This is a genomic window from Brevundimonas sp., assembly GCF_041648055.1.
In the GTDB taxonomy this organism is placed as follows: Bacteria; Pseudomonadota; Alphaproteobacteria; order Caulobacterales; family Caulobacteraceae; genus Brevundimonas.
Genome location: NZ_JBAZPS010000001.1, coordinates 898,330 through 953,841, shown reverse-complemented (window position 1 = coordinate 953,841; position 55,512 = coordinate 898,330). Strand labels below are relative to the sequence as shown.

58 protein-coding genes (2 of these 58 cut by a window edge) are annotated in these 55,512 nt (G+C 65.5%); 22 read left to right on the top strand and 36 right to left on the bottom strand.

The window, feature by feature from the left end; genetic code table 11:
* Nucleotides 1-745: the 5' portion of a LytTR family DNA-binding domain-containing protein gene (locus WC585_RS04740; protein WP_373256404.1), read on the bottom strand. Its footprint begins 26 nt before the window's first position; the window shows 745 of its 771 coding nt (coding positions 1-745); its start codon is at nt 743-745; the stop codon falls past the left edge of the window.
* Between the two features lie 56 nt (nt 746-801).
* Here WC585_RS04740 and WC585_RS04735 point away from each other — a divergent pair, with 56 nt between their 5' ends.
* Entirely contained in the window at nt 802-1,218 is a 417-nt protein-coding gene (locus tag WC585_RS04735) for a DUF2141 domain-containing protein (protein ID WP_373256403.1), read from the top strand.
* Here the strand turns inward: WC585_RS04735 and WC585_RS04730 are convergent.
* Nucleotides 1,205-1,951 carry a TetR/AcrR family transcriptional regulator gene (locus tag WC585_RS04730; RefSeq protein ID WP_373256402.1) on the bottom strand — a complete coding sequence of 249 codons (747 nt, stop codon included), beginning with the start codon at nt 1,949-1,951 and terminating at the stop codon, nt 1,205-1,207. The genes WC585_RS04735 and WC585_RS04730 overlap by 14 nt on opposite strands.
* Nucleotides 1,952-2,130: 179 nt before the next feature.
* Between WC585_RS04730 and WC585_RS04725 the strand changes: the two genes are divergently transcribed.
* The 8 genes from WC585_RS04725 to WC585_RS04690 all read left to right on the top strand — a co-directional run bounded on the left by WC585_RS04725 (nt 2,131) and on the right by WC585_RS04690 (nt 14,072).
* Nucleotides 2,131-4,401: a TonB-dependent receptor gene (locus WC585_RS04725; RefSeq protein ID WP_373256401.1), complete on the top strand. Its 2,271-nt coding sequence runs from the start codon at nt 2,131-2,133 to the stop codon at nt 4,399-4,401.
* A 118-nt stretch (nt 4,402-4,519) separates the two neighbouring features.
* Nucleotides 4,520-6,058, top strand: a complete 1,539-nt coding sequence (locus tag WC585_RS04720) for a spinster family MFS transporter (RefSeq protein ID WP_373256400.1) — start codon at nt 4,520-4,522, stop codon at nt 6,056-6,058.
* Nucleotides 6,059-6,136: 78 nt separating this feature from the next.
* Nucleotides 6,137-7,327, top strand: coding sequence for an ADP-forming succinate--CoA ligase subunit beta (gene sucC / locus WC585_RS04715; RefSeq protein WP_373256399.1), 1,191 nt, complete (start codon nt 6,137-6,139; stop codon nt 7,325-7,327).
* A gap of 59 nt (nt 7,328-7,386) precedes the next feature.
* Entirely contained in the window at nt 7,387-8,289 is a 903-nt protein-coding gene (gene sucD / locus WC585_RS04710) for a succinate--CoA ligase subunit alpha (RefSeq protein ID WP_373256398.1), read from the top strand.
* A gap of 187 nt (nt 8,290-8,476) precedes the next feature.
* Nucleotides 8,477-11,482, top strand: coding sequence for a 2-oxoglutarate dehydrogenase E1 component (locus tag WC585_RS04705; RefSeq protein ID WP_373256397.1), 3,006 nt, complete (start codon nt 8,477-8,479; stop codon nt 11,480-11,482).
* Between the two features lie 56 nt (nt 11,483-11,538).
* Nucleotides 11,539-13,131, top strand: coding sequence for a 2-oxoglutarate dehydrogenase complex dihydrolipoyllysine-residue succinyltransferase (odhB, locus tag WC585_RS04700; protein WP_373256396.1), 1,593 nt, complete (start codon nt 11,539-11,541; stop codon nt 13,129-13,131).
* A gap of 68 nt (nt 13,132-13,199) precedes the next feature.
* Nucleotides 13,200-13,592, top strand: a complete 393-nt coding sequence (locus tag WC585_RS04695) for a hypothetical protein (RefSeq protein WP_373256395.1) — start codon at nt 13,200-13,202, stop codon at nt 13,590-13,592.
* A 36-nt stretch (nt 13,593-13,628) separates the two neighbouring features.
* A complete protein-coding gene (locus tag WC585_RS04690) occupies nt 13,629-14,072 on the top strand; it encodes a hypothetical protein (protein ID WP_373256394.1) in 444 nt (147 codons plus the stop codon).
* On the opposite strand, the gene WC585_RS04685 is transcribed toward WC585_RS04690, so the two are convergent.
* The 8 genes from WC585_RS04685 to WC585_RS04650 all read right to left on the bottom strand — a co-directional run bounded on the left by WC585_RS04685 (nt 14,059) and on the right by WC585_RS04650 (nt 21,875).
* On the bottom strand, nt 14,059-15,249 hold the full coding sequence (locus WC585_RS04685) for a CaiB/BaiF CoA transferase family protein (RefSeq protein WP_373256393.1): 1,191 nt from the start codon (nt 15,247-15,249) through the stop codon (nt 14,059-14,061). The genes WC585_RS04690 and WC585_RS04685 overlap by 14 nt on opposite strands.
* Nucleotides 15,250-15,348: 99 nt before the next feature.
* The gene (gene pnp / locus WC585_RS04680) at nt 15,349-17,577 is read right to left on the bottom strand and encodes a polyribonucleotide nucleotidyltransferase (RefSeq protein WP_373256392.1); all 2,229 of its coding nucleotides are present in this window, start codon (nt 17,575-17,577) and stop codon (nt 15,349-15,351) included.
* A 262-nt stretch (nt 17,578-17,839) separates the two neighbouring features.
* A complete protein-coding gene (gene rpsO / locus WC585_RS04675) occupies nt 17,840-18,109 on the bottom strand; it encodes a 30S ribosomal protein S15 (RefSeq protein ID WP_287397201.1) in 270 nt (89 codons plus the stop codon).
* Nucleotides 18,110-18,199: 90 nt separating this feature from the next.
* Nucleotides 18,200-19,132, bottom strand: a complete 933-nt coding sequence (truB, locus tag WC585_RS04670) for a tRNA pseudouridine(55) synthase TruB (protein WP_373256391.1) — start codon at nt 19,130-19,132, stop codon at nt 18,200-18,202.
* Nucleotides 19,132-19,599 carry a 30S ribosome-binding factor RbfA gene (rbfA, locus tag WC585_RS04665; protein ID WP_373256390.1) on the bottom strand — a complete coding sequence of 156 codons (468 nt, stop codon included), beginning with the start codon at nt 19,597-19,599 and terminating at the stop codon, nt 19,132-19,134. Before rbfA ends, truB begins: the two co-directional genes overlap by 1 nt.
* 63 nt (nt 19,600-19,662) lie before the next feature.
* Entirely contained in the window at nt 19,663-20,379 is a 717-nt protein-coding gene (locus WC585_RS04660) for a DUF2459 domain-containing protein (protein ID WP_373256389.1), read from the bottom strand.
* Entirely contained in the window at nt 20,376-21,014 is a 639-nt protein-coding gene (locus WC585_RS04655) for a hypothetical protein (protein ID WP_373256387.1), read from the bottom strand. The genes WC585_RS04660 and WC585_RS04655 overlap by 4 nt, the downstream gene beginning before the upstream one ends.
* Nucleotides 21,015-21,053: 39 nt before the next feature.
* Entirely contained in the window at nt 21,054-21,875 is an 822-nt protein-coding gene (locus tag WC585_RS04650) for an ABC transporter permease (RefSeq protein WP_373256386.1), read from the bottom strand.
* An 83-nt stretch (nt 21,876-21,958) separates the two neighbouring features.
* On the opposite strand from WC585_RS04650, the gene WC585_RS04645 reads away from it, so the two are divergent.
* A complete protein-coding gene (locus WC585_RS04645; protein WP_373256385.1) occupies nt 21,959-23,272 on the top strand; it encodes an amidohydrolase in 1,314 nt (437 codons plus the stop codon).
* Nucleotides 23,273-23,368: 96 nt separating this feature from the next.
* Nucleotides 23,369-23,506, top strand: a complete 138-nt coding sequence (locus WC585_RS04640; RefSeq protein ID WP_373256384.1) for a hypothetical protein — start codon at nt 23,369-23,371, stop codon at nt 23,504-23,506.
* On the opposite strand, the gene dapE is transcribed toward WC585_RS04640, so the two are convergent.
* Nucleotides 23,503-24,693, bottom strand: coding sequence for a succinyl-diaminopimelate desuccinylase (dapE, locus tag WC585_RS04635; RefSeq protein WP_373256383.1), 1,191 nt, complete (start codon nt 24,691-24,693; stop codon nt 23,503-23,505). The genes WC585_RS04640 and dapE overlap by 4 nt on opposite strands.
* Nucleotides 24,694-24,740: 47 nt before the next feature.
* Between dapE and WC585_RS04630 the strand changes: the two genes are divergently transcribed.
* Complete coding sequence (locus WC585_RS04630; protein WP_373256382.1) at nt 24,741-25,211, top strand: cupin domain-containing protein; 471 nt, start codon at nt 24,741-24,743, stop codon at nt 25,209-25,211.
* Nucleotides 25,208-26,491: an MFS transporter gene (locus WC585_RS04625; RefSeq protein ID WP_373256381.1), complete on the top strand. Its 1,284-nt coding sequence runs from the start codon at nt 25,208-25,210 to the stop codon at nt 26,489-26,491. Before WC585_RS04630 ends, WC585_RS04625 begins: the two co-directional genes overlap by 4 nt.
* Nucleotides 26,492-26,524: 33 nt before the next feature.
* On the opposite strand, the gene WC585_RS04620 is transcribed toward WC585_RS04625, so the two are convergent.
* Entirely contained in the window at nt 26,525-26,842 is a 318-nt protein-coding gene (locus tag WC585_RS04620; RefSeq protein WP_373256380.1) for a hypothetical protein, read from the bottom strand.
* A gap of 7 nt (nt 26,843-26,849) precedes the next feature.
* Nucleotides 26,850-27,878 (bottom strand): 2'-deoxycytidine 5'-triphosphate deaminase, encoded by a 1,029-nt coding sequence (locus WC585_RS04615; RefSeq protein ID WP_373256379.1) that lies wholly within the window; start codon nt 27,876-27,878, stop codon nt 26,850-26,852.
* Between the two features lie 79 nt (nt 27,879-27,957).
* On the opposite strand from WC585_RS04615, the gene apaG reads away from it, so the two are divergent.
* On the top strand, nt 27,958-28,365 hold the full coding sequence (gene apaG / locus WC585_RS04610; RefSeq protein WP_373256378.1) for a Co2+/Mg2+ efflux protein ApaG: 408 nt from the start codon (nt 27,958-27,960) through the stop codon (nt 28,363-28,365).
* Between the two features lie 321 nt (nt 28,366-28,686).
* On the opposite strand, the gene WC585_RS04605 is transcribed toward apaG, so the two are convergent.
* Nucleotides 28,687-29,196 carry a GcrA family cell cycle regulator gene (locus WC585_RS04605; protein ID WP_373256796.1) on the bottom strand — a complete coding sequence of 170 codons (510 nt, stop codon included), beginning with the start codon at nt 29,194-29,196 and terminating at the stop codon, nt 28,687-28,689.
* Between the two features lie 329 nt (nt 29,197-29,525).
* On the opposite strand from WC585_RS04605, the gene WC585_RS04600 reads away from it, so the two are divergent.
* Genes WC585_RS04600 through WC585_RS04590 form a run of 3 tightly spaced genes read left to right on the top strand, consistent with a single transcriptional unit; the run spans nt 29,526 to nt 31,673 of the window.
* Nucleotides 29,526-29,861 (top strand): hypothetical protein, encoded by a 336-nt coding sequence (locus WC585_RS04600; RefSeq protein WP_373256377.1) that lies wholly within the window; start codon nt 29,526-29,528, stop codon nt 29,859-29,861.
* A 39-nt stretch (nt 29,862-29,900) separates the two neighbouring features.
* Entirely contained in the window at nt 29,901-31,202 is a 1,302-nt protein-coding gene (locus WC585_RS04595; RefSeq protein ID WP_373256376.1) for an MFS transporter, read from the top strand.
* A 36-nt stretch (nt 31,203-31,238) separates the two neighbouring features.
* Entirely contained in the window at nt 31,239-31,673 is a 435-nt protein-coding gene (locus WC585_RS04590) for an SRPBCC domain-containing protein (RefSeq protein WP_373256375.1), read from the top strand.
* A 14-nt stretch (nt 31,674-31,687) separates the two neighbouring features.
* On the opposite strand, the gene WC585_RS04585 is transcribed toward WC585_RS04590, so the two are convergent.
* The 9 genes from WC585_RS04585 to WC585_RS04545 all read right to left on the bottom strand — a co-directional run bounded on the left by WC585_RS04585 (nt 31,688) and on the right by WC585_RS04545 (nt 41,026).
* Nucleotides 31,688-32,668 (bottom strand): type II secretion system F family protein, encoded by a 981-nt coding sequence (locus WC585_RS04585; RefSeq protein ID WP_373256374.1) that lies wholly within the window; start codon nt 32,666-32,668, stop codon nt 31,688-31,690.
* A gap of 10 nt (nt 32,669-32,678) precedes the next feature.
* Entirely contained in the window at nt 32,679-33,656 is a 978-nt protein-coding gene (locus WC585_RS04580; protein ID WP_373256373.1) for a type II secretion system F family protein, read from the bottom strand.
* A 6-nt stretch (nt 33,657-33,662) separates the two neighbouring features.
* Entirely contained in the window at nt 33,663-35,198 is a 1,536-nt protein-coding gene (locus WC585_RS04575) for a CpaF family protein (RefSeq protein ID WP_373256795.1), read from the bottom strand.
* Between the two features lie 120 nt (nt 35,199-35,318).
* Complete coding sequence (locus tag WC585_RS04570; protein ID WP_373256372.1) at nt 35,319-36,908, bottom strand: CpaE family protein; 1,590 nt, start codon at nt 36,906-36,908, stop codon at nt 35,319-35,321.
* 5 nt (nt 36,909-36,913) lie between these two features.
* Nucleotides 36,914-37,576 (bottom strand): CpaD family pilus assembly lipoprotein, encoded by a 663-nt coding sequence (locus WC585_RS04565; RefSeq protein ID WP_373256371.1) that lies wholly within the window; start codon nt 37,574-37,576, stop codon nt 36,914-36,916.
* Nucleotides 37,577-37,584: 8 nt separating this feature from the next.
* The gene (locus tag WC585_RS04560) at nt 37,585-39,174 is read right to left on the bottom strand and encodes a type II and III secretion system protein family protein (RefSeq protein ID WP_373256370.1); all 1,590 of its coding nucleotides are present in this window, start codon (nt 39,172-39,174) and stop codon (nt 37,585-37,587) included.
* Nucleotides 39,171-40,091: a Flp pilus assembly protein CpaB gene (gene cpaB, locus WC585_RS04555; RefSeq protein WP_373256369.1), complete on the bottom strand. Its 921-nt coding sequence runs from the start codon at nt 40,089-40,091 to the stop codon at nt 39,171-39,173. Before cpaB ends, WC585_RS04560 begins: the two co-directional genes overlap by 4 nt.
* 133 nt (nt 40,092-40,224) lie before the next feature.
* The gene (locus tag WC585_RS04550) at nt 40,225-40,737 is read right to left on the bottom strand and encodes a prepilin peptidase (protein WP_373256368.1); all 513 of its coding nucleotides are present in this window, start codon (nt 40,735-40,737) and stop codon (nt 40,225-40,227) included.
* 118 nt (nt 40,738-40,855) lie between these two features.
* Entirely contained in the window at nt 40,856-41,026 is a 171-nt protein-coding gene (locus tag WC585_RS04545; RefSeq protein ID WP_373256367.1) for a Flp family type IVb pilin, read from the bottom strand.
* A gap of 279 nt (nt 41,027-41,305) precedes the next feature.
* On the opposite strand from WC585_RS04545, the gene WC585_RS04540 reads away from it, so the two are divergent.
* Genes WC585_RS04540 through WC585_RS04530 form a run of 3 tightly spaced genes read left to right on the top strand, consistent with a single transcriptional unit; the run spans nt 41,306 to nt 42,801 of the window.
* A complete protein-coding gene (locus WC585_RS04540; RefSeq protein WP_373256366.1) occupies nt 41,306-41,731 on the top strand; it encodes a pilus assembly protein N-terminal domain-containing protein in 426 nt (141 codons plus the stop codon).
* A gap of 4 nt (nt 41,732-41,735) precedes the next feature.
* Nucleotides 41,736-42,266, top strand: a complete 531-nt coding sequence (locus tag WC585_RS04535; protein WP_373256365.1) for a TadE/TadG family type IV pilus assembly protein — start codon at nt 41,736-41,738, stop codon at nt 42,264-42,266.
* Entirely contained in the window at nt 42,256-42,801 is a 546-nt protein-coding gene (locus tag WC585_RS04530; protein ID WP_373256364.1) for a TadE/TadG family type IV pilus assembly protein, read from the top strand. Before WC585_RS04535 ends, WC585_RS04530 begins: the two co-directional genes overlap by 11 nt.
* Here WC585_RS04530 and WC585_RS04525 read toward each other — a convergent pair.
* The 8 genes from WC585_RS04525 to thpR all read right to left on the bottom strand — a co-directional run bounded on the left by WC585_RS04525 (nt 42,798) and on the right by thpR (nt 49,220).
* Nucleotides 42,798-44,093 (bottom strand): anthranilate synthase component I family protein, encoded by a 1,296-nt coding sequence (locus WC585_RS04525; RefSeq protein WP_373256363.1) that lies wholly within the window; start codon nt 44,091-44,093, stop codon nt 42,798-42,800. The genes WC585_RS04530 and WC585_RS04525 overlap by 4 nt on opposite strands.
* Nucleotides 44,090-44,872, bottom strand: a complete 783-nt coding sequence (locus tag WC585_RS04520) for a tyrosine-protein phosphatase (RefSeq protein ID WP_373256362.1) — start codon at nt 44,870-44,872, stop codon at nt 44,090-44,092. Before WC585_RS04520 ends, WC585_RS04525 begins: the two co-directional genes overlap by 4 nt.
* 48 nt (nt 44,873-44,920) lie before the next feature.
* On the bottom strand, nt 44,921-45,250 hold the full coding sequence (locus tag WC585_RS04515) for a transcriptional regulator (RefSeq protein ID WP_292173284.1): 330 nt from the start codon (nt 45,248-45,250) through the stop codon (nt 44,921-44,923).
* Nucleotides 45,247-45,870, bottom strand: coding sequence for a hypothetical protein (locus WC585_RS04510; protein WP_373256361.1), 624 nt, complete (start codon nt 45,868-45,870; stop codon nt 45,247-45,249). Before WC585_RS04510 ends, WC585_RS04515 begins: the two co-directional genes overlap by 4 nt.
* Before the next feature lie 92 nt (nt 45,871-45,962).
* Complete coding sequence (locus tag WC585_RS04505; RefSeq protein WP_373256360.1) at nt 45,963-46,832, bottom strand: SDR family NAD(P)-dependent oxidoreductase; 870 nt, start codon at nt 46,830-46,832, stop codon at nt 45,963-45,965.
* A gap of 7 nt (nt 46,833-46,839) precedes the next feature.
* Entirely contained in the window at nt 46,840-48,081 is a 1,242-nt protein-coding gene (locus WC585_RS04500; RefSeq protein WP_373256794.1) for an NAD-dependent epimerase/dehydratase family protein, read from the bottom strand.
* 66 nt (nt 48,082-48,147) lie between these two features.
* Nucleotides 48,148-48,684, bottom strand: a complete 537-nt coding sequence (locus WC585_RS04495) for a GNAT family N-acetyltransferase (RefSeq protein WP_373256359.1) — start codon at nt 48,682-48,684, stop codon at nt 48,148-48,150.
* On the bottom strand, nt 48,681-49,220 hold the full coding sequence (gene thpR, locus WC585_RS04490; RefSeq protein ID WP_373256358.1) for an RNA 2',3'-cyclic phosphodiesterase: 540 nt from the start codon (nt 49,218-49,220) through the stop codon (nt 48,681-48,683). Before thpR ends, WC585_RS04495 begins: the two co-directional genes overlap by 4 nt.
* Before the next feature lie 126 nt (nt 49,221-49,346).
* Here thpR and WC585_RS04485 point away from each other — a divergent pair, with 126 nt between their 5' ends.
* Complete coding sequence (locus tag WC585_RS04485; protein WP_373256357.1) at nt 49,347-50,102, top strand: Bax inhibitor-1/YccA family protein; 756 nt, start codon at nt 49,347-49,349, stop codon at nt 50,100-50,102.
* A 97-nt stretch (nt 50,103-50,199) separates the two neighbouring features.
* Here WC585_RS04485 and WC585_RS04480 read toward each other — a convergent pair whose 3' ends face one another.
* From WC585_RS04480 to WC585_RS04465, 4 genes are all read right to left on the bottom strand, one after another.
* Nucleotides 50,200-50,532: a DUF2794 domain-containing protein gene (locus WC585_RS04480; protein WP_373256356.1), complete on the bottom strand. Its 333-nt coding sequence runs from the start codon at nt 50,530-50,532 to the stop codon at nt 50,200-50,202.
* Between the two features lie 315 nt (nt 50,533-50,847).
* A complete protein-coding gene (locus tag WC585_RS04475; RefSeq protein ID WP_373256355.1) occupies nt 50,848-52,149 on the bottom strand; it encodes a trypsin-like peptidase domain-containing protein in 1,302 nt (433 codons plus the stop codon).
* A gap of 41 nt (nt 52,150-52,190) precedes the next feature.
* Entirely contained in the window at nt 52,191-53,660 is a 1,470-nt protein-coding gene (locus WC585_RS04470) for an ATP-binding protein (RefSeq protein WP_373256353.1), read from the bottom strand.
* A complete protein-coding gene (locus WC585_RS04465) occupies nt 53,657-54,457 on the bottom strand; it encodes a response regulator transcription factor (RefSeq protein ID WP_373256352.1) in 801 nt (266 codons plus the stop codon). The genes WC585_RS04470 and WC585_RS04465 overlap by 4 nt, the downstream gene beginning before the upstream one ends.
* A gap of 141 nt (nt 54,458-54,598) precedes the next feature.
* Here WC585_RS04465 and WC585_RS04460 point away from each other — a divergent pair, with 141 nt between their 5' ends.
* Nucleotides 54,599-55,372, top strand: coding sequence for a DUF3313 family protein (locus WC585_RS04460; protein ID WP_373256351.1), 774 nt, complete (start codon nt 54,599-54,601; stop codon nt 55,370-55,372).
* 101 nt (nt 55,373-55,473) lie between these two features.
* Here WC585_RS04460 and WC585_RS04455 read toward each other — a convergent pair whose 3' ends face one another.
* A protein-coding gene (locus tag WC585_RS04455; RefSeq protein ID WP_373256350.1) for an acyl-CoA dehydrogenase crosses the window boundary here: on the bottom strand, nt 55,474-55,512 show its end. The gene runs 1,152 nt beyond the window's last position; 39 of the gene's 1,191 nt are visible here — the last part of the coding sequence; its start codon lies off the right edge, out of view — the gene reads right to left on this strand; its stop codon occupies nt 55,474-55,476.

Genomic DNA, 55,512 nt, shown 5'->3' with positions numbered 1-55,512 from the left:
CCCTGGCGTAGCGGCGGCTGACCGGGGCCTGGATGTCGCCCTCCAGCGTGAGTGTCGCGCGGCCGTCGCCGCGGCTGACCCCGCGCACGGCGTCGCGTGCGACCCACCAGCCGCGATGCGTCTGGGCCCCCTCCAGACCCTCCAGCTCGATCAGGGCATCGGACAGCCGCATCAGGATAAGGTCCGAGCCCCTGTCAGTATGGATGCGCAGGTAGTGGTCCTCGGATTCCACCGCCCGGATGGTCGCGCCCTTCAGCTTCATCGGCAGGCGGTCAATGAAGCGGGCAGGGGCCGAGCCATCGACCGGGGCCGCATGGGTCTGGACCGGCTTGCGCGAGAGGAAGACATTCAGCGTGCTGACCGCCGTGGTCACGATGACGACCGGCCCGAGGTAGTCCAGCAGGCCCCCTGTGCCGCCGTTGAACACGCTGCGGGTCACGGCCCAGACCAGGACGGACAGGGGGCCTGACATGACAACGGTCAAGGCGACCACCGACAGCCAGGGCCGACGGTCCATGTCGATCCAGCGATCCACCAGCCGGGAGCAGACCTCGCCCCAGATTGCCCCGGCCAGCATCAGCGGCAGCCAGTAGGCCAGCCGTGCCGTCAATGACAGGCCGCTCATGCCAAAGGCGCTGGTGAGGGCCAGCATCAGGCCGACCGCCAGGGCGACGCCGATACCACGCAGAAAACTACGGTCGATGGCGATGCGCACGACATCGTGCGTCGTCGGCGTCGCGCTCATGCGATAAATGCCCCCGAAGTATCGTTCGCCCTTTGAGACCACGAAACGGAGCCCGGATGAAGACGCTATCGATGGCCGTGGCCGCCGCGCTGCTGAGCGCCAGCCCGGCTCTGGCCGGGGATCTGACCCTGTCGCTGACGACCGAGGCGTCAGGTGGGCGAATCGCTATTGCCGTCTATCGCGACGCCGAGAGCCTGAGGCGTAACGCCGGGGCGGTGCGGACGGCCATGGTCGACAGGACCGGACCGGTGACGACCACGACCCTGACGGACCTTGAGCCGGGGCGCTATGTGGTGGCCGTGTTCCACGACACCGACGGCAACGGGCGGCTGTCGACCTGGCCGATCGGCCTGCCCAAGGAAGCTTACGGGTTTTCGCGCAATGCCAGGGGCCGGTTCGGGCCGCCGTCGTTCGAGGCCGCTGCCTTCGATCTGCCGGCCACAGGCACGCGTCAGGCCATTACCCTTCGCTAGGCCCGCAGACTGCGCGGAAGCCTGCTGCGGCGAAGCGCACCATATAGTCGGATGCCGTCTCGAGGTCGCCTGAGCGGCACAGCCCCCCGGACAGCCTGTCCAGACGCCCGGTCTCGCCCAGGGTCAGGGTCAGCGCCCCCGACAGATTGTGCCAGGCCCAATAGAGGTCGACCTCTCTCGCGCCCGGTAGAACCTGTTTGATCAGTTCGATCAGTCGATGGATGGCCGGATCGAAATAGCGGGCCATGGTCTCGCCGCCGAATGCCGGATTGGCATTGGTCTGGGCCACCAGTGCCGAATAATGTTTCCAGCCCGGCCCGCCCTTCAGGGACCACTGGAACGGCGGGCGCAGGAAGGCCTCCAGCAGTCCCTCCAGTGTCATCGCCCCGGCATGGTCGGCGGCGTAGCGGTTGATGGCGTCCACCCGCTCGTTGTTCCAGACCTCTGCCCTCCGCAGAAAGACCGCGTCGAACAGGCCGCGTTTGGCCGCGAAATAATAGTGTATCAGGGCCGTATCGACGCCCGCCTCGCGCGCCACTTCGCGGATGGTGACCCCGTAGAAGCCGTGTTTGGAAAACAGGTCTTCGGCCGCATCCAGGATCAGGTCACGCGTATCGGCCACCCCCGGCACCGCCGTCTTTCGCGGACGGCCGCGCCGGGCGGGCACGACCACGGGCACAGGCTTGGGCGCAGGCGCAGTCTCGGCATCCGGGGCGGCTACGATACGGGTCATGCGCCAAGGCTTAGGCCGCATTCGCGGGTCATGGCAACGGCGCCACAGGTCGATCGCCCCGTGTCCTTACGCAAGCGTCGCCGTTTGACAGCAGGCTGAAAGCGGTTACGTTCGCGGAAAATCATTGAACGCTGAATAAAACAGGCGTCCGGGTCGAAACATCAGGATTGGGGCTAAACATGAATCGCTACGTAAAGACCGCATTGCTCACCGGCGCCGCCTGGAGCGTGATGTCCGGCCTGGCTATGGCCCAGACCGCTCCTGTCGCCACTGCGCCTCAGGAAGACGTGACGGGTCTGGAAGACATCGTCGTCACGGCACGCCGGACCAGTGAGTCGCTGCAACGCACCCCGCTGGCCGTCTCGGCCTTCTCGGGCGAAACCCTGGAGCGCACAGGCGCAACCCAGGTCACGGACCTGCAGGGTTCGGTGCCCAACCTGAACCTGGTGCAGGGACGCGGCTCGTCGAACGCCACCAATATCTACATCCGCGGCATCGGTCAGCCCGACGCGCTGCAGACCTTCGACCCGGCCGTCGGCGTCTATGTCGACGACGTCTATTACAGCCGCATCCGGGGGAGCCAGTTCGATCTGCTGGACCTGGAGCGGATCGAGGTCCTGCGCGGACCCCAGGGCACGCTGTACGGCAAGAACACCATCGGCGGCGCGCTGCGTCTGGTGTCGCGCCGTCCAGGGCAGGAGCTGCGTGCGCGCGGTTCGGTCGCCTACGGCAGCTACGACATGATCGACATCCAGGGTGCGGTCTCCGGCCCTGTCAGCGACACCCTGGCCTTTGGCCTGTCGGCTCTGCATTCCGAGCGTGGCGGCTATGTCACCAACCCGGTCACGGGCGCGGAATACAACGACAAGAACACCCAGGCCGTCCGTGCTACGCTGGCCTGGGACCCGATGTCGAACCTGCGGGTCGATCTGACCGCCGACTATTCACATGACGACGCCGGCCTGACGGTCGGTCAGAACACCAACACCCTGGTCGGGTCCAGCGGGCAGGTGATCGTGGCCGTACCGACCCCGCTGCCGGGCTATAACTTCGAAACCGAGGTCGATCCCGGCCTGCCCAACGAGACCCGTCTGGAATCGCGCGGCGTGGCGCTGAACGTCGGTTATGACATCAGCGATGCCCTGAGCCTGAAGTCGATCACCGCCTATCGCCGCCTGAACACCGACGACTACATCGACTTCGACGCCACTCCGCGCGAAGTTTCCAGCGCGCTGGTCGCCGTCGATCAGGACCAGTTCAGCCAGGAACTGCAACTGACCTACGATTCCGGTCCGCTGACGGCCGTCGGCGGCCTGTATTACCTGCGCGAGAACATCGATTCGCATCAGGAGGCCTATGCCGACGACCTGCTGGGCCCGCTGTTCCTCAACTCCGGTTTCCTGCGCACCGTCGATGACACGCTGGAGACGACGTCCAAGGCCGCCTACGGCAATGTGACCTATGCCCTGACCGATGCCCTGCGCATTTCGGGTGGCGTTCGCTACACCGAGGAGGAGAAGGACTACCGTCGTACGACCTCGACCTTCTTCAGCGCCCTGCCGGCCTTCAATGCGACCTTCCCGTTTGCCCCTCCGGTCGCCAGCTTCGACGACACGTCGTTCATGGCCTCGGTGGACTATCAGTTGACGGACGACGTCATGCTGTACGGCCGCTTCTCGCAGGGCTTCAAGTCGGGCGGCTACAATGGCCGGGCCAACTCGGCTGCCGAAGCGACGCTCTATGCGCCGGAAACTGCAGAGAGCTTCGAGATCGGCTTCAAGGCCACCGGCTATGACAACCGGCTACGCCTGAATGTAGCGGCCTTCACCACGGAGTACGAAGACTTCCAGGCGCGTGTGTCCGGTCTGGATGTCGATCCGATCACCAATCTGCCAGCGCCCGTGCTGAGCGTGATCAACGCCGGTAATCTGGAAATCTCGGGACTTGAGGTCGAGGGCACCTTTGCCATCACCCCGAACCTGACGATCGACACCCAGATCGGTCTTCTGGACGCCGAATATGGCGAGTTCGCCGATGCCCGCTTCACGGCCTTTGGCGGCAGCCGCGCCTTCCAGGAACCGGCCTTCTCGCCCCGCGTCACCGCCCGGTACGGCATCCAGTATGTCGCCGATGTGCCAAACGGCGGGGGCGACGTGACCTTCGGCGCGGTCGCCAAGTACCGCAGCCGCATGGCCCTGGCCGTCGACAACACGCCGGTCAACAGCGCGGCCGAACTGCCCGGCATGTTCCAGGACGACTACTGGCTGTTCGATGCCCGCGTGGCCTGGACCGATGTCTCGGGTCGCTACACCGTCGGCGTGTATGGCCAGAACATCCTGAACGAGGTCTATCGGACAGACGCCCAGGAGTTCTCCTCGGTCGGCAACATCCGCACCGCCTACTACGGTGCGCCCCAGACCTTCATGATCAAGCTGTCGGCCCGCTACTAGGCGACCGAGGTTTTCGATCAGGGCGGCGGTTCGCAAGGGCCGCCGCCCTTTTTCGTTGCGGTGGCCAACGGTGCCGCTACGGTTCGTTCAAAGACAAGAAAACATCGAGGGACACGCCATGAGCACCACGGACGTCGCCGCAGCACAGCCCGAGACGCCAGAGGTGCCGGTGCCCTCGAGCGGCTATCGCTTCTATGTGCTGGCGATCCTGATCCTGGTCTACATGCTGAACTTCGTGGATCGCCAGATCATCGGCATTCTGGCCGCGCCGCTGAAGGCGCACTTCAATATGTCGGACAGCCAGTTCGGCCTGCTTGGCGGCATCGCCTTCGCCTCGGTCTATTCGACCCTGGCCATTCCGTTGGCGTGGCTGGCCGATCGCTACAGCCGGGTGTGGATCATGACCGGGGCCCTGGCGGTCTGGAGCGGCTTCACCGCCCTGTGCGGCGTGGCCGGGTCGTTCGGCCAGTTGTTCCTGTTCCGTATGGGTGTGGGTGTGGGCGAGGCGGGGGGCGTGGCTCCGGCCTATTCGCTGGTCGCCGACTATTTCCCGCCGCATCAGAGGGCGCGGGCCCTTGCGGCCTTCGCCTTCGGTATTCCTCTGGGGACGGCGGCGGGGACGCTGGTCGGCGGTCTGCTGGCCGTGGCCTATGGCTGGCAGACGGCCTTTATCGTGGTGGGCCTGCTGGGTCTGCTGGTCGCGCCCCTGCTGCGCCTGACGGTCAAGGATCCGCCGCGCGGGGGCCAGGATGCGGCCCGCATCGCACCCCCGCCGCCGGTCGCCCAGGTTCGCCCCGGCGTCATGCACGGCACCTCGCGCGTCGGGGCCATCACCGCCATCGTCATGATGGTCGTGGCCGCCATCGCCGCCACCACCGGCCTGGTCCAGGCCATCACGGCCGGGGCTGTATCCGCCGGGTTGACCGCCGGGTTCGGCGCCCTGCTGGCCGGAGTGATCGGCATCTCCCTGTTCATCGCGCGGGCGACCGCCTCGGTCGTCGTGCCCAAGAAGAGCTTCTGGCTGCTGGCGCTGGGTGCCGCATCATCCTCGGTTTGCGGTTATGGCATCGCCGGCTGGCTGCCGCTGTTCTTCATCCGCAGCTTCGACATGACCCTGACGGAGGTGTCCTGGTACTATTCCGGCATCGCCCTGATCGGCGGCATCGCGGGCATCTGGGGCGGCGGCATGATCGCCGACAAGCTGGCCAAGCGCGGCAAGGGGGCCTATCCGCTGGTGCCCGCCATCGCCTTCCTGATCTCGGCCCCGTGCTTCATCCTGGCCATGAACTCGGCCTGGGTGATCGAACAGATCATGCCGGGCGCGGACAAGGCCTGGGGTCTGACCATGGCCTTCCTGATCTTCCTGATCCCGACGGGGCTGAACCTATCCTGGCTGGGGCCGATCACGGCGGCGGTCCAGCATCTGGTGCCGCCGGCCATGCGCACAACGGCCTCGGCCCTGTTCCTGCTGATGAACAATCTGCTGGGGATCGCCGTCGGCTTCTTCTACTTCGGCTGGATGAGCGACCTGCTGGCCCCCCGCTTCGGGGACGAAAGCCTGCGCTGGGCCATCTATACCGGCATGGGTTTCTATGTGCTGGCGTCGATCCTGCTGATCGGGGCGTCGCGCACCCTGAAGAAGGACTGGGTCGACTAAGGTCGCGGGGACGGTTGCACCTGCGAACGGTCGCCGCCTATAAGCACGGCGACCTTTTTCCCCAGGGACGGCTCCTCCATGAACATTCACGAATATCAGGCCAAGCAGGTTCTCAAGGGCTTTGGCGCGCCGGTTGCGGCGGGCGTGGCCGTCACCTCGGTCGACGAGGTCGAGGCGGCAGCGAAGTCCCTGCCCGGCCCGCTCTATGTCGTGAAGTCGCAGATCCACGCCGGCGGGCGCGGCAAGGGCAAGTTCAAGGAACTGGGCCCGGATGCCAAGGGTGGCGTGCGCCTTGCCTTCTCGGTCGAGGAAGCTGTGTCCCATGCCCGGGAAATGCTGGGCAACACCCTGGTCACGGCCCAGACCGGCGATGCCGGCAAGCAGGTCAACCGCCTGTACATCGAGGACGGGGCCGACATCGAGCGCGAGCTGTACTGCTCGCTGCTGGTCGACCGCGAGCATGGCCGGGTCGCCTTCGTCGTGTCGACCGAGGGCGGCATGGACATCGAGGCCGTCGCCCATGACACGCCCGAGAAGATCCAGACCGTGGTCATCGACCCCTCGACCGGCGTAACCGACGCAGACGTCGCCACCATCAACGCCGCCTATGGCTTGACCGGCGATGCGGCCGAGGACGGCAAGAGCCTGTTCCCCATCCTGTACAAGGCCTTCGTCGAGACCGACATGGCCATGCTCGAAGTCAATCCACTGATCGTCATGAAGGACGGCCACCTGCGCGTGCTGGACGCCAAGGTCAGCTTCGACGGCAACGCCCTGTTCCGCCACGAGGACATCAAGGCCCTGCGCGACGAGACCGAGGAAGACGCCAAGGAGATCGAGGCGTCCGAGTGGGACCTGGCCTACGTCGCCCTGGACGGCAACATCGGCTGCATGGTCAACGGCGCCGGCCTGGCCATGGCGACGATGGACATCATCAAGCTGTACGGCAAGGAACCCGCCAACTTCTGTGACGTCGGCGGTGGCGCCGGCAAGGAGAAGGTCGCGGCGGCCTTCAAGATCATCACCGCCGACCCGAACGTCCAGGGCATCCTGGTCAACATCTTCGGCGGCATCATGAAGTGCGACGTCATCGCCGAGGGCGTGGTCGCGGCCGTGAAGGAAGTGGGCCTGAAGGTGCCGCTGGTCGTCCGCCTGGAAGGCACCAATGTCGAACTGGGCAAGAAGATCCTGAACGAGAGCGGCCTGGCCATTACGTCGGCCGACGACCTCGACGACGCCGCCCAGAAAATCGTCGCGGCGGTCGGCTGAGGCATCAGCCTCACCGCCACCGCCCTGCTGACTGACACATTCCAGAGATCGATAGACCCATGTCCATTCTCGTCGACAAGAACACCAAGATCATCGTCCAGGGCCTGACCGGCAAGACGGGTGGTTTCCATACCGAACAGGCGCTGGCCTATCACGGCACCCAGATGGTCGGTGGCGTGCACCCGACCAAGGGCGGCCAGACCTGGACCGGCAGCCACGGCGAGACCCTGCCGATCTATGCCTCGGTCGCGGACGCCAAGGCGGCGACGGGTGCCGACGCCTCGGTCATCTATGTGCCGCCGTCGGGCGCGGCCGATGCGATCATCGAGGCCATCGAGGCCGAGATCCCCTTCATCACCTGCATCACCGAGGGCATTCCGGTGATGGACATGGTCAAGGTCAAGCGCCGTCTGGAAAACTCCAAATCGCGCCTGCTGGGCCCCAACTGCCCCGGCATCCTGACGCCCAACGAGTGCAAGATCGGCATCATGCCGGGCAGCATCTTCTCCAAGGGCAATGTCGGCATCGTCTCGCGTTCGGGCACCCTGACCTATGAGGCGGTGTTCCAGACCACCAATGAGGGCCTGGGCCAGACCACGGCGGTCGGCATCGGCGGCGACCCGGTCAAGGGCACGGAGTTCATCGATGTGCTGGAACTGTTCCTGGCCGACCCGGAGACCCACTCCATCATCATGATCGGCGAGATCGGTGGCGGGGCCGAGGAAGACGCCGCCCAGTTCCTGATCGACGAAGCCAGGAAGGGCCGCTCCAAGCCCATGGCCGGCTTCATCGCGGGACGCACGGCCCCGGCCGGTCGCACCATGGGTCACGCCGGTGCCATCGTCTCGGGCGGCAAGGGCGATGCCGAATCCAAGATCGCGGCCATGGAGGCGGCGGGCATCCGCGTGTCGCCGTCGCCCGCGCGCCTGGGCAAGACCCTGGTGGAAGTGCTGAAGGGCTAAACGGCCCGTCCGGTCCATCTGAGGGCGCCCCCGACCAAGGTCGGGGGCGTTTTTCTTTGGGGCTGCGACCAAATTCATGCCGGTTTGCCCCCATTCGGTCATGACCCGTCAGGAAACAGCGCCTATATGCATTGCGCTGGCTTCACGCGGTTGTGACCGTGGGGCCCGAAGGGACGACGAGACGAACATGGCGGACGATGCCGGCCGACTGAATCAGGTCTTTGCCGAGACCAGTTTCCTTTATGGCTCCAATGCCGCCTTCATCGAGGACCTGCACGCGCAGTGGGCCGCCGATCCGGGCTCCGTCTCCGCCGAATGGCGCACCTTCTTCGACCAATTGCGTGACAATGCCGAGACGGTGAAGGCCTCTGGCGCAGCCGGCGGCTGGGGTCGTCCGGTGACGTCCGAGCCGACGGAGGCCGAAGCGGTGTTCGACGGGCGTTGGCCCGCACCCAAGCCCGATCCGAAGAAGCCCGGTGCCGCGCCAGTTGCTGCCGCGCCCGCAGCCGCTGCGCCCGCCGACATCTCTGCCGAGGCCGTGCGCGCCGCCGCCCACGATTCCATCCGCGCCCTGATGCTGATCCGCAGCTATCGCGTGCGCGGGCATCTGCAGGCCAATCTGGACCCGCTGGGGATCGAACAGGCGGTGCAAAACCCTGAGCTGACGCCGGAATTCTATGGCTTCAGCGGGGCCGATCTGGACCGGCCCATCTATCTGGACGGCGTGCTGGGCCTGCAGACCGGGACCATCCGCGAAGTGCTGGAGATCCTGAAGCGCACCTACTGCGGCAATATCGGCATCCAGTTCATGCATATCGCCGAGCCGGAGGAGAAATCCTGGCTGCAGCAACGGTTCGAGGGCCCGGACAAGTTCGCCGAAAACGCCTTCACCAGGGAGGGCAAGCTGGCCATCCTGAACAAGCTGATCGAGGCCGAGGGCTTCGAGCGGTTCCTGCACAAGCGCTTCCCCGGCACCAAGCGGTTCGGTCTGGACGGCGGCGAGGCGGCGGTGCCCGCGCTGGAGCAGATGATCAAGCGCGGCGGGGCCCTGGGCGTCGACGAGATCGTGATTGGCATGGCCCACCGCGGTCGTCTGAACACCCTGGCGGCGGTGATGGGCAAGCCTTACCGCGCCATCTTCCACGAGTTCCAGGGCGGCTCGACCGTGCCCAGCGACATCGAGGGCTCGGGCGACGTCAAGTACCATATGGGCGCGTCGTCGGACCGCGAGTTCGACGGCAACAAGGTCCACCTGTCGCTGACCGCCAACCCGTCGCACCTGGAAATCGTCAATCCCGTCGTGCTGGGCAAGGCGCGCGCCAAACAGGCGTTCGATATCCGCGAGGCCAATGTCGGCATCCCCGAAGAGCAGTGGGCGCTGGACCGCAGCAAGGTCATGCCCCTGCTGATCCACGGCGACGCGGCCTTCGCCGGTCAGGGCGTCGTGGCCGAATGCTTCGCCCTGATGGGGCTGAAGGGTTACCGCACCGGCGGGACGATGCATTTCGTCATCAACAACCAGATCGGTTTCACCACTAGCCCGCGCAATTCGCGCAGCTCGCCCTATCCGTCCGACGTGGCCCTGATGGTTCAGGCACCGATCTTCCACGTCAACGGCGACGATCCCGAAGCGGTCGTCTTCGCCGCCAAGGTGGCCACCGAGTACCGCCAGAAATTCCACAAGGATGTGGTGGTGGACATGTTCTGCTACCGCCGCTTCGGTCACAACGAGGGCGACGATCCGACCTTCACCCAGCCGCTCATGTATTCGAAGATCCGAGCCCTGCCCTCGACGCGCGAAATCTATTCGAAGCGTCTGGTCGAGGAGGGAGTGATCACCCAGGCCGAGGTCGAGGCCGAGGTCACCCGTTTCGAGGCCTTCCTGGATGCCGAGTTCGATGCGGGCAAGAGTTTCGAGGCCAAGAAGGCCGACTGGATGGACGGCCAGTGGAAGGGCGTCGGCCTGCCCGAGGGTGACGAGCGTCGCGGAGAGACCGCCGTGCCCCGTGCCAGGCTGGAAGACATCGGCCACCGGCTGACGACCATTCCGAACCAGGTCGACATCCACAAGACGCTGAAGCGCGTCATCGACGGCCGCCGCGAAATGATCACGACGGGCCAGAACATCGACTGGGCGACGGCCGAGAGCCTGGCCTTCGGCTCGCTGCTGACCGAGGGCTTCCCGGTCCGTCTGTCGGGTCAGGACTCGGTGCGCGGCACCTTCAGCCAGCGTCACTCCGGCATCGTCGATCAGACGACCGAGGCCCGCTATGTGCCGCTGAACAATCTGGGTGACGGCCAGTCCCAGTTCGAGGTCATCGATTCCGCCCTGTCCGAAGAGGCGGTGCTGGGCTTCGAATACGGCTATGCGCTGAGCGACCCCAACACCCTGGTCATGTGGGAGGCCCAGTTCGGCGACTTCGTGAACGGGGCCCAGGTCGTGATCGACCAGTTCATCAGCTCGGGCGAACGCAAATGGCTGCGCATGTGCGGCCTGACCATGCTGCTGCCGCACGGCTATGAGGGGCAGGGGCCGGAGCATTCGTCGGCGCGTCTGGAGCGGTTCCTGCAGGCCTGTGCCGAGGACAATATGCAGGTCGCCAACTGCACGACCCCGGCCAACTATTTCCACATCCTGCGTCGCCAGATGCACCGGCCGTTCCGCAAGCCGCTGATCATCATGACGCCCAAGAGCCTGCTGCGTCACAAGAAGGCCGTCTCGACCCTGGCCGACATGGCGGAAGGGTCGTCCTTCCACCGGGTGCTGCACGACGACGCCCAGACACGGCCCGAAGTTTCGGGCATCAAGATCAGGGCCGACAAGGACATCCGCCGCGTCGTCCTGTGTTCGGGCAAGGTCTATTACGACCTGCTGGATGCCCGCGAGAAGGCGGGCGTGGACGATGTCTACTTCCTCCGTCTGGAGCAGTTCTATCCCTGGCCAATGAAGTCGCTGATGACCGAACTGGCGCGCTTCCCCAAGGCGGAGTTGGTCTGGTGCCAGGAAGAGCCCAAGAACATGGGCGGCTGGACCTTCGTCGATCCGTGGCTTGAACTGACGCTGGACAAGCTCGACATAAAGGCCAAGCGCGCCCGCTATGTCGGCCGCCCGGCCTCGGCCTCGACGGCGGCGGGTCTGATGAGCCGCCACCTGAAGGAACTCGAGGCCTTCACCACCGAAGCCCTCGCCTGACACCGTTTCGCCTGCCACACTGACCTGACGCCCTTACCGAAAGCCTGGACCCCGACATGGCCGACATCCTGACCCCCGCCCTCGGCGAATCCGTCTCCGAAGCCTCGATCGCCAAATGGACCAAGAAGGTCGGTGATGCGGTGAAGAAGGACGAAGTCCTGGTCGAGCTGGAAACCGACAAGGTGTCGCTGGAAGTGGTCGCGCCCGCCGACGGCACGCTGAGCGAGATCAAGGCGGCCGAGGGCGACACGGTCGTGCCGAACACCGTCCTGGGCGTGATCAGCGAAGGCGCGTCCGCTGCGGCGCCCGCCGCCGCTGCCCCCGCCGCGAAAGCCGAAGCCCCCGTCAAGGCCGAAGCACCAAAGGCTGACGCTCCCGCCGAACCTGTCCGCGCCGATGCGCCCGTAGCCTCCGGCTCGGGTGGCGACAGCCTGCCGATCGCCGTGCCGACCATGGGCGAAAGCGTCGCCGAAGGCTCCATCGGCACCTGGCTGAAGAAGAGCGGCGACACGGTCAAGAAGGACGAACTGCTGGTCGAGATCGAGACGGACAAGGTGGCGGTGGAGGTCTCCTCGCCCGCCGACGGCGTCCTGACCATCAGCGTCGACAACGGCTCGACCGTCACGCCGGGCCAGCAGATCGGCAGCATTTCGGCCTCGGGTGCCGCTGCATCCGCCGCTCCTGCGCCTGCCGCCGCCGCCGCCAGCGGCGGTTCGGCCAACAGCGGCTCGGCCCAGATCACGTCCGATGCCCCGCACCTGTCGCCCGCCGTCCAGCGCGTGGTCACCGAGAACAATCTGGATGCCGCCAGCCTGAAGGCGACCGGTCCCAAGGGCAATGTGACCAAGGCCGATGCCGTGGCCGCCATCGGATCGGCAACTGCGCCCGCCGCTGCCGCACCTGCGGCCCCCGCCCCGGCGGCTGCACCGGCCACCCCGCGCGCAGACCAGCCACGCGAGGAGCGCGTGAAGATGACGCGCCTGCGTCAGACGATTGCTCGCCGCCTGAAGGAATCGCAGAATACGGCCGCCCAGCTAACCACCTTCAACGAGGTGGACATGACCAATGTCATGGCCCTGCGGACCCAGTACAAGGACGCCTTCGAGAAGCGCCACGGCGTCAAGCTGGGCTTCATGTCCTTCTTCACCAAGGCGGTCGTCGCGGCCCTGAAAGAAATCCCGGCGGTCAATGCCGAGATCGACGGCACCGACATCATCTACAAGAACCACTATGACATCGGCGTGGCCGTCGGCACCGACAAGGGCCTGGTCGTGCCGGTCCTGCGCGATGCCGACACCCTGTCGCTGGCCGGGATCGAAAAGGGCATCGGGGCGCTGGGCAAGGCGGCCCGTGACGGCAACCTGACCCTGGACAATCTGCAGGGCGGCACCTTCACCATCACCAACGGCGGCACCTATGGGTCGCTGATGTCCACGCCGATCCTGAACGCGCCGCAGTCGGGCATCCTGGGGATGCACAACATCGTCCAGCGCCCGATGGCCGTGAACGGCCAGGTCGAAATCCGCCCGATGATGTACCTGGCCCTCAGCTACGACCACCGCATCGTCGACGGCAAGGAAGCCGTGACCTTCCTGGTCCGCGTCAAGGACCTGTTGGAAGACCCGGCGCGAGCGCTGCTGGACCTCTAGGTGTGCTTACGCCTCACCCGCTGAGACCGGGCACCGGGCCGCATCTCCCGCCGATCGCACGATGGCTCGTGATCATATGGCTGGCGGTTTCTTCGGTGGGGTTGATCGCGCTCGCTGCAGGCCTTGTCTGGCTGGGATGGTTTGCTGATGCCGAGCGAGTTGCTGGATTCACTATCCCTCAGAGCCTCATTCCCGCTTTAGCGTTGCCGGTGGTTGTCGCCATTTTTGGCTACGGCCTGGCTGTTTGGAAGACATGGCAACGTAAGCCCGCAGTGCAGGCTTGGCTGATTGGCGTTTCAGGCCACTTGGTTTTCATCCTTTCGGATGCCGTCCTAGCGGGCGTTGGTCCCGCCCAGTTATTCACGTGGGATGGCATCGGCGTATGGTTTCGGCTGTTGGTCCCAGGACTGTTGTTGCTTCAGATTGATCGGAACAGGATCGAGAATCCGCTGCCATCATGAACGCAGCTCAATCGGCGAGAAAAGCAGCCTAGCGACATGAGCCTGCGCGAGATCGCCCGTTTTACCGACGTCTATGAAGCAGAGCTTGCCGCGGCGTTTCTGGCTTCGCACGATATAGAGGTCAGCGTCACCGAGCGGTTTCAGACCACAGTCGATCCGCTCATGCAGCGGGCCCTGGGGGTCCGTTTGATGGGGCCGGCTTCGATCGTGGAAGAGGCGCGCGATCTTCTGGCGCGGGCGAGGTCAGGCGAGTTCGCCAGCGATGAGGGCGACGATCTGGATACGGTCGATGGCGTGACCCAAGCGGCAGGATCAGTGATGGCGCTGGCCGCCTTTGCCACCGGTGGCTTCTGGGGCACCAGCCTGCCGCGCCGGTTCCGGCCCATTGCGTGGCAGGGCATGCTCTTGGCCGGCCTGCTGTTTGCTGTAATCGCGGGGGCTGTGTGGCTGGCCCTGGAACTGGTGCTCAATCCGCCCTGAGTGGACCCAGCACCTCGTCCGTATCCGCGCCTAGGGCGGGCGGGGCGCGGTGGTATTCGACGGGCGTCCTCGACATGCGGATCGGCGACGCGACGGTGCGGACCGGGTGGGTCAGGTCGGAGCGGGCTTGTTCGATCTCCAGCCCGCGGTGCCGTGCCTGGGGCTCGTCGAAGACCTGATCGATGGTGTTGACCGGGCCGCAAGGGACGTTCGCCGCCTCCAGAAGCGCCATCAGGCCTGCCATGTCGTGACCGGCCGTCAGGGCCGAGATTTCAGCCGTCATGGCCGCACGATGCTCGATCCGCAGGGCATTGGTGACGAAGCGGGGGTCGGTGCCGAGGCCGGGCGCGCCCAGAGCCTGTGCCAGCGCGCGGAACTGGCCATCATTGCCGACGGCGATCACCACCATACCGTCCGTACACGGAAAGGGCTGGTACGGGGCCAGATTGGGGTGGGCATTGCCCATGCGGCTCGGGGCCGTGCCGGAGACGAAATAGTTGGACGCCTGATTGGCCAGCATGGCCGCCTGGACGTCGAACAGGGCGATGTCGATCTGCTGCCCCTCGCCCGTCGCCCGCGCATGCATCAGGGCGGCCAGGATGGCGTTGGAGGCATACAGACCCGTGAACAGGTCCACCACCGCCACCCCGACCTTCATCGGCTCGGCCCCCGGCGCGCCGTCCGGCTGGCCCGTGACCGACATCAGCCCGCCCATTGCCTGGATCATATAGTCGTAGCCGGCGCGGTGGGCATCCGGCCCGTCCTGGCCGAAGCCGGTGATGGAGCAATAGACCAGTCGGGGGTTGATCGCCGACAGGCTGGCGAAATCCAGACCGTACTTCTTCAGCCCTCCGGTCTTGAAATTCTCGACCAGCACGTCGCAGGACGCGACCAGATCGCGGATAGCGGTCGCGCCCTCCGGCGTCGCGATATCCAGTTCGACCGACTTCTTGCCCCGGTTGGCACACAGGAAATAGGCCGCGTCGCCGCGCGAGCCGTCGGCCTTCTGCGTAAAGGGCGGGCCCCACTGGCGGGTGTCGTCACCGGTGCCCGGCCGTTCGATCTTGATCACCTCGGCCCCCAGATCGGCCAGGGTCTGGGTCGCCCAAGGTCCCGCCAGAACGCGGGACAGGTCGAGGACGCGAATGCCGACAAGCGGGCCTGAGGACTGGGTCATGACGGACCTTATAGCCTGACCGTCCGTCGGGAGAAGAACCACGAAAAAGGCCCCGGCGTTTCCACCGGGGCCTCGTTCATTCAGAGACGTTGCAGCGCCTTAGCGACGGCTGCGACCGCGATCACGGTCACCGCCACCTTCACGCTTGGGACGGCCACCGGTGTCGTCCGACAGCGGGGCCTCGCCACGTTCGGCGCGTTCGGCGTTGATCTTGTCGGTGATGTCCTCACCGGTTTCCTGATCGACGACCTTCATCGACAGCTTGGTCTTGCCGCGATCGTCCATGCCCAGGAACTTGACCTTGACCTCCTGGCCTTCCGACAGGACGTCGGCCGGGTTGGCGACGCGTTCCAGGGAGATCTGGGACACGTGAACCAGACCGTCCTTGGCGCCGAAGAAGTTCACGAAGGCGCCGAAGTCGACGACCTTGACGACCTTGCCGGTGTAGATGGTGCCGGGCTCGGGCTCGGAGACGATGGAGGTGATCCAGGCCTTGGCGGCGTCGATCTTCTCCTGGTCGGACGCAGCGATTTTCACCGTGCCGTCGTCTTCGATGTTGATCTTGGCGCCGGTCTTTTCGACGATCTCGCGGATGATCTTGCCGCCCGTGCCGATGATGTCGCGGATCTTGTCGGTGGGAACCTTGATCGACTCGATCTTGGGCGCGAACTCACCCAGCTCGGTGCGGGCACCGTCGATGGCCTTGTCCATCTCGTCGAGGATGTGCAGACGGCCGGCCGAAGCCTGGGCGATCGCCTTGCGCATGATCTCTTCGGTGATGCCGGCGACCTTGATGTCCATCTGCAGGGACGTGATGCCCTCGCGCGTGCCGGCCACCTTGAAGTCCATGTCGCCCAGGTGATCTTCGTCACCCAGGATGTCGGACAGGATGGCGAACTCGCCGGAGGGCTCCAGGATCAGGCCCATGGCGATGCCCGACACCGGGCGAACCAGCGGCACGCCCGCATCCATCAGCGCCAGCGAGGCACCGCAGACCGAAGCCATGGAGGACGAACCGTTGGATTCGGTGATCTCCGACACGATGCGGATCGTGTAGGGGAAGTCTTCCGACGACGGCAGCATGGGACGGATCGCCCGCCAGGCCAGCTTGCCGTGACCGATTTCCCGACGGCCTGCGCCGCCCATCCGACCGGTCTCGCCGACCGAATAGGGAGGGAAGTTGTAGTGCAGGAGGAACTTCTCCTTGTAGGTGCCGCTCAGGGCGTCGACGTACTGCTCGTCCTCGCCGGTGCCCAAGGTGGCGACCACGATGGCCTGGGTTTCACCACGGGTGAACAGGGCCGAACCGTGGGTGCGCGGGAAGACGCCGACTTCCGAAACGATCGAACGCACCTTGTCCAGGGCGCGGCCATCGACGCGGTGACCGTTGTCGATGATGTCGCGACGCAGGACGTGGGCTTCGCATTCCTTGAAAGCCGCACCGAACTTGGCGCTGTCGACGCCGTCGGGGTTCTCTTCGGTCTTGACCAGCTTTTCGGCGGCCTTCTTCTTGGCCAGGTCGACGCCCGTGCGGCGCTCGTATTTGCCGGCGTGGGTATAGGCCGACTTGATGTCCTCGCCGACCAGCGACTGGATGGCGGTGACGACGTCGGAATGGTCCTCGGCCTGGAAGTCGAAGGGCTCCTTGGCGGCGTGCTCGGCCATTTCGATGATGGCGTCGATCACCGGCTGCATGCCGCGATGCGCGAACATCAGGGCGTTCAGCATGATCTCTTCCGACAGCTCCTTGGCTTCGGATTCGACCATCATCAGGGCGTCCTGGGTGCCGGCGACGACCAGGTCGAGCTGGCTGTCAGGCAGTTGGTCCAAGGTGGGGTTCAGGACGTATTCGCCGTCGATATAGCCGACGCGCGCGGCACCGATCGGGCCCATGAAGGGCACGCCCGAGATGGTCAGTGCGGCCGAGGCGGCGACCAGGCCGACGATGTCGGGATCGTTCTCCATGTCGTGCTGCAGCACGGTGACGACGACCTGGGTCTCGTTCTTGAAGCCCTTGACGAACAGCGGGCGGATCGGACGGTCGATCAGGCGGGAAACCAGGGTTTCCTTCTCGGTCGGACGGCCTTCACGCTTGAAATAGCCACCCGGGATCTTGCCGGCGGCGAAGGTCTTTTCCTGGTAGTTGACGGTCAGGGGGAAGAAATCCAGGCCCGGCTTGGGCGCGCGACCGTAGACGACGGTGGCCAGGACAATGGTCTCGCCATAGGTGGCCAGAACGGCACCGTCGGCCTGGCGGGCGATACGGCCCGTTTCCAGCGTCAGCGGGCGGCCGGCCCAGTCGATCGTCTTGCGTTTGATATCGAACATGTTTTCGTCTTTCGTGTGCTGGGCGGCGTATTCCGCCCAAGCCGTCCCAAAAAGGGGTCCCATCAGTGGGTGCGGATGCGTCGGGTGTTCAGTCCTTCGATCCTGGGAGCGCCGCCCCATGGCGGTCGATCCGGGAGTGGAAGAGGACCGGTATGGCCCTCGCGTCTGCGCAGTCACGAACCGCTGCGCGCGGGTAGGCTCTAGGTGCGGAAAGAGGCGCGGACATGGCCCGCGCCTCGAAACTGTTTCCGCGAACTACACCTTAGCGGCGCAGGTTCAGCTTGGTGATCAGGGCGGTGTAACGCTCGCGATCGACCTTGGTCAGGTGGTCAAGAAGGCGACGACGCTGCGAGACCATCTTGAGCAGGCCGCGGCGCGAGTGGTTGTCCTTCTTGTGGGTCTTGAAGTGCTCGGTGAGGTTGGCGATGCGTTCCGACAGGATCGCGACCTGGACCTCGGCCGAACCGGTGTCGCCAGCGGAGCGGGCGTTCTCGGCGATGACTTCGTTCTTGCGTTCAGCAGTAATCGACATCGTAGCTTCCTTTCTGTGCGCCAAGGCTCGGCCTTGCGAGGCCTCGCTGCTTGAGCGCGGAAGTGTCCCTTCGGTCCCCGCAGGGATACGTCAGGACAGGTTGAATACGCGGTCGGGTTCGAGGCGACCGGCCCGCAACTGACCGAGAGCGACGAGCGTCTGGCCCAGAAAAACCGAAACCGTCCGGGCGTCGCCGTGAAGCTGACCCTTGAGTGTTTCGACCTGTCTGGGGAGCAGTACGATCGGCCGTCCCTGCCGAAGCGAGAAGGCGTCCTGATCCGTCACGGCCAGCTCCGGGATGTCGTCCAGGGCGGTCGCAACGGGAAGCAAGCCTTCCGAGGCGGCGTCCCTATGCACCAGATCGGCCAGAATATCCAGTGTCACAGCGTTATCGACTGAAAACGGCCCGACCCGTTCGCGCCGCAGGGCCGAAACATGCCCCTCGGCCCCCAGCATGATCGCCAGGTCGCGCGCCAGCGAGCGGACATAGACGCCCTTGCCGGTCCGCATAGTGATCTCGACATGGTCGGCATCCGGCGCGTCGGTCACGGCGGCCTCGTGGATGGTCACGCGGCGGCTGGCCAGTTCGAACTCCGCACCGTCGCGGGCCAGGTCATAGGCGCGCTGCCCGTCGACCTTGATGGCGGAAAAGCGCGGCGGGGTCTGGTCGATGTCGCCGACGAAGGACGGAAGGGCCGCTGCCACCGCCTCGACGCTGGGACGCACATCGGACCGTCCGACAATCTCGCCCTCGCGGTCGATGCTGTCGGTCGAGACGCCCCAGTTAATGGTGAACCGGTAAACCTTCTCCGCATCCATCAGGAAGGGCACGGTCTTGGTTGCTTCACCCAGGGCGATAGGCAAGATACCGCTGGCCAGCGGGTCCAGTGTCCCGGCATGACCGGCCTTCTGGGCATTGAACAGCCGCCGCAGCTTCGACACCGCCTCGGTCGACCCCATCTCGAACGGCTTGTCGAAACAGACCCAGCCGTTGACGACGTCCCCGCGCTTCTTGCGGGCCATTAGTTCTGGCCGTCCTCGTCTTCGTCATCCTTGAACGGCGACACATAGACGTCGGCCCGAACGCGGGGATCGTCCAGCAGGCGGTTCAGGCGTTCGGCGGCGACGAAGCTTTCGTCGTGGCGGAAGCGCAGGTCGGGCGTGAAGCGCATGTCGATGTGCCGCCCCAGCGCACCGCGCAGGAATTTGGCATGATTGTTCAGCGCCTTGATGATCTCGGACTCATGGCCTGCGACCGGCGCCGTCTCGACGCCCGCGCCCAGCGGTTCGACGAAACAGGTGGCGTGTTTCAGGTCGGGCGACAGACGCACCTCGCTGACCGTGATCGAGACGCCGGTCAGGGCTGGATCATGGATTTCGTTCTCGCGCATGACCTCGACCAGAGCGTGGCGGATCATTTCGGAGGCGCGCAGCTGGCGCTGGCTGACAGTGCCGGCCTTGGCGGCGGGTTTGGACCTGCGGGTACTCATGGCGATATCTCCTCGTCGCTTGCCGGGGCTCGGACCCGGCTCGAAAAAGCGAAGGGGCGGGGTCTAGGCCTCGGGGCCGTCCAAGTCCAGCCTAGCACGGGTGGCGTTCATGACCTCGCCCGCTGTGACGGACCGCAGGGGGCGCACCGTCACCCCAGCCGCATTCAGCACGCCCGCGCTCCAGCTGTTGCACAGACGGCCAATCCAGAAATGTTCGTGGCTGGCATAGAAGCGGGCGTCGTCGCCGGGGCGGCTGGCCGCGATGCGGGCGGCTCCGTCGGTCAGGTCCAGCGAAGCCTCGATGTGGTCCAGCATCCGGGTCAGGGCGCGGGGCGACAGGGTCAGGGTGTTGCGGTTGGCGGCGGCGAAGCGCGTCGTCGGATCGGTCTGGTCCGGATCCAGCATGATGACCGAGCGATTGCCGGGCGCGAAGAAGGCGCGGCCGCCGTCCAGCAACCGACCCTCCATCGGGCTCTGGTCGACATAGAATTTGGCATCGCCCCAGCCGATCAGGATCCAGTCTCCGGGGGCCAGCGACCGCGCGGCCTCGCCCAGCGGACCGGGACGCTGTGTCAGGGCAGCACGCGGCACGGCTAGGTCAGTGTGAAAGCCGTTGTTCAGCAGATGGACCCGGGTGGTCGCCTCGCCCGGCCGCGCTGCCAGCCCTGGATCGCCCGCCGCCGTCCAGGTCCAGAGCGCCGCGACGGTGCCGGCGAGGACGGCCAGAAGCGTTCGGGCCAGGACGCCCCCGGTGCGGCTGGACCTGCGCCTTTGGCTCATTGCGCCTTCAAGGCCCAGACGGCGCACGGCTCGCCCAAGGACGACGCTTCGGTGCCTTGCGAGAGCAGCATCAGATCGATCGTTTGCTGGCGGTGCAGCAGGGCCAGGGTCGTGGGCGCTGCACCTGCACATAACGCTGAGGGCGCGACGGTGCTCGCCTGGTCGGTCGGTATGACTTCACGCAGTTCGATCTGGGCATCGGCTCGCGCCTTCAGCCGCTCGGCAAAGGTCCGGCCGGGCGCGAAGATGTCGGACCCGGCGGCGATGCGCAGGGGGCGGGTGGTCAGCGTCTGGTCGTTCAGGGTGACGCGCGAACCCTCGAAGGCGGCGACCATCGGCGACTCGACGTCGATCGACACGAACCTCCCGGTCAGGATGACGTCCACGGGATCGGCGGCCACGGGCGGGGTCGGATCCATCGCCTCGCGTACATCGGATGTCCGCACATTCAGCCAGTCGCTTGCCTGCTGCATCGTCGGCGCGGCTCCGTCGCGCACCGCATGCCAGGCCTGAACCGCCTGCCTCTGCTCGATGGCCAGCAGGAACAGCACCAGACACACCACCGCCAGCACCGCATTCAGCGGCATCAGCCAGCGGGCCGAGGAGCTCTGCGACGGATAATGGGCGGCGGTCATCGACCACAGTTTAGCGAGGCGAGACGGGCTTGCGAAGACTCAGCTTTTCAGCCGCCAGCCGGACTTGAAGACCCGCCAGCAGGCATAGGAACCAAGGATGGTCAGGGCCGCGCTGGTCGCCACGCCGACCCAGACATTGCCCTCGGCATGGCCGATGAAGCCGAAGCGGAAGCCATCGATCATGTAGAAGATCGGGTTGAAATGGCTGATGGTCGCAAACGGCTCGGGCAGGTTGCCGACCAGGTAGAAGGTGCCGGACAGGAAGGTCATCGGCATGATCAGGAAGTTCTGCACCGCCGCCAGCTGATCGAACTTCTCGGCCCACAGGCCGGCGAAGACGCCCAGCATCCCCATCATCAAGGACGCCGTCAGGCTGAACCACAGGATGGCCGCGACATTGGCCAGGCCCAGTCGCGCGAACGGCATGACGCAGACGGCGGTCACCGCTCCGACCACGATGCCGCGCGTCGCCGCCCCCATGGAGAAGCCGATCGTCAGCTCCAGCGGGCTGAGCGGCGGGGTCAAAAAGTCGGTCGCCGTACCCATGATCTTGGCCTGGATCAGGCTGGAGGAGGCATTGGCGAAGGCATTGTTCAGGATCGCCATCATGATCAGGCCGGGGGCGACGAACTCGGCGAACGGCGTGCCGTCGATGGGTGGGCGGGAATCTCTCAGAGCGACGACGAAGACCAGCATGTAGAGAAGCGTGGTCACCACCGGCGCGGCGACCGTCTGGGCCCCGACCTTCCAGAACCGGCGCACCTCGCGCAGGTACAGGGTCTTGACCCCCACCCAATTGACCCCGTCGTAGCGACGCGGTTGCGGCAAACCTGAGGGACGGGTCGAGCTGAGATCGGTCATCCCCGCCAGATCGCGGTTCGACGGCCCTTGCGCAACCCCCTGACATGCCCGCAACCTGCGTTTTTGCCCGTGGGATCACCGTCATGACACTGCGCCGCCTGCTTCTCGCCTCGTCCGTGGCGCTCGCGCTTTCGAGCGGGACCGCCGTGGCCCAGGACGCGGTTCCGGTCGCCAGCGTCGAGGCAGCGGTGCAGGCGGTCAATCCTCGTGTCATCGCCTGGCGCCGCGACTTCCATGCCAACCCCGAACTGGGCTTTGCCGAGACGCGCACGGCGGCGGTGGTGGCCGAGCATCTGCGGGGGCTGGGGCTGGAGGTCCGCACGGAGGTCGGACGCACGGGCGTGGTCGGCATCCTGCGTGGAGGCCGGCCCGGCAAGACGGTGGCCTTGCGGGCCGACATGGACGCCCTGCCGGTACAAGAGGCGACGGGTCTGCCCTTCGCCTCGACCGCGACCGGGACCTATATGGGCAATACCGTGCCGGTGGCCCATGCCTGTGGCCATGACGCCCATGTGGCCATGCTGATGGGGGCCGCCGAGGTCCTGGCCGGGATGAAGGATCAGATCGCCGGGACGGTCGTCTTCATCTTTCAGCCCGCAGAGGAAGGCGCCCCTCCGGGAGAGCCCAAGGGCGGGGCGGCCCTGATGATCGAGGAGGGGGCGCTGAGGGACCCGCGTCCCGACGCCATCTTCGGCCTGCATGTCGTGCCGGGGCGACCGGGGACCATCTTCTATCGCCCGCGCGGTTTCATGGCGGCGTCGGACCGGGTGGACATCGTCCTGAACGGCCGCCAGACGCACGGGGCCTGGCCGTGGAAGGGCGTCGATGTCATCGCCGTGACCGGGCAGGTGATCGAGACGATCAACACCCTGACCGCCCGCACCATCGATCCGACCACGACGCCGACGGTCTTTACCATTGCCACGATCGATGCGGGGGTCCGCTACAACATCATTCCGGACCGGGCCGTGCTGTCGGGGACGCTTCGCACCTTCGACATCGCCCAGCGGGATGATCTGGTCCGTCGCACCGAAGCTGCGATCGGTCACGTGGCCGAGGCCTACGGAGCCACTGCGGAATTCTCCGTGCGCCAGAACGCGGCCCTGGTCTTCAACAACGAGGAGCTGTCCGCCTGGCTGGCCCCCGTGCTGGAAGAGGCGGCAGGGCCCGGCAACGTCAATACGGCCAGCCCGGAGACCACCGTGGCCGAGGATTTCAGCTATCTGTCGCAGGAAGTTCCGGGTGTCTTCTACCACCTGGGCGGCAGTGCCGAGGGCGTCGATCCGGCGACCTCACCGCCGAACCACTCGCCCAGCTTCGATGTCAACGAGGCCGTGCTGCCGGTCGGGGTGCGAGCTCATGTCCTGACGGCGTTGCGGTTCCTGGAGCGTTCGTGAAACATTGTTCGCGGAAACCATGATCGTCAACGGGTCGGAAACCGATCGAGCGCAGTCTTCCGCACCGTCCAGGATCGGACGGTTCAGGAGGCGTGGATGCGCCAGTTGCCAGTCAATCTGCCACCGATGCCGCGGCATCGTCGTGGCGGCCCCGTGCGCGAGGGGCTCTTTTTCTGCATTTCGTTCGCTGCGGTCTTCGGCGCGGCCCTGTTGGTGCTGAACTGGCTGGGCTAGGCCAGTCGCGTCATCACCACCTCGATCACCCGCTCATAGACGCCGGTCAGGGCCTCCAGCTCGGCGACCGGCACCCGCTCGTCGACCTGATGCATGGTCTGGCCAACCAGACCCAGTTCCAGCACGGGGCACATCGCCCGAATGAAGCGGGCGTCGGAGGTGCCGCCGGTGGTCGAGGCAACGGGGCGGCGACCGGTCTCGGCCTCCACCGCCTCCTGCACCGCCGTCACGAAATCGCCGGCGGGGGTCAGGAAGGCATTGCCCGAGCACAGATGCTCCAGCTCGATCCGCAGGCCGCTGTCCGCCTGCGCCTCGCCCGCCACGCTGTTCAGCCAGGCGATCAGATCGTCGCCCGAATGGGTCGGGTTAAAGCGGATGTTCAGCCGCGCCTTTGCCTCTGACGGAATGATGTTGGTGGCCGAATTGCCGATGTCGATGGTGGTGATTTCCAGGTTCGAGGGCTGGAACGCCTCATAGCCCTGATCCAGTTCGTGATCGGCCAGCCGGGCCAGCAGCCGGGCCAGCACCGGCGCGGGATTGGCCGCCCGGTCCGGATAGGCGACGTGGCCCTGTTTGCCGTGGACCGTGATCCAAGTGTTCAGCGAGCCGCGCCGCCCGACCTTGACCATGTCGCCCAGGGCCTGCTGCGAGGACGGCTCTCCGACCACGCAGGCGTCGATGACTTCGCCCTCGGCCATCAGCGCCTCCACCACCCGCTTGGTGCCGTGCAGGGCCGGGCCTTCCTCGTCGCCGGTGATCAGAAAGGACAGCGATCCCGCTGGATCTCCTGCCGCCAGCACGCGCGATACGGCCGCCGTCCAGGCCGCGATGCCGCCCTTCATGTCCACCGCCCCGCGCCCGTACAGGACCCCGTCCTTCACCTCGGCGGCGAAGGGATCGGACGACCAGGCCTCGATGCGCCCCGTCGGGACCACATCGGTATGTCCGGCGAAACACAGATTGGGCGAGGCGGTGCCGCGCCGGGCGTACAGGTTCTCGATCCGCGCATCGGACCCGACGCCCGACGGCCCCTCGAACACCATGCGGCGGCAGGTGAAGCCGAGACCCGTCAGCGCCCGCTCCAGCACATCCATCGCCCCCTCGTCGGCGGGCGTGACCGAGGGGATGCGGATCAGGTCCCGCGTCAGTTCGACAGGATCGATTACGGGATGTGATGTAGCGCTCATGGAGCCAAGCTTTACGCAAAGCCCCGACCCGCGCAAAGAGCGTCATCATGCCCAAGATCGACATCGATGCCGCACCCACCGGCCACGGCACCGGCTATCCCGAAGCGTTCGCCGCGCCTTGCAAGCCGCGCCGCCGCTGGCGGCTGGGCGACGCCGTCGGGCTGGATCAGTTCGGGGTCAATCTGCTGCGGCTGCCGGATGGGGCCTGGTCCAGCCAGCGACACTGGCACGAGGGCGAGGACGAGTTCGTCTGGGTCGTCTCCGGCGAGGTCGTGTTGATCGAGGATGAGGGCGAAACCGTTCTGCGCGCCGGCGACTGTGCCGGCTTCAAGGCGGGCGTGCCCAACGGTCACAAGATCGAGAACCGGTCAGGCGCAGAGGCCGTTCTGCTGGAGGTCGGCACCCGCGTGCCGGGCGGCGACAACGGCGACTATCCAGACATCGACATGGTGTTCCGGCAGGATGTGTTTCTGCGCCGCGACGGCACCCCCTTTCCGAAAGTCGATCGCCGCACGTGACCGAGACCATCGAGACCACTGAACCCGTTCAACCGCCGTCGCCCCCCGGCGAACCGTCCAGCCCCTGGGCCATCCGCGACTTCCGCCTGCTTTGGCTGGGGCGGGTGGCGGCGGTGCTGGGGATACAGATCCAGTCCTCGGCCCTGTTGTGGCAGGTCTATGAGATCGCGCGGCGGGATCATCCGATCGCCGAAGCCAGCCTGTATCTTGGGTTGGTGGGGCTGTGTCAGTTCCTGCCGCTGCTGGCCTTCACCCTGCCCGCCGGGGCGATGGCAGATCGGCGCGACCGCAAGCACACGGTGACCATTTCGGTCTTCGTGGAGTCCCTGTGCGCCCTTGGGTTTCTGCTGATGGCGCTGCACGGCAATCCCCCCCTATGGGGCCTGCTGGCCGTCGCGGCGGTGTTCGGGGCGGCGCGGGCGTTCCTGGCTCCGGCCAGCCAGGCCTTCCTGTCGATGGTGGTGGGGCGCAAGGCCCTGCCGCCCGCCATCGCGGCCCAGTCCATCGCCTTCCAGACCGGGGCCATCGCCGGCCCGGCCCTGGGCGGTGTCATCGTCGGGTTCAGCGTGCCGTGGGCTTACGGCGTGGCCATGGGTCTTTTCTTTCTGGCCATCGGCTCGATCCTGCTGATCCGTACCAGCGGGCGGCCGATCTTCACCGACACGGGCGTGTCGCCCCTGGCCCTGGTCAAGGAAGGGCTGGACTATGTGTGGAAGACCAAGATCGTGCTTGGGGCCATATCGCTGGACCTGATCGTGGTGCTGCTGGCGGGGGTGGCCCTGCTGACGCCGATCTTCGCGCGCGACATCCTGCATGTGGGGCCGGAAGGGTTCGGCCTGCTGAGGGCGTCGTTCGGGGTCGGGGCCCTGCTGGTGGCGCTGTATCTCAGCCGGTTTCCGATCGTGCGGCACGGCGGGCTGTGGATGTTCGCGTCCGTGGCCGTATTCGGGCTCAGCACCCTGACGTTCGGCCTGTCGCACTTTGTCTGGCTCAGTGCGCTCGCTTTATTCATCGGCGGCGGGGCGGACATGATCAGCGTCAATATTCGTCAGACCCTGATCCAGCTGGCCACGCCCGATCACATGCGCGGGCGGGTGTCTTCGGTCTCCATGCTGTTCATCGGTGCCTCCAACGAACTGGGCGAGGCCTATAGCGGCGTCGCCGTGCGCTTCCTAGGGCCGGTGGGGGCGGCGGTATTCGGAGGGTTCGGTGCGCTGGCGGCGACGGGGATATGGGCCAAGGTGTTCCCGAGCCTGAGGAAGGCGGATCGGCTCTCCTGATCTTCCCGCTCAAGAGCAGCAGGGGTCGCGACCCTATTGCTCGCTCCACTGACGCCATGCGGCATGCTGCGCGTCGCTTATGCATGCTCTCGGTTCAGGCCGGTCAAAGCGGCGAACCTTACGCTTCAGCGGCCTGTCTACGCCGGTAATCGCCTTAACCGCACCGCGCGCAAGATAGTGATCAATCATGCGCCTGGTCGTATCACCGATCATGGCATTCCAGGCTTCGGTCCAAGCTAGAAACAGCACCTCATCGGGTGCCTCTGACAGCACCTCGGCAACGTTTTGTTCGCCGTAAGCTTCAAGATTCCACACCATCGTTTCACGGGGAGCGGTGATGGCGTTTTTCATGCTCTCCTCACCAAACCCTGAAATGCTTGCTCAGCTTTAGGCCCTGGCTCTGATAGTGGCTGCCGCCTTCGCCATACAGGCGGGTGGGGCGTTCCGTCAGGGGTTCATAGACCAGGCGGGCGACGATCTGGCCGTGTTCCAGCAGGAACGGCGTGTCATGTGTGCGAACCTCCAGCACGCCCTTGGACCCCGCCCCATGCGCCTCGTCCGTGCCGAAGCCCGGGTCGAAGAAGCCGGCATAGTGGACGCGGAACTCGCCCACCGACGGATCGATGGGGGTCATCTCCGCGGCCTGATCGACCGGAATCTCCACGTCGTCGGATGAGGCCAGAATGTAGAACTCGCCCGGGTCCAGCAGCAGCTCGCCGCGCCGCAGGGTCAGCGGCTCCCAGAAGTCGCGCGGGTCGTGGCCGTCGATGTGGTCCATGTTGACGACACCCGCATGGCGGCGGCCGCGATAGCCGACGATGCCGTTGTCCCCGGCCCGGAGGTCGACCCCGACGCTGCGGGTCTCCAGCTTGGGCGGCTCGCCCGCTTTCAGCCGCAGCTGGTTCAGACGGGTGCCGGGCTTCACCAGGATGGAAAAGGTCTGGGGCGCGATCTCCATATACAGCGGACCGTCATAGCCCTCGGCGACATCGTCGAACGAGGCCCCCTGATCGGTCAGCAGGCGCACGAAGACGTCGACCCGCCCGGTCGAGCTCTTGGGGTTGGCGCGCGCGATCAGGCCCTTGGGCAGGCTCAGCCGCTCCTGCAGCCGGGCGATGTAGACGCAGCCCTTTTCCAGCACATAGCCGCCCGACAGGTCGATGGGGTGCATGGAGACGTCCGCGATGCGGTCCAGCACCTTGCGCTGGCCGGGCAGGAAGCTGGCCCGCACCCGCCAGGCCTCATTGGACAGGCGCAGGTCCAGGCTGGCCGGCTGGACCTGATCGGCGTCGAAGGGGGTGTCGGACGCGATCGCGCCGGTGGCGATCAGGGTCTCGATGGACTGGCAGGGCAGGATGCCCGCAACGGAAAGGTCGATGGACTGCATGGGAGCCGACTTACACGAATTCGCGCCGTGTCTCCCCTCTGACGCTTGACGTTTTGCCGCTGCGGCGGACGATAGGGTGATGCATGACACCCCCGCCTATGAAGCCGAGACCGACGGCATCGTCGTCCGCGTCCGCCCCAGCTTTCTGTCGGGCCAGTCGAACCCGGATGCCGGGCGCTGGGTCTGGGCCTATCAGGTGGAAATCGTGAACCTCACGGGGGTGTCGGTACAGCTGATGGCCCGCCACTGGATCATCACCGACGCGCGCGGCCAGGTCGAGGACGTGCGCGGTCCCGGCGTGGTCGGCGAGCAGCCGGTGATCGCGCCGGGCGGCAGCTACACCTACGCCTCCGGCTGTCCCCTGACGACGCCGTCGGGCTCCATGGTCGGCAGCTATGCGATGACGGATAGCGAGGGGCGCAGTTTCGATGCCGCCATCCCGGCGTTTAGCCTAGACGTGCCGGGGCAAAGGCGGGTTTTGAACTAGGGGAGTGGCTAGAGCCGGTCTGGGTGGCCCGACCACGAACACCGTGGGGCCTCAAGCAGCAAGCGACCGCGTCGCGAGCGGTAGGCCCCAAAAGAATGGTGAGGGGCTGCGTCAACCCGGATAACCGCAGCCCCGCCCCAGTCACTCGACGGCGCATGCGGATGCATCGCCGAGGCGGAGGTCGGCTCTCTAGGAGCCATTCGTGACATTTCTTTGGGCGCTATCAGCTGTCGCCTGCTTGAGCGCGAGAAATGCTAGGGAGTGAAAGCTCGCGCGACCGCGCTCAAGCAGCGAGGCTCCGCGAGCCGAGCGTTAGCGCCCTTAGATGTAACGCCGCAGGCTGCGAGCCAGATCGTTGGAGCCGCCTTTGCGGACCTGGGGTTGGTAGGCGACGCGGGCGTGCTCGACGCAGTAGACGCCTTCGGAGGCGCGGCGGCCGCAGAAGGTAAACTCCGACGATGACGGGTCGCCGATCGGCCATTTGCACATGTGCGCGCCCAGGGTCATCACCGTGGCGGTACCGGGCAGGTCGGGCATGGGCGCGGGCACCGAAGGCGCGGCCGGACGCGGCTGAACCGCCTCGATGCGGCGCGGGGCCGAGGGGGCCTGGGTCGCCTGAGGGGCCGGACGTGGACGGGCGGTGCGGAAGGTGGCGCGTGCGGGCTGCGACGGCGCGGCGCGGCCCGACAGGCCCAGGCGGTGCACCTTGCCGATGACGGCATTGCGGGTGACGCCGCCACCCAGCTGTTTGGCGATCTGGCTGGCCGACTGACCCTCCAGCCACAGCTTCGTCAGCGCGCCGACGCGATCTTCTGTCCAGCCTGCGGTCATCATGCCCTCCGGGGTACGGATTCAATATATGGGGTCCAGACATCCCTCCGAAGGTCTCGACCTACCACCAATCGTAAACGAGCGCTTAATCCACGCAAGATGTGCGATTCGGTCCGTCCACAGGAACTACATCTGGTATGGTTAATCCTCGGGCCTGATCGGTGAGGAGGAATCGCTTCGCGATTCCGCGGATGCCGTGAATCAGGCTCCAGAATTATGCTGCAGCGAAATCTGAGCCGAGTTGGACTGCGTCCAGTTCAACCGCTTCACTCTAGGCGCGTTGAAACGCCGCCCTTGCGTCGAGCGTACGGAACGGCGATCTGGCGGACATGGCTCTGAAGACCGCAAAAACCCGCTGGCGCGACGTCGTCCTGGTCTGTCGCAAATGCCAGAAGAAGCTGGACGGCGGCTTCGGCCCGGACGGCGACAAGACGCTGAAGAAGGCCCTGCGCAAATATCTGAAGGCGGGCAAGGGACGTAAGGCCGAGCTGGCCGTGGTCAGTACCGACTGTTTCGACGTCTGCCCGAAGAATGCGGTGGTGGCCGTCAATGCCGCCAATCCCAAGGCCCTGCTGATCGTGCCGGCCGGAGCAGATCTGTTTGAGGTCAAGGCGCGACTGGGGCTGGAAGACGACCGACGGCTGAAGGCCTTTCCGCCCCTGTGATGGGGTGACCTGTCGCGGCGGCGGGTCTAGGACTGCGTTGTGAACCTCCGCTCGCCCGCCTTTGCCATCTTGTTCTGCGTCAGCCTGATCGCGGCTGCGGGGAACATGGCCCTGCAGTCGGTGCTGCCCAATATCGGCCGCGCGTTCGAACTGAGCGATACGCTCGTGGCCGGTGCTTTTGCTATTTCAGCTCTGATGTGGACCGTCGCCTCGCCTTTCTGGGCGCGACTGTCGGATCGGCTGGGGCGCAAGAAGGTCATGATGATCGGGCTCACCGGCTTCGTGCTGTCGATGACCGGCTTCGGCCTGGCGACGACGGCGGGGCTGGAGCGGTGGCTGGGCGTGGGCCTGGCCTTCATCCTTATGGCCGTGGCGCGCACCGTTTATGGCGTGTTCGGCTCGGCGGCCCCGATTGCGTCCCAGGCCTATGTCGCCGACCGGACCACGCCGGAACAGCGGACGCAGGCCATGTCCCTGCTGGCCTCGGCCCAGGGGCTGGGCACCGTGATTGGTCCGACCCTTGCCCCGCTGTTCGTCCTGCCGCTGATCGGTCTGGCCGGGCCCATGTATGGGTTTGCAGCCATGGGACTGATCGCCCTGATCGTGGTCTGGCGTCGCCTGCCCAGCGGCGATGTGGCGCGGACGCCCTCGCCCAGTGGACGGCGCGATACCACCGGCAAAGGTCTCTGGAAGGACCCGCGCGTCCGGGACTATTTGCTGTACGGCCTGATGATCACCGGGGCGCAGGCGGTCAATATTTCGGTGCTAGGCTTCCACATCATCGACGAACTGGCCGCGACCGGAACGGCCGCCAGCCAGAGCCAGCCCTTCATCGCCCTGGCCATGTTCGCGGGCGCAGCGGCGACCCTGCTGGCCCAGTGGGGGCTGATACCCCTGCTGAAGCTGCAGCCGCGCGATCTGATGCGCTGGGGTGCGGGACTGGCGCTGGTCGGCAATGTGCTCAGCATCGCCTCGCCCGGCTACTATGGCGTGGTCATGGGCTATGCGGTGGTGTCGATGGGCGTCGGTTTCGCCCGGCCCGGCTTTACCGCCGGTTCGTCCCTGTCGGTCGGCCCACACGAGCAGGGTGCGGTGGCCGGGCTGATGATGTCGCTGGCCGGTCTCAGCTTCCTGGCCCCACCCGTGATCGGCGTGGCCCTCTACGAACTCAGCGAACCGGCACCCTTCATCGCCAACGCACTGATGCTGGCCGTCGCGACGATCATGTGCTTCGTCAGCGTGCGACTGAAGACGGGGCCAGAAGACCTGCCGGGCCGCGACGAGACCCCCTCGCCGGAAACGCCCCCGGCGTCGCAGCCCGGCCCCGAAGGCAATCGCTGACTTTAACTTGCCCGGAAGTCATGCCAGATCAGCGGCATGACCACGATCGCACGTATCGAAAAACGCTTCGGCATTCAGGCTCCCGTCGAGAACATCTGGGCCGTCATCGAGGAACTGGATGGCTGGGATCGCTGGAATCCCGTCGAGACGGGTCTCAGCGGAACTATTGCCTTCGGTGGCGATATTCGTCTGACCGAAACCATACCGGGTCTTGCACCGCGTGCGGCCGAGGCCCGCGTCAGCGACTGGCAACCTAACTCCCAGCTGGTCTGGACCGAAAAGCGGGGTCTGTGGTTTCAGTCGATGCGATACTTCGAGATCGAGGAACTGGAGCCAGGCAGCAGCATCGTCTCCAACGGTTACATCTTCACCGGCCTGCGCGGCGAAATGTATTTCGAAAAGCACAAGAAGACTTTGCGCACGGCTGTCGAGACGGTCGCCGAAGCCTGGCGTTCGGCTGTCCAGGGCTGAAGCGAGGCCAGTCCTTACTTCGCCATCGTATCCTGGATGCTGATGATCGCCGGAGTCAGGATGACGATGAAAAGCACCGGCAGGAAGAACAGGATCATCGGCACTGTCAGCTTGGCCGGAAGGGCGGCAGCCTTCTTCTCGGCGGCGGACAGACGCAGATCACGGTTTTCCTTGGCCATGACGCGAAGAGCCGTCGACAACGGTGTGCCATAGGTCTCCGCCTGGGTCATGGCTGTGGCCACCGACTTCACGCCTGGATGATTGGTCCGCCTGGCCAGGCCTTCATATGCCATCCGTCGGTCCGGCAGATAGCTGAGTTCGGCCGACAGCAGGGTCAGTTCTTCGGCCAGGTCGATGGACGACGAACCGATCTCCTGGCTGACCTTGGTGATGGCCGCCTCGATCGACATACCGGCCTCGACGCAGATCAGCAGCAGGTCGAGTGCATCGGGAAACGCCTGCATGATGGAGACGCGGCGCTTTGAGATGCGGTTCTGAAGATAGAGATTGGGTGCATAGAAGCCGATAGCAGCGGCAAAAATGACGATGCCCAGGCGGATCGTGACCGGCTGGCCGAAGTCGTTCAGCACAAAGACGTACAGGGCCGCGACGGTCATCAGGACGAAAGGCATCGAGAAGCGGAAGAAGTAGAAGGTCGTCAGAGGCTTGGGGCCACGGAAGCCTGCCTGCGCCATCTGGTCGGCGACTTTGGGATCCTCCAGCATCTTTGACAGGTTCAGCTTCTCGACGACCGTCTTCTTGAAGCCGTCGTCGGTATGGCGCAGGGCACCCGGAGCATTCTGGCTGGCGATTGCCTGGCGCGAGCGGCGCTTCAGCTCATCCCGGCGTATGGCGACGGCTTTCATCCGTCCCTCCAGCTTGGCCCCGCCGCCCATGGCCGAGAGCAGCGTCATCACGGTGGCGAAGACCAGCACGCCCACGCCGATGCTCAGCAGGTTCTGGATATTGGTGAAGAAGGCGATGATGTCGCTCATGTCCGGGCCCTTAGAACTTGAACGAGATCATTTTCTTCATGACGAACACCCCGAGGGTCATCATGAGAACCGCGATCAGCAGCATGAACTGACCGCGCGTTTCGGTGAACATCTTGGACATGTAATCCGGGGTCGTCAGGCTGACCAGGATCATGACCGCTGGCGGCAGCGAGCCGATGATACCGGCCGAGGCCGTGGCTTCGGACGACAGGGCCTTGATTTTCTCGCCCATCATCCGTCGTGCGCGAAGCACCACGGACAGGTTGTTCAAGGCCTCGGCCAGATTGCCACCGGTTTTCTGCTGGATGGCGATGACGATGGTGAAGAATTTCAGCTCCGGCGTCGGCATGCGCTCGTACATCTTGTCCAGAGCCTGACTGAGCGTCAGACCAACGCCCAGACCCTCGACCAGGGTCTGAAACTCCGGGCCCAGCGGGAGCGGGGCTTCCTTGGCGATGATCTTGAAGCAGTCGTGGACCGGCAGGCCGGATTTGATGCCGCGCACAATGACGTCGACGGCATCGGCAAAAGCCGCAGAGAACTTCGCCCGCCGGCGCTTGCCCAGGAAGCCGACGATCCAGCGCGGCAGGCCCAATCCCATGACGAAGCCGATGCCCAGTGCGATGAAGATGTTCAGTCCGAAGATCAGAGGCGGCAGGACGAAGAACACACCTGTGACGCCGCTCAAAATCCAGAACAGGCTGACAGGCATCTTCAGTCCGGCTTGCTTGAGCTTGGCAGCGATGGTCACGCGTGCCTTTCGTTCGCGTCGCTCTGATTCCTGCAGCTGCAGCATGATCTGCTTGCGGCGTGCCTCGGGTGTGTTGGCTGCGGCTGCCTTTCGTACGGCCGCGTTTCCGCTGGCGGTGCCGGTAAAGGTCTGCGCGCGTTTCAGGGCCTGTTCGCTGGAATCTCCGCCCCCGACGAAGACCCAGCCCAAACCCCCGATGGTGATGAAGGCCAAAACGGCGGCAAGTATGGGCAACATCCGCGTCTACTCCGCCGCGTCCAGGGCCTCGGCCAGTTCACGCTCCAGGCCATAATAGCGGGCACGGTCCCAGAAGCGGGGTCGGGCGATGCCGGTCGAGCGGTGGCGGCCGACGATCTTGCCGTTCTCGTCCTCGCCGGTGATTTCGTAGACGAACAGGTCCTGGGTCACGATGACATCGCCTTCCAGACCGACCACCTCTGTGATGTGGGTGATCCGGCGCGATCCGTCGCGCAGGCGGGCGGCCTGAACGATGACATCGACCGAGCCGACGATCATCTCGCGAATGGTCTTGGACGGCAGGCCGTAGCCGCCCATGGTGATCATGGATTCCATTCGGCTGATGGCCTCGCGCGGGCTGTTGGCGTGCAGCGTGCCCATGGAGCCGTCGTGGCCGGTGTTCATGGCCTGCAGCAGGTCGAAGGCTTCCGGTCCGCGGACCTCGCCGACGATGATCCGCTCGGGACGCATGCGCAGGCAGTTCTTGACCAGATCGCGCATGGTGATCGTGCCCTGACCTTCGAGGTTGGGCGGGCGGGTTTCCAGACGGACGACGTGCGGCTGTTGCAGCTGCAGTTCGGCGGCGTCCTCGCAGGTGATGACACGCTCGGTCGGGTCGATGAACGCCGTCAGCGTATTCAGCAGGGTGGTTTTGCCCGAGCCGGTACCGCCCGAGATGACCAGATTGCATCGCGACGCGCCGATGACGCCCAGAACGCGCGCGCCCTCGGGACTGATGGAGGCGAACTCCACCAGGTTCTTCATCGTCAGCTTGTCTTTCTTGAACTTCCGGATCGTCAGGGTCGGGCCGTCGATCGCCAGCGGCGGCGCGATGACGTTGACGCGCGAACCGTCGGCCAGACGGGCGTCGCAGATGGGCGAGCTTTCATCGACGCGGCGGCCGACCTGCGACACGATCCGCTGGCAGATGTTCATCAGCTGTGCGTTGTCGCGGAAGCGGATATTGGTCAGCTGGACCTTGCCGTTGACCTCGATGAAGACCCGGCCCGCACCATTGACCATGATGTCGGCGATGTCGTCGCGCGCCAGAAGCGGCTCCAGCGGACCATAGCCCAGCACATCGTTGACGATGTCCTGGACCAGGTGTTCCTGCTCGGCCACCGACATGGAGACGTTCTTGATCGCCACCAGTTCGGCGACGATGTCGCGGATTTCCTCCGCTGCCGCCTTGGTCTCCAGACCAGCCAGCTGGGCCAGGTCAATGGTGTTCATCAGGGCGTTGAAGATGGTCGTCTTGGTGGCGTGATAATAGTCGGACTGCTCGCGCACGATCTCGGCGACGGCACCGGCCTTCTTCAGCTGCTCGAAGCCCGGGGTGGACTTCGGACCCGGTCCATCCTTGGGCTTGGCCTCTACCTCGCGCGGGCGATTGGCGAGGGCATCAAGGCGATCGGCGGCCTCGGAGGCAGGCTTGGCGGTGTAGCTGTCCTTTTTGCGCTGCTGAACTTCAGCGGCGGCGATGGATTCGGCGCTGCCGAATGCAAAGGCCTGCGGCTGAACTGCCGGAGCCTCGTCCAGCATCAGATCGTCGTTGCCGCCCAATACCGGCTTCGGCATGGCCGCTGCAGTGGGCGCGGCCGATGGCGAACGCGCTGCGGGTGGGGGGCTGCCGGGCTGACCTGTGCGTTTGCCGAACACGGATCAGGACTTCTTCTTGAACAGGCCGGCGAACAGCGACTTGCTGGCGGGCTTGGAACCAGCGGGTGCGGGCAGGGCCCGCATCTTCGAGGGCTGGGCCTGCGGCAATTCGCGTTGCGAGACGATCTGGGCCAGGGTCTGGAAGGCTTCGGCGGCCTTGGACTTGGCCCCGGCATCGACGATCATCTGACCGTTGTTGGCGGCGGTGCCGAAGGTCTTCGGATCGAATGGTATGATCAGGCTGGGGTGAACGCCCAGGGCCGCGCCGAACTCCTTGGCGGGTATTTCGGGACGTCCCGGCACACCCACCTGGTTCAGGACCAGGCGCGGCGGCGCATCATTGGGGCGACCCTGACGGATCAGATCCATCATGTTCTTGGCATTGCGCAGGCTGGCCAGGTCGGGCGTGGCCACGACCACGACCTCGTCGGCCGTAATCAGCGTCCGGCGCATCCATCCGGACCACAGGTGCGGAAGGTCCAGGATGACGAAGGGGGCGGTCGAGCGAATCTGGCTGGTCACCTCTTCGAACGCATCGGCCGAGATGTCCCAGTCGGTGTCCAGCGTCGCTGGCGCTGCGAACAGGCTCAGCTTGTCGGTGCAGCGCACCATCATCCGGTCCAGCAGGGTGGCATCCAGCCGGTCAGGCTGGGTCAGGGCGTCGGCGACGCCACTCAGCGGGTCCTGGTTGAAATCCAGGCCGGCAGTGCCGAAGGGCAGGTCGTAGTCGACGATGACCGTATTGGCCCCGATCTTCTCGCTGAGGGCATAGGCGGTGTTGTGCGCGACAGAGCTGGCACCACATCCGCCTCGGGCGCCGACGAAGGCGATCGAGCGGCCGATGAAGGGCTGGGCCGGATCGGCGAACAGGCCGCCGATGGCGGTGATCAGTTGCAGTGGCTGTAGCGGAGCGACCAGATATTCACTGACCCCGCGCCGCATCAGCTCCCGGAACAGCAGGATGTCATTGGTGGGGCCCACCACGACGACCTTGGTCCCTGCGTCGCAGACCTCGGCCAGTTGATCGACCTCCCACAGCAGACGCTGCGGATCGCTCAGGCATTCGACGACGATCAGGGGCGGGGTCGGCTCGTGCTGATAGGCCTCGACTGCCGCGGGAATGCCGCCGATCCGGATCTGGGTCGTGGCGCGCGACAAACGCCGGTCCTGACCGGCTCGTTCTGCAGCAGCCAATGTGTCCTGGCGCTCGGCGAAGACATGGATGGCGATCCGCGGAACCGAAACCTCGGGCGTATGGGTCATGGCCACAGGCGGCGAGAAGGCCGCTGCCGCGCCGGTCACCATGTCGCCGACGGGGTCAAAGCCGCTGGTTTCTACCTGACGCACCGGCGCAGGGGCGGGGTCAGGCTCGACCGGGAATGTGTCGGGAGCGGGCATGGTGGCGGTGGCCGGAACGCTTCCGGCTGGTGCGGTAAAGCGCAGCGGCTGCCGCTGATCACCATTGATATCGCCCGGTGCCACGACCATGCCATTGGGCGCAGCGGCCGATGGCATCGGTTGGTCATTGCCCATGTCCAGGTCGAAGTCCTCGTCGAAATCTTCAAAGGCGCGGGGGGCGAAGGCGTTGCTCATCTGATCTATTCCACGGCTTCAGCGACGCGACCCCGGACAAGTGTCTCCTGGGGCGCTGCCGTTGTTTGGCCCTGGCGATACCGGGCGAAGACCACTGCCGCGCGACCGCTATCCGCAGGTTGCAGGCTGCGAGGCGTGCGAATGTCCTGCGGGTTGGCGATCTGAGCGGCCATATTGGCGGTGACAGAGCAACCGAACCCCCCCGTCTTGCCGTCGGGTGTCCTGGCTCTCGGGCTTCTTGGCTCTGTAGAACAGTCAGGGATGTACGCCCGAAGGACCTCGAAGCCGGCAAGCACAGGAGCGCGCGCGTCGGGTGCGTGGTAGCCGACAATCTGAATCCGGTCTCCGGGCACGCCCATGGCTTGAATGGCGTCGCGCGTCGCATAGGCCTGGGCCGCAGCGACGGGGTCATTTCCGGAGGGGGCCTCAATCCTCAGTACAGACGCTTGCGAAGCGGCGAAGCGACCGACAAGGCTGCGCAGTGCATCCTGCTGATTGGCCGAGAGACCGTGATCATGCACGGCAAGAGCGATACGGTCCACGTCCGGTTCGACTTGCAGCACATACTGCGACAGGGGGGTGACCGGCATGTCGTTCAGACTTGCTGAACCGGCGCAGCCTGACAGACCCAGCGCAAGTGTGCTGATCAAGAGGATGGGTGTTCTCACGGGGAACCTCATTCGATCACATATCCCACCGGGCCGACCCAGTTGTCGGAGGGGCCGCCCACCGTTGAGTCGGGAGAAAATTGACGTTCCATCTGACCAAGCAGGATGGTCTGGGCGTCGTTGGCAAACTGAAGCCCGTCAGCCGGAGTCTGCATCCGTGAGGGCGACGTCGGCGATACGATGTAGGCCTCGACAATGATCACCAATTCAGTCTCGCCGGAGAGGTAGTCTCTGGAGCGAAACAGCGAGCCCAGGACAGGTAGATTGCCGATACCAGGGAGTTGATCGATCGTTTGGCGAGTGTCTTCCTTGAGCATCCCTGCAATCATCAGAGATCCACCGGACGGCAGCTCCACCGTGTTGGACGTGCGCCGTACACTCAGGGCGGGGATCACAAGGGCGTTGGCTGCGGACCCGCCGAGGGTGAAGGCACCCTGGGTCGAGAGTTCGGATACTTCGGTGGAAAGCTGCAGCGATATCCTTCCTTCCGAGAGTACGATCGGACGGAAGGCCAGACGGACACCGTAGGGCTTGAAGGTAATCTGGATATTGCCGTCGTTGTCACGACCTGTTGGCACGGGGAACTCGCCGCCGGCGAGAAATTCAGCATCCTCTCCATTGACCGAGGTCAGATTGGGCTCTGCCAAGGTGCGTACCAGACCCGCCCGCTCGAAGGCTTGCAGACAGGCGTTCGCATTGGTGCCGAGAACAGTCTGGAAGGCTGAACTGACCAGATTGCTGATGACGTTGCCAGTCGTGCCACCCGACGTTGTTGTGGTTGTTGTGGTCGTCCCGCCTGGGCCCTGGACCTCCACGACTTCGGTAACAGAGTTGCCCGATTGGGTATTGATTGTCTGCCCATTGGAACTCGTGTTGTTCTGGGTGCGTCCCGTCTGCCCATAGCACAGCCCGGACCCGCCTAATGATGACCCGTTCACGCCGTAAGTATTGGATCGGCCCAACCCATAAGATTGGTTGCCGTCATTGATCACGACATTCGTCGAAAGCCCCAGTTGTCGAATGGCGCTGCGCTGAACCTCGACCACACGGGCCTTGACCATGACCTGGTCGGAACCGGCTATGGTCATCATGTTGATGATTTTTTCAGGTGCGGACACGAATGCACGTGCGACCTGGGTGGCTCGATCCGCTTCGCCGGGGCTGCCGACCGGCCCGGTCAGGATGATACTGTCATTGACTGCTTCGGCCTGAACGCGTGAACCCGGCATCATGCGCGCCAGTGTATCCTGAAGCGCCGAAACGCCGGCGTCGACGCGGATCCTCAATGACAGGATCGTTCGCCCCGAGGCGTCCAGCACGACCGCATCGGTCTCGCCGGGTTGCAGTCCGATGATGGTGATGCGGCGCGGCGAATGCAGCATGGCCTCTGCCACGACCGGATTAGGCACAATCACGTCCCGCGCGTCGGCGGGCAGGTCGACTGCCATGGATGAGCCACGCGGCAGATTGATCAGCTGGGCCCCGGCCCCCATCGGCAGGGCCGATCTGGACTGCGCCTGTGCCGATGTCGACGCGGAGGGGAGAATGGCGGCGACCGTCAGGACCGCCAGACAACCGGCGAGGAGGCGCTGTTTCATTGGACGACCACCACTTCGGGCGCGCCGCCGCGATAGATGCGAACGGCGGAAGGTTGCTGTTGACGTGCGGGTGCCGAAGCGCGGCCGGAAGGGCCGCCCGTATCGGCGTAGGAGCGTAGCGAAAGGCTCAGTTCACCTTCGGCCTTTGCCAGGGCGAGAACTTCTGCATCCGTGGGTGCCACTTCCAGGGTTGCGGTGGCACCGACTACGGTCTGGGCATCATCTCCCGCACGAGTCGACTGATCGATAGCGAGAACCTTGATGTTCTGCAGAACTGTAGCTGAGGAGAATTTTGCACGGTCGCCTTCCGTGGCACCGACATTGCCGAAGTTGGTTTCGCGCGTCAGGACCACATCGACCCGGTCGCCGGGCAGGATGAAGCCGCCGGCCGCAGTGTCGACGGCGATGCTGATGGACATGGCGCGCATGCCGGGTTCCAGATAGGCGGCCATATAGCCGCTGTCGCCCGCACGAACGATCTTGCGAGCGATGATGGGCTCGCCCGCGAGGATGGGTTCCCGCACGACGGAGCCGACATAGTCGGCTTTGGCACCACCGGTGGCCAGGTTGGTGGCCGCGCGGGTCACAGTGGCGACTGCTCCCTTCGGCTTGGGCTCTTCGGCCGCCGGGTCTGGTTCGGCGGCAGTGGGAATAGGTACAGAGCCGTCGGTGATGAAGGCCGGGTTGACCTCGTCAACGGCCCATTCCTTCCAGGCCAGATCGGCGTCGGTTAGGCGCTGGCCGGGAGCCAGATCCTTGGCCGCGACGAGAACCTGCGCCATTGGCCGCGTGTCGACAGGGGCTGCAGTGGCGACGGCGGTGGGCTGCCCACCCGACCCCATCGCGCGGACCACCAGGGCCAAGCCGATGGCGGCGACGGCGGCTACAGCTATCACGGCGATTTTTGCAGGCTTCATCACGATCTCCGGCAGGATCGCACCCTCGTCAGGAACTGGTCCTGTGGCGCTCTACCGTTAACAATCATGAGGGCCGGGGGTTAACGCCCCCCTAAACGCGGCGACCGTTGTTCTTCGGAGTATCGCGGTTCGGTCAGCGCGCCAGAAATGCTTGGATCAGCGGGGAAGTCGGATACGCCATCAGGGCTCCAGCAGCGATCGCCACGCCATACGGAATGTCACCCTTCGGTGTCATCAGAGTGCCAAACCAGGCCGGAGCGCCTGCGACCAGTGGCTGGGCGTGTTGGCGTGTCAGAATAAGTGCAAGGCCAAACACGCCCCCTATGACAGCCGTCCACAGTACGAAGGGCCCGGTCCCGGCAAGGCCCATCCAAAGGCAGGTCGCAGCCATCAGTTTGGCATCGCCACCGCCGAATACCCGAAGGGCAAACATCACCATGGCCACGATCAGCGCCGCTATCCCGACCCCGACATGAGACAGGATCGTCATCGGTGAGAGGCCGACAGCAAGCGCTGCTGGAAAGAAACCGATGACCAGCGCAGCAGAGATCCAGTTGGGGATCGTCATGGATGTGATGTCTTTCAGCCCCGCGACGATGGTCAGGGCCGGCATGACGGACAGGGTCAGGAGGATCAAGGTATCCATGTCGGGCACGTTAGAGACCAGCGGTTAAGGTCCGGTTGCTCGTGTGCCCGACGCAGGACAAGAAAAGGGCCGGAGCGTTTCCGCTCCGGCCCCTTCCGATCCATACTAACAGGCTGGATCAGGCGCCGCCGATGGCACCGGCCACTTCGTTGAAGGCCGCGTCGATGTTCTCGCCCAGGAGGGTGACGGCACCGATGATGACGACGGCAATGAGAGCGGCGATCAGGCCGTATTCAATGGCGGTGGCGCCCGACTCGTCGGACACGAACTTGGAAATGAACTTGGTCATGTTTGTTCTCTTTCAAAAAAGGTCTAGCGGACAACTGTGGGAGAGGTCGGTCGCCCGCTTCACCCCCGTAACAATGCCTATAAACACCGACCGAAGTTAAGGTGAGGTAGTGCGTCATGGTTACTTTGAAATTTACCTTTATCAGCTGAATTTTCAGGCGGTTTTGGTCGTGTCTGCTGTATTCGGAATGATGCATCTCGACCTTTAGCGTTTGTTGAGGATTGCGACCGATGATCGGCCAACGCTCACGCGCGCGCCCGTTCATTGGAAGTCGACGCCATGTTTCGCCCACACACTGTCATCGCCAGCGTCTTCAGTCTGGCGGCCATCTGTACGCCGGCCCTGGCAGCTGCCCAGTCAGCGCCTCTCAGCGTAGGCATCGATCAGGCCATGCGCATTCCGCTTCGCGCTGCTGCGGGTTCGGTCATTGTCGGCAATCCGCTGATCGCTGATGTGACGGTGGTGGACTCCAACACGCTGTACATTACGGGCAAGGGCTACGGCATCACCGAAATCGTGGCTGTGGACGCCATAGGTCGTACCGTGTTTCAACGCCAAATCGTTGTCAGCGAGGGTACCGGCACTGGTCGCGTGCGCGTCTGGCGTGGTGGCCAGGCGACTGAGATGGCATGCGGAACCTCGTGCTCTCCAAGCGTGCGTAGTGCGGCTGGCGGGGGCTCGGCGTCCTCGACCCCTTCGCAGTAAGGCCATGTGGCGTCGGCATGAACGACAGCCGGGCGGTCGGCGTCGGCGCAGGCGCGAAGGTGCCGCGGCGGTCGAGTTTGCCATGGTCGCCTTGCCGTTCAGCTTCATGATGTTTGCCTTGCTGGAACTCGGTGTGATCTTCACGCTGGATTCTGTGTTGTCGAACGCCATGCTCGACAGCAGTCGGCTGATCCGCACAGGCCAGGCGCAGTCCGCGAACATGACTGCCGGTGAGTTTCGCGACGATCTGTGCGGGCGTATGAGCGTGTTCGCCACCCAGTGTGAGGAGCGCATCAGTATTGATGTGAGGGTTATTCCCGCTTTCGCCACGGTTCCGCCTGACCCGATGGTCGACGGCACCACCTTTGACGATTCTCAACTGTTGTTCGATCCCGGCACGATCAACAGTCTTGTCGTTGTTCGCGTCTGGTACCGCCAGCCGCTGGTCACTGTGTTTCTGAACCAGGCCCTTTCGCGGCTGGGTGATGGAAGCGCCCGACTGATGTCAATCACGGCGTTCAGAAATGAGCCGTAAAGCCAGGGGTTTTCATACCCCGCGACAGTTCGGGCGGAACCAGGACGGTGTCGCTGCCGTAGAGTTTGCCCTTCTCGCTCCGGTCATGATCCTGCTCTATTTCGGCATGGCCGAGCTTTGTCAGGCCCATATGGCTCACAAGCGGATGAGCCACGTCACCTCGATGGTGGCTGACCTGACCGCGCGGGCGCAGTCGCTGTCGCGAAGCGAGCTGAACGACATATTCAACATCGGCAATCAGGTGATGCAGCCGTTTTCGCCCGGCCCTCTGGAGACGCGTGTCTCCAGCATCACGCGCGACAATACAGGCGTGGTGCGGGTGGACTGGAGCTTTGCCCGCGGCATGGCTCCTCGTACCGGCACGGTCGTTGTGCCTGCGGGCCTGATCAATAACGGCGAAAGCTTGATTATGTCCGAGTCTATTTACGACTACGACTCGCCGGTTGATCGGTTCCTGCCGACCGTTACCGAGTTGGAGCGCACCTACTATCTGCGGCCCCGCATCGTCGACAAGGTGATCTGTTCGGACTGCTAGCCGACCAGAGCCTCGCGTAGCGCGCGTATCTTGGCCTCGGTCTCGGCCAGTTCGGAACATGGATCGCTATCGGCCACAATACCGGCACCGGCCATGGTCCGGAATCGCCAGACCTGGCCCGGGCGTTCAAAGGCGGCTGTCCGGATCAGCACCGATGCTGTCAGCGCGCCGTCCCCGTCAATGTGGAACAGACTGCCGCACCAGGGACCGCGCGGACCTTCATGGATGGCGATGACCTTCATGGCCTGATGTTTGGGAGCACCTGTGATCGAGCCGGGCGGGAAGGTCGCCTCCATCAGGTCCGCCGCTGTCGTGCCGTCCGTCGCCTTCGCCACAATGGTGGAAACGAGATGGTGAACCGTTGGGTGACTTTCGATCTCGAACAGCCGTTCGACGCGGACCGAACCAGGTGCCGCCACCCGTGACAGGTCGTTGCGCATCAGATCGACGATCATAAGGTTCTCGGCCCGGTCCTTGGCGCTGTCGCACAGATCGGTCGCTAGCGCCGCATCGCGCACCGGATCATCATCGCGCATGCGCGTGCCCTTGATTGGCCGCGTCTCAATGCGTCCGTCCGTCGGATCACAGGTCAGGAACAGCTCGGGCGAGTTGGACACGATGGCCCGGTCGCCGATTCGCCAGAACGCGCCGAAGGCGGCCTCACGCCCGGCCAGCCTCAGCAGCACGTCGAACGGGTCGGCGTCGGGCTGTAGCTCGCCGGACCAGGCGCGCGCGATATTGGCCTGGAACAGCTCGCCCGCCGCGATGCGGTCCACGACATCGGCGACGGAGGCGCAATAGATGCGCGGTTCGTCCTCCGCCTCGAACGTCAGCGCGGGTGCCGAGGGCGTGTCCGGCGCTCTCGCCGTCTCCAGCCAGCCCACCGCGCGATCGCAGGCCAGCGTTGCTTGCGCCTCATCGCGTCCTCGCCCGACCGCCTCTACCGTCCGTGCCTCGTGGTCGAACACGAGCATGGACGGATAGCGGGCCAGCATCAGGTCTGGCCAGTCGGAGGGGCGCATACCCGTCGCCAGTCGCGCGCCTGCGTCATAGGCGATCAGGCCCACGACCCCGGTTGCGAACTCAGGATCCCGCAAGGCGTCGAGGTGACCGCTGTCTTCAAGGGCCCCGATATGTACCCGGTCCGGATCGGCGGCCACGAACGACCGCCGTCCCAGAACGCCGCCATCCGACAACAGGGCCAGCAGGCCGTCGCAGTCCCTCAGGCCATTGGCCACGGCCAGAGGCTCGCGCCAGTCGCACGTCCGGACATGACGCGCCGTCAGGCTCATGCCGCGCTCAGCCGCTCGCCGATCCGGTCGCGCAAGCCAGCGTCCACACCCAGCGCCTGCTCCAGATAGGCATCGATGGAGCCGTGGCGCGCGATGATCGTCGCCAGCGCCGTCTCCAGAAACACGGCATCGACGCCCAGGAAGGCGACGACCGCCTCATGCGAGGCCACGCGGCCCGTGCGTTTCTCCAGCTGCCGGGCGATGGCCGGGGCACGGGCCTCCAGATCGACGGCGGTATTGGTCAGCAGATAATCCGCGATCATGTCGTCGCGGTGCACGCCCAGCAGGTGATGCGTCAGGGCCGCCAGCGTCCCGGTCCGGTCCTTGCCGACGGCACAGTGGATCAGCACGGGCCGATCGCTGTCGCCCAGGGCGCGGAAATAGCGGCTGAAGGTATCCAGATGCCCCTCGTCGAACGGCAGGGTCTTGTAGGTGTCGATCATGAAGGCCCGGCCGGACACGGGGGTCAGCTCGGCCTCGCGCAGGAACCGCATGTGCGGGGCCTCGCCGCCGTCGTCCAGCTCGCTTTCGATCACCAGTCCGTCGAAGCTGGTCCACCGCCGCGAGGGTTGATCGCGTCGTTCACTGGGGCGGCGCAGGTCGACCACGGTGGCGATGTTCAAAGCCTCCAGCCGTTCCAGGTCCGCATCGCTGGCCCGGGCCTGATGCCCCGCCCGGAACAGATGACCGGTCTTGAGCCGCCGCCCCGCCGCCGTATCGTAGGCTCCGAAATCACGGAAATTATCCAGGTCGTCGAAGCGATGAATGCGAGCGGTCATGGGGCGCTTCTAGCCGACCCCGTGACCGCTCGCCACCGCATCGATGTCTCAGCCGGGCGAGCCGTTCACCAGTCCCTGCATGGCATCCAGATAGGCGATGAAGGCCTTGCGTCCGGAGGGTGTCATGCTCGCCTCGGTCAGGGGCTTTCGGCCCTCGAACCGTTTGGTCACCGCCACGAACCCGGCATCCTCCAGCTTGCGCAGGTGCACCGACAGATTGCCGTCCGTGGCCGAAAGCCGGGTCTTCAGCGTGTTGAAGTCCGCGCTCTCCACCCCCGACAGGATCGCCATAATCCCCAGGCGAACCCGTCCGTGGATGACGTCGTCGATGCGGTTGATGTCGAACGCCTCTTCGACCTTTGCCGCAGGCTCGCTCATTTCCCGGCCGCCCGCATGAAGATGTAGCCGGGCAGGCCCATCAGACCTATCAGAGCGGCGGCGTAAGCCAGATACTGCCCCGTGCCTCCTGCGAACAGGGCCAGGATCGGGGCGGCGATGAAGCTGGCGATCGACAGGATCCACATCGCCCGCGAGCGGTGCATGACGGCGCTGACGGCCCAGCCGGTGGCGTAGAAGACCATGATGATGGACGGGATCAGGGCGGAGATCACGGGGATGGTATCCACACCTAGTTTCCACCCCAGAGCCACCATCGAGACGAACATCGCGAAGATGCCCCAACCCATGGCCGACCACGCGATGGCTGAGGCCTTGTTGGCCGTCGTCTGGACCGTCTCCGTCCGCTTGAGCTGAGGCGTCGCGATGGCGATGAAGGCGGCGTAGATCAGGCCCGACGCCAGCCAAGGGATCCAGACGGCGTCCATACCGCCCGGCAGCAGGCCGGTCGCAAAGGCCCAGTGGAACAGGCTTGCGATTCCGAAGACCAATCCACCGGTCATCAGGAACGAGCCGCCGCGCATAGGTGTCTGCGCGCCTTCCTCGGCCAGCTGCCGCATCCAGGCGATGTCATTGGGGGTGTCGATAGGGTCGTGGGTCATATTGAAGTCCTCCTTGACCGAGGACTTACGACAAGTGCTTTGTATTGTAAAGTCCATTGTCATGGCGAGGTCGTGTGGGGCGGCTTGCGGCTTCACATCAGACTTTTCAGGCCTTCGCGGTAGGTCGGATAATTGGGCCGCCAACCCAGCTCAGCCTTGGCCCGGGCGTTAGAAAGCCGCTTGGAGTCCAGATAGAAGCGCCGCATGCCATCGCTGACCGAGGCATCGGTCCAGTCCACCTCGCGTGGCTGGGGCAGACCCAGCTGTTCGGCCGTCCATTCCATGACCGCGTCGGCTGCGGCCGGTTCGTCATCGCACAGCGTATAGGCCCGGCCCGGCTGGGGCCCTGCCATGGAGGCGAACAGGCCGCTGACGACGTCGTCCACATGGATGCGGTTGAACACCTGCCCCGGCTTGCGCACCCGCCGCGCCGTGCCGTCGCGCAGCCGGTCGATCGGCGAGCGGCCGGGGCCGTACAGGGCGGGCAGGCGGAAAATCTGCACCGTCAGCCCCATGCCCTGACCCGCATCCAGCCAATCTCGCTCGGCGCGCACCCGCCGTGCGCCCTCCAGACTGGCAGCATTCAGCGCATCGTCCTCGAAGGCCCAGCCCCCGTCCCGGTCGCCATAGACGGCTGTGGAGGAGACATAGCCAATCCAGTCCGGATAGGCCCCGGACGCCGTTATCGCGGGCACCAGGGCTTCCAGCCCGGGACAGCCCGAAGGCCCGGGTGGTGCGGTGATCAGTATGGCCTTTGCCCGACCCACAGCTTCGGACAGGGCGACGGCATCGGCGGGGTCGATGGCTTCGAAACCAAGGTGCCCCAGTTCGGCCCGGCGGTCTTCATCGCGGCTGGTAAGGACAACGTGATCAGCCCGGGCCGCAGCGGCCTTTGCCACGGCCTCGCCCAGCCAGCCGCCACCGAAAATCAGCAGGCATGAGACTTCGGCGATGTGGGTCATGAAGGTGTCAGGCCGAGACGGCGCGGGGCGTGACCGGGCGGGGCGGCGTTACCGCGACCGCCGTTTCCGTCTTCACCGCCTTGGCGCGCTTACTGTTCCAGGTCGACACGCACGGCACCTTGGCCGGATCGGCGCGGTCGGCATAGCGCCGCGCGATGTCCGTCACCTCGTCCATCAGCCCCTGGGCCAGGGTGATGGGCTTCAGCCCCAGATCGCGGAACTGGTCATTGGCCACGACCAGCTCGTTCTCATCCGCCTCCTGGCGTGGATTGGGGACATTGTGGACTTCGGCCCCCGTCATCTCGGCGATCATCCCGGCCAGGTCGCGGACCCGGCGGCTTTCGGTCATCTGGTTCAGAATCTTGACCCGATCCCCCGTCTTCGGCGGGTTCTTCAGCGCCAGCTCGACACAGCGCACCGTGTCCTGAAGATGGATGAAGGCGCGCGTCTGCCCGCCCGTGCCATGCACCGTCAGCGGATAGCCGACCGCCGCCTGCATCAGGAAACGGTTCAGAACGGTTCCATAATCGCCGTCATAGTCGAAGCGGTTGATCAGCCGCTCGTCTTGGCGCGTCTCTTCCGTCTGGGTGCCCCAGACGATGCCCTGGTGCAGGTCTGTGATCCGCACGCCGTCGTTCTTGGCATAGAACTGAAACAGCAGGGCATCCTGGGTCTTGGTCATATGATAGATCGACCCCGGGTTCGGCGGGAACAGGATTTCCTGCTCCGTTGGCCCGAAGTCGGTGTCCACCGTGACCTTCAGATAGCCCTCTGGGATGCGCAGGCCGGCGGTCGTATAGCCATAGACCCCCATGGTCCCCAGGTGCGCCAGATGCACGTCCCGCCCGCTCTCCACGATGGCGGCCAGCAGGTGATTGGTGGCGTTCAGATTGTTGTCGACGGTGTAGAGCTTGTGCCGCGCCGACTTCATCGAATAGGGGGCCGCGCGCTGCTCGGCGAAATGGACGATGCTGTCTGGGGCCCAGTCGCGGATCAGGGCGACCAGCCGGTCGAACTCCTTGCCGACGGTCATGTTGACGAAGTCGATGGTCCTGCCGCTGACCTCCTGCCAGGCCGCGATCCGCTCGCCCATGGACCGAATGGGCGTCAGCGACTGGACCCCCAGTTCGTTGTCGATGTTGCGGCGGCTCAGATTGTCGACGACGCAGACGTCCCAGCCCCGCGCCGACAGGTGCAGCGCCGTCGGCCAGCCGCAAAAGCCGTCACCACCCAGAACCAGTACGCGCATCATATACCCTTCCAAAAGACCCTGACGCCTCGTTAGCCGAAGGGCCGGGGCGCGCAAAGCGTGGCCTTAACGCGCCCGCGCCCGCCATTGATCCCGGCTCTGGCCCCAGATGTCGACGCGCGCCGTCTCGAACGGTGCCGGCAGGGTGCCGGGGCCCCGGTTGGTGGAGCCCAGCCGGTCGGCCAGTTTCTGCGACGGCGCATTGTCCGGATCAATGCAGTGGATGACCTCGGTCCAGCCCAGGACATCGAAGGCATAGTCGATACTGGCGACCGCCGCCTCCATCGCATAGCCCTTGCCGTGGGCGTCGGGATGCAGGCTCCAGCCCACCTCGGTGCCGGGCCAGCTGAGCGGCTGCCACGGCCCAATCCGGCCCAGCCAAAGCCCCGTCTCGCGCTCGATCACCGAGAACATCGCCACGCCGGTCAGGCTCCAGGCCCCGGCCATCGACATCATCGCCCGCCAGGTCGCAGGCGCTGCCTGCACTCCGCCGATAAAACGCGCCGTCGCCGGATCGGCCATCAGCTCGGCCCAGCGTGGGAAGTCTTCCATCGCCGTGGGGCGCAGGGTCAGGCGCTCGGTTTCAAGGATGGGTCCGGTCATAGGCGGTACACCTGCTCGAGTTGATACAGACTGCCGTCACTCTTCAGCGTGCTGGAATACAGGCCGAACTGGTCGATGCGGATCGGCGGCGAATGCAGCAAATTGTTCTGCGCCACCCAGGCCCCCAGCCGGGCCGGATCGGTCTGGCTGTTCAGATAGGCCAGGGTGACGTGCGGGTGATAGGTCCGCTTCTCCATCCTCACGCCCGCCCGTTCGGCAGCCGCCTTGCAACGACCGGCCAGAACATTCAGCCGCTCACACGGTGCCACCCCGGCCCACAGGGTGTGGCTGCGGTGCGCATCGCCGAACGCCCCGACACCGGTCAGTGCGATCTCAAACGGACCCGTGCCTTGCGCCCGCTCCAGTTCCAGCGCCAGATCGTCGGCCCGGCGCTCGTCGATCTCGCCATAGAAGGCCAGGGTGACATGCAGCTGTTCCGCCGTTCGCCAGCGCGCACCGGGCAGGCCGGTCTGGCGTGCGGCCAGGGTCTCGGCCACATCCTCGGGGATACACAGGGCGGTGAACAGACGGATCATGCGACTGTTCGTAGCGGGATGCAGCCTTTGCCCCAAGTCCGGTTTTCCTTGCGGAAGGGCTGATCACGCCCGATATTATCGCAAAGGCCGGGGTTCGCCCGGCTCGATTTGGAGGACGATCTCGCGATGAGCGATTTCAGAAACGGCTATTCCGCCCCCGTCACCGCCGACATGTCGGTCGATGCGGGCCTGCGCAGCTTCATGCTGGGCGTCTACAACAAGGTGGCCCTGGGCCTGCTGGTCTCGGCCGTGTTGGCCTATATCACGGGCTCGGTGCCGGCGGTGCGCGACCTGCTGTTCGCGACCCAGGTGTTTCCCGACGGCGTGACCCGCCTGACCGGCTTCACCATCCTGGGCATGATCGTGGCCTTCTCGCCGCTGGTCGTTCTGCTGGGCTCCAACTTTGTCATGAAGAACCCGACGGCGGCTAGCGCGGGTGGCCTCTACTGGCTGATCGTGGCCCTGATCGGCGCGTCCATGGGTACGGTCGTGCTGATGTATACGGGGGCCTCGGTCGTCCAGACCTTCCTGATCACGGCGGCCGCCTTCGGCGCGCTCAGCCTGTTCGGCTATACGACGAAGAAGGACCTGACCGGCATGGGCAGCTTCCTGATCATGGGCGTCATCGGCCTGATCATCGCCTCGGTGGTGAACATGTTCCTGCAGAACGGCATGATGCAGCTGATCATCAGTGCCCTCGGCGTGCTGATCTTCGCCGGCCTGACCGCCTACGACACCCAGCGCCTGAAGATGACCTACTATGCCCTGGGCGGCGATCGCAACGCCATGGGCGTGGCCACCAGCTACGGCGCGCTGAGCCTGTACATCAACTTCATCAACATGTTCCAGTTTCTGCTGGCACTGTTCGGTGGGCGTAGGTGATCGCTTTAGTGCGCTAATGCTCCACGCGCGGCGGCTCGCTGCTTGAGCGCAATGTGTGTTTTGGACAGGGTCTCGGCGGAAACGCCGGGGCCCTTTTCTATTCCACCACCCGGAACTTGCGACTGTCGAACACACGCAGCACCTGCGGCAGCTCGCGTCCCCGGCGCAGGATGATGCCGCCTTCGCCGATGACCGCCCACTGCCCCTGTTTCAGACGCAGGGCCGGACGTTTCTCGATCCGGTACAGGGGCGCGTCGCCGGACCGGCGGAAGACCGCGAACTCCGCAACCTCCTTATGCCCGATCATCGCATAGTCCCGCCATTCGCCCGCCGAGACCATCCGTCCATAGACCCTCAGGATCAGGGCCAGCTCGGTGCGGTCGAAGAAGACCGGCCCGGCCTGAGACGACAGATCGGCGACATCGTTCATGCCTCCCAGATTAGGCCGTACCCGGCCAAATGCCAGAGTATCCGGAGCCGACCGAACGTCGCCTGGTCAATAAAAATGCCCGAACACGAAATCGCCGCCATTCGGCCCATCGCCCGCCGTCATGGAGGGTGACACCTGTCTCATCGGCTCGCCAGAGTCCGGAGCGGTCCCGGATCCTGAACAGCCCCCCCAGCCCCCCTGGATCACTCCATAATGGGCTCTGGTGGGCCGATGCTTCCTCCAAAGCAGAGACGCCCGCCCAGCCATCTCCCCCCTCCGGCCAGGCGGGCGTTTTGCTGTCTGGTGTAGGGTCCCTTATTGCAGTGTGAGGGTGGGCGTTTCATCGCCGCGCTCGACGACCACGCGACGCTGACCCTCGCCGCCCAGCGCCTGACCGAGGGCCGACAGTGTGGTCACACGGCGTCCCTCGACCGACCGGATCACGTCGCCGGCCATCAGCTCGGCATTGGCGGCGGACGAACCGCCCTCGACCGCGAACACGACCAGCCCATCCGACCCCGCCCGCACCGAGGCCCCGCGTCCGATCAGAGCCTCGGCCCCGACCGTCACATCGCGCGGTGTCGAAGCCTCGACCGTCAGGGTCGTGCGCAACTCCTGACCGTCGCGCAGATAGACCACGGCCAGTTCCGTGCCCGGCGCGGCGATGCCGATGGTGGCGTTGACGGTTCCCGCATTGGACACGGCGCGATCGTGGATGCGCGTGAGGATGTCGCCGCGCTTCAGCCCCGCAGAATCGGCGCTGGAGCCCGGGGCTACATCTTCCACCACCGCCCCGCGCACGATCCGCAGGCCAAAGCTGCGAGCGCGTGTGGCGTTCAGCGAGCCCAGGATGGCCCCGGTCTTGCCGCGCTTGACCTCTCCGGCCTCACGCAACTGATTGGTGACATACAGCATGATCTGGGTCGGCACGGCGAAGGCGATGCCATCGTTGCCGCCCCCACCACCCGACAGAATCGAGGTGTTGATCCCGATCAACCGCCCCCGGCTGTCTAGCAAAGGCCCGCCGGAGTTGCCGGAGTTCACCGCCGCATCGGTCTGGATATAGTCCTCGATCCGGTCGCCCATGCCCGACCGACCCAGGCCGGAGATGACACCCATGGTCAGGGTCTGATCCAGCCCCAGCGGATAGCCGACGGCAAAGGCCAGGTCGCCGGTCCGCAGGGTGCCGGAATCGGCCACCTCGACCTGGGCCAGGCCCGTCGCCTCGATCTTCAGTACGGCCAGATCGGTCGCCTTGTCGGTGCCGACCAGGGTGGCATCGAACAGCCGCCCGTCCAGCAGGTCGACCGTGTATTTGCCTCCGCCTTCGACCACATGATTGTTGGTGATGATGATGCCCTGACCCGCATCGACGATCACGCCCGATCCGCTGGAGATGGGCTTGGGATCATTTTCGCCGGACGTCGGCCCGCTGGACTGGGCCAGGGTGGTGACCTGCACCACAGCGGGCAAGGATTGCTCCAGCCCGGTGGCGAAGCTGAACACGCCCCGCTGGTTGTCGAAGAAGATCGGATCCTGGGCGGCAGCGGGCAGGGCGAACGTCAGTGGCACCGCCGCGATCAGCGCAAGAGCCGACAGCCTGTTAGCTCGGATCATGAAACGCCGCATCGCACACCTCTGTTGTCCAGTGATGAACCCTAGCGTGAGAATTGCGCCGTGACGACCGCCCCCGGCGCGGCGTCACCAATCGTCATGCTGGCCCCATGGCGTTTCAGGATGGTGCGCACGAAGGCCAGCCCCATGCCGTGGCTTTCCCGCCCCTGCGCGACGGCCATGGATACGGCCGCAGCGGGGTCTCTCAGGGCCTCGGGCGCAAAACCCGGGCCTTGATCCGCGACCGACAGGAAGGGACGGTCGCCGTTTCTGGCAACCGTCAGGGTGACGACGCCGGCGTCCGGTGAGAACTTGACCGCGTTGTCCACCAGATTGGTCACGGCGCGCTGCAACAGCGACCGCACGCCCAGCACCTCGACCGGTTCGGCCACAACGCGGATCGTCGCGCCGCACTCGTCGGCCAGGGGTTCGTAGAGTTCGGCGGCGGCGGTGACCAACTGGTCCAGGCGAATGGTCTCGAACACCCAGGCCTCGCCATCGCGCAGGGTCATGGCCTCGTTCATCGCACGCGTCAGCTGGGTCAGGTCCGCCTTGACCTCCTGGGCCAGTCGGCGGGCCTCAGGCGACAGTTCGGCCTCCTTCAGCCGGTCCAGCCTCGCGGTCGCGCGGGCCAGAGGTGTACGGAAATCATGCGCCAGCTGGTCAGCGGAATCCCGCAACCAGCTGAGCAGTTCCTCCAGCCGATCCAGGGTGCCGTTCACATGGCCGGTCAGTTCCGTCAGTTCGGGGGCAACGGCCGTTTCCGGGGCCCTCAATGAAAAGTCACCGATCCCGGCCCGATCCAGCGCCTGGCTGACCTCCGTCACGGCGCGGGTCAGGCGCTGCCGGGCGTAACCGGCCGCGCCCAGCCCGATGGCCAGAAGTGCCAGCCCGGCCCCGATGACCACGATCACAGCCCGCCCCCAGGCCTCGCCCGAACGATCGACGACGCGGCCGACGATGATGTCCAGGGGCCCGACCGGGCGACGCACGGCCACCACTTCGACCGCACGATTCGGACAAACGACCCCCTTGGCCAAGGCGACGACGTAGACATCCTCGCCCAGCTCTGGTGCACGATCCGCCAGGGTCGTGGCCAGGGCGGCCAGGCCTACCGGCGGCCCGACCGGCGAGCGAATATAGCGCACGCCCGCCCCGCCGCGCCCTGTACGGCACGTCTCCTCCAGGCTTTGTGCGCCTCGCGCATTGCCGCTCTGGAAGGTGGCCAGCCAGCCCGCCAGGAAGGCGGTATCGCCTTCAGTCAGTGTCGCGGTGCCCAGGCCCGTCTCGATGCCCAGCTTCTGGACCATGGAGCCATAGTCATCCAGTGCAGCCAACGCTGCCTGTTCGCGCTGATCCACCCGCACCGCCGCACCCGTCACATACAGCGAGCCTGTCAGGGCCAGGGCCGCCACGATGGCCATTCCCACAACCAGCTGGGTCGAGGTGCCCTGTCCCAGCCAGCAGCGCAGGCCGCCCAGGGTCAATCGGTCTCGCCTGCGGGCCGGCGTCATTCTGTCCTGTCGGACAGCTCGCGGAAGATCAGGCTCTGGCTGCGGGCCGAGACGATCAGGGGGTGCAGGTCTTCGCCCAGTTCGGGCACCTGTTCCTTCAGCCGTCGCCGCAGGGCGCTGATGCGGGCATCGATGATGTTGACAAAATTGTCGGGCAGAAAGGTCCACTCCACCCAGCATTTCTCCCACAGCATGGTCTTGGTCACCGGCTGCCCTCTTGCGCCCATCAGTTCGCTGACGATGGCAAACTCCAGTGGCGACAGCTCGATCAGACGCGACTTACCGCACATCTCCAGCTTCAGCGTGCGGGCGCCTGTCGCCAGGCGGAATGGTCCGTTGATCAGATCCGCTCCGGCGGGCCTGGCCCGCCGCGCGGCGCGGCGCAGCTGGGCGGCGATCCGGGCCAGCAGTTCCTCGTCGCCGACGGGCTTGGACAGATAGTCGTCCGCCCCGGCGATCAGTCCCTCGACCCGTTGCCGTTCGGCTCCGAGAGCGGTCAGCATCAGGGCCGGGGCATCATAGGACAGGCTGTCCCCTGCGCGGATACGTTTCAATGTCTCCAGCCCGTCCAGGCCGCGCGTCATCCGGTCCAGGATCAGAACGTCGAAGGGCGCGTCCTTGATCGCGGCCAGGGCTTCCTCGCCGCTCTCGACGCGGCGCACGCCCTCAAACCCGGCCGCGAGCAATCTGTCAGACACATGGGCCGAAAGCGCCGCATCGTCTTCCAGCAGCAGGGCGTGCCGCCCCGCGAAGACCACGCCAAGCTGAGCGAAGGCGTCTGTCTCGGATATCGGCATCGTTTCTCCGTCCACGATCAGGTCTCCCATTCTGGGGCCGGACGATAGGGGGCTGTGGGTCAAAGACAATCCAGGGAAACATGATCCTTTCTGACGGATGCGCGTTACAGCGCGCGTCTCTCCCATCGACAGGTTCCCATCATGAAGCGTATCGCCCTTCTTCTGCTCGCGGGCTCCTCCCTCGCCGCCTGCCAGACTGCGCCTGCCGCCAACGCCGGATTCCTGAGCACCTATGATGGCTTGACGATCCGCGACGACACTCTGCGCGCCTCGATCCGCGAGCGACGCGACGAGGCTGCGGCCACGGCGGTGGAGCAGGTCTATCTGGAGCCCTCGGTCCTGGTCGCCGGCGCGGGCGACGCCCTGTCCGAGGCCGATCGGGCCCTGGTCCTGCGCGAGGTCGACCGTCAGGTCTGCTACGAGATGAGCGAGCGGTTCACCGTCGTGAACAATGCCGCCAACGCCGCCCGCGTGCGCACGGCCGTGACCGGCATCAACCCCACGGGAGCTGCTGGCTCGGGCGTCGCCGCTATCGCAAATGTCCTGATCCCCGGGCCCGGTACCCTGCGCGTGCCCGGTACCACGGGAGGCCTCGCCGCCGAGGCGGAACTGGTCGCGCCGGGCGGGATGCAGGTCGCTGCCCTCGCCTGGGCCCGCAATGCCAATGTGGTCGGTGTCGACAGCCCCTCGCTATCCCGTGTCGGTGACGCCCTGCAGATGGCCGAGCCCTTCGGCGACGCCGTCGGCGACGCCTTCGCCCCCACGGGCCGGGCCGTGCGCCCCATCGCCGATCCGGACCCTTGCGCGGCCTACGGCCCGCGCACCCAGCCTGCCGGCTTCGCTACCCGCCTGGTCACCGGCCTCTATGTGCCCGAGATCAACACGGGCACGCGGGCCGAGCCGCCGAAAGAGTGAGGCCAATTTTCCTCCCCATCTCAGATGGGGGGGACCGCGCAGCGGTGGAGGGGCGGCGCTCATGCAGCGAGGCTCTGCGAGCCGAGCGCTAGCGCCCTGAACTAGAAAGCGCTTTCCCCCGTAATCGCCCGGCCCAGGAT

Bases quoted from the DNA above. Each gene is read 5' to 3' on its own strand.
- WC585_RS04685 (WP_373256393.1), bottom strand. From the start codon at position 15,249: ATGACCCAGTCCTCAGGCCCGCTTGTCGGCATTCGCGTCCTCGACCTG.
- WC585_RS04545 (WP_373256367.1), bottom strand. From the start codon at position 41,026: ATGACCAAGTTCATTTCCAAGTTCGTGTCCGACGAGTCGGGCGCCACC.
- WC585_RS04505 (WP_373256360.1), bottom strand. From the start codon at position 46,832: ATGACCCACATCGCCGAAGTCTCATGCCTGCTGATTTTCGGTGGCGGC.
- WC585_RS04485 (WP_373256357.1), top strand. From the start codon at position 49,347: ATGAGCGATTTCAGAAACGGCTATTCCGCCCCCGTCACCGCCGACATG.
- thpR (WP_373256358.1), bottom strand. From the start codon at position 49,220: ATGATCCGTCTGTTCACCGCCCTGTGTATCCCCGAGGATGTGGCCGAG.
- sucD (WP_373256398.1), top strand. From the start codon at position 7,387: ATGTCCATTCTCGTCGACAAGAACACCAAGATCATCGTCCAGGGCCTG.
- WC585_RS04720 (WP_373256400.1), top strand. From the start codon at position 4,520: ATGAGCACCACGGACGTCGCCGCAGCACAGCCCGAGACGCCAGAGGTG.
- WC585_RS04725 (WP_373256401.1), top strand. From the start codon at position 2,131: ATGAATCGCTACGTAAAGACCGCATTGCTCACCGGCGCCGCCTGGAGC.
- WC585_RS04650 (WP_373256386.1), bottom strand. From the start codon at position 21,875: ATGACCGATCTCAGCTCGACCCGTCCCTCAGGTTTGCCGCAACCGCGT.
- WC585_RS04500 (WP_373256794.1), bottom strand. From the start codon at position 48,081: ATGCGCGTACTGGTTCTGGGTGGTGACGGCTTTTGCGGCTGGCCGACG.
- WC585_RS04620 (WP_373256380.1), bottom strand. From the start codon at position 26,842: ATGAAAAACGCCATCACCGCTCCCCGTGAAACGATGGTGTGGAATCTT.
- rbfA (WP_373256390.1), bottom strand. From the start codon at position 19,599: ATGAGTACCCGCAGGTCCAAACCCGCCGCCAAGGCCGGCACTGTCAGC.
- rpsO (WP_287397201.1), bottom strand. From the start codon at position 18,109: ATGTCGATTACTGCTGAACGCAAGAACGAAGTCATCGCCGAGAACGCC.
- WC585_RS04580 (WP_373256373.1), bottom strand. From the start codon at position 33,656: ATGTTGCCCATACTTGCCGCCGTTTTGGCCTTCATCACCATCGGGGGT.
- WC585_RS04640 (WP_373256384.1), top strand. From the start codon at position 23,369: ATGCGCCAGTTGCCAGTCAATCTGCCACCGATGCCGCGGCATCGTCGT.
- WC585_RS04655 (WP_373256387.1), bottom strand. From the start codon at position 21,014: ATGACCGCCGCCCATTATCCGTCGCAGAGCTCCTCGGCCCGCTGGCTG.
- WC585_RS04540 (WP_373256366.1), top strand. From the start codon at position 41,306: ATGTTTCGCCCACACACTGTCATCGCCAGCGTCTTCAGTCTGGCGGCC.
- WC585_RS04630 (WP_373256382.1), top strand. From the start codon at position 24,741: ATGCCCAAGATCGACATCGATGCCGCACCCACCGGCCACGGCACCGGC.
- WC585_RS04735 (WP_373256403.1), top strand. From the start codon at position 802: ATGAAGACGCTATCGATGGCCGTGGCCGCCGCGCTGCTGAGCGCCAGC.
- WC585_RS04510 (WP_373256361.1), bottom strand. From the start codon at position 45,870: ATGACCCACGACCCTATCGACACCCCCAATGACATCGCCTGGATGCGG.
- WC585_RS04585 (WP_373256374.1), bottom strand. From the start codon at position 32,668: ATGAGCGACATCATCGCCTTCTTCACCAATATCCAGAACCTGCTGAGC.
- WC585_RS04705 (WP_373256397.1), top strand. From the start codon at position 8,477: ATGGCGGACGATGCCGGCCGACTGAATCAGGTCTTTGCCGAGACCAGT.
- WC585_RS04460 (WP_373256351.1), top strand. From the start codon at position 54,599: ATGAAGCGTATCGCCCTTCTTCTGCTCGCGGGCTCCTCCCTCGCCGCC.
- dapE (WP_373256383.1), bottom strand. From the start codon at position 24,693: ATGAGCGCTACATCACATCCCGTAATCGATCCTGTCGAACTGACGCGG.
- WC585_RS04645 (WP_373256385.1), top strand. From the start codon at position 21,959: ATGACACTGCGCCGCCTGCTTCTCGCCTCGTCCGTGGCGCTCGCGCTT.
- pnp (WP_373256392.1), bottom strand. From the start codon at position 17,577: ATGTTCGATATCAAACGCAAGACGATCGACTGGGCCGGCCGCCCGCTG.
- WC585_RS04615 (WP_373256379.1), bottom strand. From the start codon at position 27,878: ATGCAGTCCATCGACCTTTCCGTTGCGGGCATCCTGCCCTGCCAGTCC.
- WC585_RS04560 (WP_373256370.1), bottom strand. From the start codon at position 39,174: ATGAAACAGCGCCTCCTCGCCGGTTGTCTGGCGGTCCTGACGGTCGCC.
- odhB (WP_373256396.1), top strand. From the start codon at position 11,539: ATGGCCGACATCCTGACCCCCGCCCTCGGCGAATCCGTCTCCGAAGCC.
- WC585_RS04730 (WP_373256402.1), bottom strand. From the start codon at position 1,951: ATGACCCGTATCGTAGCCGCCCCGGATGCCGAGACTGCGCCTGCGCCC.
- WC585_RS04570 (WP_373256372.1), bottom strand. From the start codon at position 36,908: ATGAGCAACGCCTTCGCCCCCCGCGCCTTTGAAGATTTCGACGAGGAC.
- WC585_RS04535 (WP_373256365.1), top strand. From the start codon at position 41,736: ATGTGGCGTCGGCATGAACGACAGCCGGGCGGTCGGCGTCGGCGCAGG.
- WC585_RS04495 (WP_373256359.1), bottom strand. From the start codon at position 48,684: ATGACCGGACCCATCCTTGAAACCGAGCGCCTGACCCTGCGCCCCACG.
- WC585_RS04550 (WP_373256368.1), bottom strand. From the start codon at position 40,737: ATGGATACCTTGATCCTCCTGACCCTGTCCGTCATGCCGGCCCTGACC.
- WC585_RS04520 (WP_373256362.1), bottom strand. From the start codon at position 44,872: ATGACCGCTCGCATTCATCGCTTCGACGACCTGGATAATTTCCGTGAT.
- WC585_RS04525 (WP_373256363.1), bottom strand. From the start codon at position 44,093: ATGAGCCTGACGGCGCGTCATGTCCGGACGTGCGACTGGCGCGAGCCT.
- apaG (WP_373256378.1), top strand. From the start codon at position 27,958: ATGCATGACACCCCCGCCTATGAAGCCGAGACCGACGGCATCGTCGTC.
- cpaB (WP_373256369.1), bottom strand. From the start codon at position 40,091: ATGAAGCCTGCAAAAATCGCCGTGATAGCTGTAGCCGCCGTCGCCGCC.
- WC585_RS04660 (WP_373256389.1), bottom strand. From the start codon at position 20,379: ATGAGCCAAAGGCGCAGGTCCAGCCGCACCGGGGGCGTCCTGGCCCGA.
- WC585_RS04465 (WP_373256352.1), bottom strand. From the start codon at position 54,457: ATGCCGATATCCGAGACAGACGCCTTCGCTCAGCTTGGCGTGGTCTTC.
- WC585_RS04515 (WP_292173284.1), bottom strand. From the start codon at position 45,250: ATGAGCGAGCCTGCGGCAAAGGTCGAAGAGGCGTTCGACATCAACCGC.
- WC585_RS04605 (WP_373256796.1), bottom strand. From the start codon at position 29,196: ATGACCGCAGGCTGGACAGAAGATCGCGTCGGCGCGCTGACGAAGCTG.
- WC585_RS04475 (WP_373256355.1), bottom strand. From the start codon at position 52,149: ATGATCCGAGCTAACAGGCTGTCGGCTCTTGCGCTGATCGCGGCGGTG.
- WC585_RS04600 (WP_373256377.1), top strand. From the start codon at position 29,526: ATGGCTCTGAAGACCGCAAAAACCCGCTGGCGCGACGTCGTCCTGGTC.
- WC585_RS04470 (WP_373256353.1), bottom strand. From the start codon at position 53,660: ATGACGCCGGCCCGCAGGCGAGACCGATTGACCCTGGGCGGCCTGCGC.
- sucC (WP_373256399.1), top strand. From the start codon at position 6,137: ATGAACATTCACGAATATCAGGCCAAGCAGGTTCTCAAGGGCTTTGGC.
- WC585_RS04590 (WP_373256375.1), top strand. From the start codon at position 31,239: ATGACCACGATCGCACGTATCGAAAAACGCTTCGGCATTCAGGCTCCC.
- WC585_RS04530 (WP_373256364.1), top strand. From the start codon at position 42,256: ATGAGCCGTAAAGCCAGGGGTTTTCATACCCCGCGACAGTTCGGGCGG.
- WC585_RS04480 (WP_373256356.1), bottom strand. From the start codon at position 50,532: ATGAACGATGTCGCCGATCTGTCGTCTCAGGCCGGGCCGGTCTTCTTC.
- WC585_RS04690 (WP_373256394.1), top strand. From the start codon at position 13,629: ATGAGCCTGCGCGAGATCGCCCGTTTTACCGACGTCTATGAAGCAGAG.
- WC585_RS04575 (WP_373256795.1), bottom strand. From the start codon at position 35,198: ATGCTGGACGAGGCTCCGGCAGTTCAGCCGCAGGCCTTTGCATTCGGC.
- truB (WP_373256391.1), bottom strand. From the start codon at position 19,132: ATGGCCCGCAAGAAGCGCGGGGACGTCGTCAACGGCTGGGTCTGTTTC.